Genomic DNA, 56,465 nt, shown 5'->3' with positions numbered 1-56,465 from the left:
ACCGTTCGGAGTTGACCGAGAGGTAATCCGCAAACGTTTCCAGGCAATGGATGCCAAGCCCCGGAACATGACTGTTTGTCGAGAGAGGGTTATCGGATTGCTAAAGATGGACTGATGGCGGCAGGAAGGGCACGCCGCGCAGGATGCTCGCCTCTACTTCCGGCAACCTGAACGTGAGACTACCCAACCTAGATTAGGTAATAGGAATATATTATTGATCAACGCTTAAATGTATTTTTACAAAGGCTTATTCTTGTTTTTTGCCAAGTCTTAATTACTAATTTAACAATTGTTTGCGATGAAGGTTGACCAATCACCTGTATCGCAAGGCTTCGTGATGTTCGATTTTTTCGGCGCAAACTCTAATCAAATCCTTTCGGCCTTAGACCTGTCCTTCGCGATCATCGAGTTCGATACCGAAGGACGCATATTGCGAGCCAATACAAACTTCTGCGATCTGATGGGATATAGCGAGCAGGAGATTATCGGTCAGCACCACCGGATTTTTGTCGACGGAGATTACGCTGCAACGCCTGAATACAAAGCCTTCTGGAGCAAGCTTCAGGGCGGCACGTTCGAGTGCAGCGAATTCAAGCGCATTGCGAAAAACGGCCAGGAAATCTGGATCCGCGGCAATTACAATCCGGTGAAGAATGGCAGCGGCAAGGTCTTGAAGATCATCAAGTTTGCCAACGACATCAGCGAAACAAAGATGAATGGGCTCGACAGCGCAGCCAAACTTTCAGCCGTTTCCCGCGCGCAGGCAACCATCGAATTCACGCCCCAGGGTGAAATCCTTACCGCCAACGACAACTTCCTGTCGGCGCTCGGATATTCCTTGAACGAGATCGTGGGTAAGCATCACCGGATCTTTATGGACCCGACCGAAGCGGCATCCCCGCAATACACGCAGTTGTGGGAGCGCCTTCGCGGCGGCGAATATGTTGCCGACGAGTTCCGCCGCATCAGCAAGGACGGCCGTAGCGTTTACATCCAGGCTTCCTACAACCCTGTTTTCGATCCCAGTGGCAAGGTCATCAAGGTCGCCAAGTTTGCCACCGATGTTACCGGCCGGGTCGAGAACGTCGAGCGCCTCGCGGAAGGTCTGACGCGTTTCGCCGATGGTGACCTTTCGCAGCAAATTGCAAAGCCGTTTATTCCATCACTGGAGCGCCTGCGGACCGACTTCAATGCCGCGTCGCAGAAGCTGAAGCAGGCCATGGTGATGGTTGCCGAAAACGCGAAGGCAATTTCGGCCGGTTCGAATGAGGTTCGCACATCGGCGGACGATCTGGCGAAGCGGACCGAACAGCAAGCCGCATCGGTCGAGCAGACCGCAGCTGCTCTGGAAGAGATCACCACGACCGTGAAGGATTCCAGCCGACGCGCAGAGGAAGCCGGCCAACTGGTTGCTCGCACGAAGGAGCATGCCAACCATTCCGGTGACGTGGTGCGTGAAGCGATTGGTGCCATGGACCAGATCGAAGCGTCGTCGAAGGCAATCTCGAACATCATCGGTGTGATCGACGAAATCGCCTTCCAGACAAACCTATTGGCGCTGAACGCCGGTGTTGAAGCGGCGCGCGCAGGGGAGGCCGGAAAAGGCTTTGCCGTCGTTGCTCAGGAAGTGCGTGAACTCGCGCAGCGCTCTGCGACAGCGGCCAAGGAAATCAAGACACTCATCACGGCCTCCAGCACGCATGTCGGAAACGGCGTCTCGCTGGTCACGAAGGCAGGCGCCGCCCTGCGCGAGATCGCGACCCATGTCGAAGGTATCAACGGCGACATCACCGCGATCGTCGAAACCTCACGCGAACAGTCCACCGCGCTGACCGAAATCAACCGTGCGATCAACACGGTCGATCAGGGCACACAGCAAAACGCCGCGATGGTCGAGCAGCAGACAGCTGCGAGCCATGAAATGGCAAGGGAAGCGGCCGCGCTGTTCCAGTTGCTCGAACAGTTCAATTTCGACAACGATCGGGCCCCGGCCCAGACATTGCAGAAGCACAATCCGATCGCCCATCGCCCCGTCGCTTCAAGACCGGTCGCACAGCCCATTTCCGATCGCCCTGCAGCCGTCGCAATGCCGCGCAAGATTGCTAACGCCTCGTCTTCCGCTGCCCTGGCGGTTGCGGACTGGGAAGAATTCTGAGTTAACAATAGGCTCCAAGCCGTTGAAAATAAGCTGTTACCGCCGCGAGCCCGGATCACGCTCGCGGCGGTTTCGCCATCTCGTTTTGGTTTTCTAGACGTTGCGCTAATGTAGCAAAGCTCATCGCGTCAGATGCTTCAGTGTTGAAGCTTGATCGCGCGCTTACTGTATCTCGTTGACGTAGCGGTGGTCCGCAGTCGTCGCCCGGTGCGCAGAGATGAGCACTGGCACGGCCATCTGGTCGTAGGCCACTTCGTCGATCGTCATGACTGCGGCTGGAAGCGTCAGGTTCAGCCAGCGTGCATCATCCTCCGATGCCAGGTCCGCGCCGATCTGTTCACGGATCGCCGAAATCCGGATCCCGTAGTTTTCGAGGAGATGCAGATAAAAGAGCGGCGGGATGTCCTCCTGCTTCTGCGGAAAGCCGGGGACGCGCTCGCGCGGCAGCGTCAATGTTTCGTGCATGATTGGCCGGTCGTCGATATAGCGGACGCGGTGGAAATGCACGATCGGCCGGCCCGTTTCAATCTGCAGCTTCGCCGCTGTTTCGTCCGAAGCCTCGCCGAATTCCAGCGACGTGACCTTGGTAACGGATTTGCTCAGCGAGCCGTCCAGCCCGTGAAGACGAAAATACTGGAAGAACAGGCGCAATCCGTGCTGCGGTTTGCGTCCGGTCACGACGGTCCCGGTCTTGCGGCGTCGGCTCAAAAGTCCGTCGTTGGTGAGATCCATCAGCGCGCGTCGAATCGTTCCGACAGCAACGCCATAGGTTTGCGCCAGGGCGATCTCGCTCGGCAGCACGGAGCCGGGCTCCAGGGCGCCGATCATGATCGCCTCAGTGATCTGTCGTTTCACGACCTCATAGAGAGGCAGAGACAGGTCGCTCAGTCGGGCGGCATTTGCTGAATTATCAGGCAATGAATTGCCTCTTCTTTGGAGTTGACACGTGATGCCGATCTAGCTGTATTACTATATAGTTTATATTAATGAGCCGAGTTGTGAAGGCTGCCGGAATGCGGAGGACGACCGAGATGAGCCTAAAGCAACCAGGCACCACTTCTGAGCCCCTGACGTCTGCCATGGCAGCGATTGACCGCGATGTCGAGATGGCCGTGCAGGATCTTGCACGGATGGTTGCGGTCGACACCACCTTTCCACCGGGCGAAGGCTATGGCGCGTTTGCCGATCTGATGACCGAGTTGCTGATGCCGCTTGGCTTCGAATTCGAGCGCGTGACGGTGCCTCACGACCTCTGGCATGTCGAGGGCGGACCGGCTTCCGGCGAACGCATCAATCTCGTTGCAAGGCGCGAAACGGACAGGCCTGTCTGCGGTCTCTACTATCATGTCGATACGGTTCCGGTTGCTCCGGGCTGGAGCCGCGATCCGCTGAAGCTGACGGTCGAAGGCGATGACCTTTTCGGGCTTGGTGCTGCCGACATGAAGGGCACAATCGCTGCGACGCTTCTGGCGCTTCGGGCGGCACGCGAATGCGGCGTTTCTCTCGCTTACGATCCGATGCTGCTCCTGTGCACGGATGAAGAAGGCGGTCTGTATCCCGGCATTCGCTATCTCGCGGAACAGGGCATGCTCAAGGGGCATATCCTCAATTTCAACGGAACGGCCGCGCCACGCATCTGGGCGGGCTGCTTCGGGATCTTCAACCTGCAGGTCACGATTACGGGCCATGCGGTCCATGCCGGCGAGGGCAATCGCACCGGCGCGGGTGTGAATGCCATCGAGGGCGCCCTGCCAGTTCTGAATGCGCTCGCAGCGCTAAAGCCTGACGTGGCCAAACGCGCATCCAAGCTCGCGCCGCCGCCGCATGCAACCGGGCCGCTGCGGCCACAGCTGACCATATCCGCCGTCAACGGCGGCACAGCGGGCGGGCAGGTTCCGGCCGAGGTGAAGATCCTCGTCAGCCGTCGATATGCCCCGGAGGAAAGCTATGAGGACGCACGCGCCGAGATCGAAGCGACGATCCGAAATTGCATCGAAGGGACAGAGCTCGGGCTCAAAGTCGATCTTGTCGGCCATCTGATCCCGACCGACGATCCCGACGGCCCGCACTGGCCGCGCTGGCAACAGGCGCTATCGCTCGGCTTCGGATACAAGCCGGAAGACTTCCGCAAATGGGGCGCCGCCAGCTGTTCGGATTTCGGCTATGTCCAGAAGGCCGGCTTTGGCCCTGAAGTATTGCTCGGTGGCCTCGGCCGCCCGGAAAGCTGCATCCACAGCCCGGAAGAGCACACGACCCGACAGGACATCATCGCACTCGCAAAAAGCATTCTCGCCTATCTCGCGGCGGATTTCGCTGCCGAGGCCATGCCTGAAAGTCGCATATAGCCATACCAAGCAGCATCGAAGCATAAAGGGAACGATAAACATGCTGGAAATGAAACGCCGCTTCTTCCTGGCCGGCACCGCCGCCATTCTCGCAACGCCATCGCTGGGCTCTGCCCAGGCCGCAGCACCGGCCAAGGGCGGTACGCTGAAAATCTCCGTCGACCAGGCCGTCAGCGTCATCCACCCGCTTCTGACCCGCGTCAACCCGGAATACCTGGTGACCGAGCTGCTCTACAGCAACCTCACCCGTCTCAAGGTCGACATGTCGGTCGAGCCGGATCTGGCCGAAAGCTGGACACCGAACGAGGCGCTGACCGAATGGACGTTCAAGCTGCGCACCGGCGTTACCTTCCATGATGGCTCGCCGTTCACGGCCAAGGACGTCGTCGCAACCTTCAAGGCAATCCTTGATCCAGCGACAGCATCCCCCGGCCGCAACAATGTTGGCCCGATCGCCGATATCGTCGCCGTCGACGACGCAACCGTCATGTTCAAGCTGACCGGCGCCTATGCCGACCTTCCCGTTTCCATGGCCTATACGAGCGCCCGTATCATTCCAGCATCGATCGCCACCGGCGACCTCAAGAGCCTGTCTACCAAGGCCGTCGGCACGGGCCCGTTCAAGCTGGTCTCCTATGAGCCCGATCGCCTGATCGTCGTCGAGCGCAACGAGAAATATTACGACCCGGCTCGTCCCTATCTCGACCGCGTCGAAGTGCAGGTCTTCCCGGACATTTCCGCTGAAGGTTCCGCGATGATCTCTGGCGATATCGACATCGTCTCGACCATCCAGCCGACCGAATATCTGCGCCTCGACGGCAGCGATGGCGTCGATGTGCTGCGCACGCCGTCCGGCCAGTTCTGCAACATCAATTTCGGTTGCGATACGGCGCCGTTCAATGATCCTCGCGTTCGCCGCGCCATCGCACTGACTGTCGACCGGGAAGCAATGGTCGGTTTCGTCACCGAAGGTTTCGGAACGCAGGGTAACGACACGCCGCTCAACGGCTCCTACCAGTTCTTCAAGGGCGTGAAGCAGCGCGAGCAGAACATCGAGGAAGCCAAGAAGCTGCTTGCAGAAGCCGGGTTCCCGAACGGTTTTGAAGCCACCCTTGTCGCCTCCGACCGCCCCGCGGTCCGCACTCAGCTTGCCGTCGCGCTGAAGGAAATGGCGAAGGAAGTCGGCATCACCATCAACGTGCAGACGATGCCGCATGCGACATACCTCGAGCAGGTGTGGAAGAAGGGCTCGTTCTACGTCGGTTTCTACAACATGCAGCCCACCCCTGACGGCATCTTCAAGCTGCTCTACACGTCGGATGCCTCCTGGAACGAGACGCGCTGGAACAACAAGGCGTTCGACGCGCTGGTCAACGAAGCTCGTGGGACGATTGATACCGAAAAGCGGACCGAGCTCTATACTAAGGCGCAGGAGATCATGAACGAGGAGGTTCCCTCGATCATTCCGTCCTTCTTCGACGTGCTGTCGGCCAAGCGCAGCTGGGTTTCCGGATACGAGGCGCATCCGCGCGCATCCGTGTTCCGTCTCGACTATGTCTCGCTGACATCTGACGCACCGAAGCGCGGCTGATCTCGAAACCTGCCGGACGCCATCGGGCGTTCGGCTCTCTTGTCAGAGGAACACGACCCTGTCCCCGAATTACATAGCCAAGCGGCTGGTGATGATCGTCTACACGCTGTTCGTCGTGTCGCTGATCGTCTTTGCCATAACCCAGGTCCTGCCGGCCGATGCGGCCGTCATGATGTTGGGCGAAAACGCGACCCAGGAAGCGCTCGACGCGCTGCGGGCAACCATGGGCCTGAACGCGCCGATCTGGCAGCAGTATCTGACCTGGCTGTGGCATGTAGTTCAGGGTGATCTCGGAACTTCGCTGCGCACCGGCCAGCCGGTCGGCCCGGTCATGTTCGAAGCGCTCGGTCGCTCGCTGCTTCTGGCTTTCCTGTCGATCGGCCTGATGCTGGTTCTCGCCATTCCACTGGGCATCATCGCCGCCATCCGCCGCGGCAAGGTCGCCGACATGGTGGTGAGCCTGATCTCCTATGCGGGCGTCGCACTTCCCGAATTCGTGACGGCGACCATCGCCGTGCTGTTCTTCGCCGACTGGCTGAAGTGGCTGCCGCCGACCGGTTACGTGCCGCTGACCGAGGACTTTTCCCGCGGGATCGCCCATCTCGTCCTGCCCGTCTGCGTGATCTCGATCATCCTGATTGCCCATGTCTCGCGCATGGTGCGATCCGAACTGGTGGACGTGCTGCATACCGATTACATCCGCGCGGCGCGGCTGAAGGGCATTTCCCGTGGACAGGTTCTGCGCCGCCATGCGCTGCGCAACGCGCTTCTTCCAACGATCACCATCGTCGCGCTCGATGTCGGTTATCTGCTGGGCGGCGTCATCGTCGTGGAAGAGATCTTCGCCATTCCCGGCATCGGACGCCAGCTGATCGTCGCCATCCAGGCCCGCGACCTGCCGGCGATCCAGGCCGGCGTGCTGATCATGGCCGCCACCTATTCGATCGTCAATTTCATCGCCGACATCCTCTATGCCTGGCTCGACAAGAGGATCCAGTATGATTGATTTCACGAAACGTCTGTTGAAGACGCCGCAGGGCGCGATCGGAATTTTCCTCGTCGTGTTCGTGCTGCTAGTCGTCGTCTTCGGTCCCTTGGTTGCGCCGCACGATCCGGAAAAGCTGTCGCCTCTTGCCCGCTATAAAGGCCCGAGCCTCACCTACTGGCTTGGTACCGACCAGTATGGTCGCGACATTTTCAGCAGGCTCCTGATCGGAGCGCGGGCAACCGTCGTCATGGCCGTTCTGGCCACCATCGTCGGTACCCTGATCGGGGCGCTGATCGGAACCGCATCCGCTTTTCTCGGCGGTCGTGCGGACGAACTGATCATGCGCACCATCGATGCCGTCATGTCGATACCAAGCCTGCTGTTTGCCCTTCTGGTGGTCAACCTTCTCGGCTCCAGCACCGTCAATGCGCTGGTCGCCGTCGCCATCGCATTTGCGCCGGGCATGGCCCGCATCACCCGCAGCGTTGCGCTGTCGGTGCGCAAGCAGGACTATGTCAACGCCGCCGTCGCACGGGGCGAAAGTGCCGGCTACATCATCCGCCGCGAAATGCTGCCGAACGTGATTGCGCCGATCATCGTCGAGATGACCATTCGCGTGTCCTTCGCGGTGATGCTGTTTGCGACCTTGAGCTTTCTTGGTCTCGGCGCCCAGCCACCGGCTGCCGAATGGGGACTGATGGTATCGGAAGCGCGCCGCTACATGCATCTTTCCGCCGGCATCCTGATCTGGCCGAGCGTGGCGATCGCCATCGTCGCCGTCGGTTTCAACCTCCTGGGCGACGGTCTCCGCGATGCCCTCAATCCGCGGGCCTGAGGTGAAAATCATGACCAATACCGAACACACTTCGGCCGCTACCTCAGTTCTCACAATCGAGAACTATTCGCTCGATTACGAAACTACCAACGGCCCGTTTCACGCGCTGAAGAATATCGATCTCGCCATCAGCCGTGGCGAAATCCTTGGCCTCGTAGGAGAATCCGGGTCCGGCAAGACGTCGCTCGCATGGTCGATCATGCGCTACCTTCCGAAGAACGCCCGCGAGCCCGGCGGACGTATCCAGCTGGGCTCCGACAATCTGCTGGAAAAGGCGGAGCGCGAAATGGAAACGTTTCGCGGACGCCGTATCAGCATGGTGTTCCAGGATCCGAGCACGTCGCTCAACCCGACCCTCTCGCTCGGCAAGCAGCTGGCCGAAGTTCTCGTTCGCCACCGCGGCCTGTCCTGGCAGCAGGCGTGGACGGAAGGAGAGGCGCGGCTTGCCCATGTCGGGCTGAAGACGCCGGCGCAGATGATGCACCGCATGCCGCATGAGGCATCCGGCGGCGAAAAGCAGCGTGTCGTGATCGCGTCGGCCTTCGCCTGCAATCCCGAATGCATCATTTTTGACGAGCCCACCACGGCCCTCGACGTGATCACCTCCCGCCAGATCCTCGACCTCTTTGTCGAGCTGCAGGCCGAAACAGGTGTCGCCTCGCTTTACATCTCTCACGACCTTGCGCTGGTCGCCCGCACCGCCGGCCGCGTCGCGGTCATCAAGCGCGGCGAGATCGTCGAGCAGGGAACGGTGCGCGACATCTTCACCAATCCGCAACAGGACTATACCCGCGAGCTCATCAACGCGGTTCCCGATCCCGCCCGCCGGCTGGTGAACGATGATGTTGCCCCAACGGAAACGCCGCTGGTTGAGGTCGAGAATGTCAGCGTCCATTTCGGTCGCAAGCCGTTTCTCTCGGCACTGACCGGCCGGAAGACCGAGCGCGTGACCGGCAACAATGCGATCAGCCTCAGCATCAGTCCGGGAGAAATTCTCGGCATTGTCGGCGAATCCGGCTCGGGCAAATCGACGCTCGCCAAGGCCATGACCGGTCTCAACCGGTTCGAGGGCAAGATCCGCTTCGAAGGACGCGAGATCCGCAATCTCGGCGATATGGACAATGCCTATCGCAAGGACGTACAGATTATCTTTCAGCACCCGGATGCCTCGCTCAATCCGCGCCAAAAGATTTTCGAGATCGTCTCGCGGCCGCTGAAACTGTTCGGCGATGCCAGCGATCTTGAGCGACAGGTCGGTGACATGCTGGAACAGGTGCGCTTGCCGCGCACCCACGCAAGCCGCTATCCGCATCAGCTCTCGGGCGGCGAGAAGCAGCGCGTGGCGATTGCCCGTGCCTTCGCCTCCAAACCGAAGCTGGTCATCTGCGACGAGATCACCTCTGCGCTCGACGTCTCGGTGCAGGCGTCGGTCGTGGAGCTTCTGCTGGAACTGCAAAAGGCCAGCGGTACCGCATACCTGTTCATCACTCACGATCTCAACCTGATCCGCCAGATCGCCCACCGGATTGCCGTAATGTATCGCGGCGATCTGATCGAGGTGGTGAAGGCGTCCGAGATCGATAGTCCCGACCGGGCGGAATACACCCGCCGCCTGATCGAGGCGGTGCCGCGCGCCGCCGCTCAATACCAGTAATACCGCATCAAGGAGCATGACAATGGACCCGAAGTCCCTCGTGGATCGGATCGACGAAAAGGCCTGCCTCGATTTTCTGTCGAAGATGGTCCAGCACAAGAGCCATTCGGAAACCGAGGGCGAGAAGGTTCTGGCGCGCTGGATGGCGGCTGAGCTTGCAAAGATCGGCGTCGAAGCCGAGCTGCAGCCCTTCGACGATGGCCGGCGGTTCAACACGATCGGTCGTCTGAAAGGCCAAGGCGGCGGCAAGAGCCTGCTGTTCAACGGCCATCTCGATACCAACCCAGTCACCGAAGGCTGGACCGTCGACCCCTATGCGGGTCTTGTCGACGACAAGTTCATCTACGGTATCGGCGTTTCCAACATGAAGGCCGGCGATGCCGCCTATTTCTGCGCGGTGAAGACGCTGCTCGAGGCGGGCGTCAAACTGAAGGGCGACGTGATCCTGACCTTCGTCGTCGGCGAATTGCAGGGCGGCGTCGGCACACTTGCTGCCATCAAAAGCGGCGTGAAGGCCGACTATTTCATCAACAGCGAACCGAGCGACCTCGTTGCCGTCACCATGCATGCGGCAGCACTGAGCTATGTCATCGAGCTGACCGGCGACACCCGCCACCTGTCGAAGCGCGAGGAATCCGTCGACGCGATTGCCGCCGCCTGCGATATCATCCCGCGCATCAATGCGATGACCTTCAGCGGTGCCAGAAGCGATGTCCACCGCTCGATCAACCGCGGCCATGTGGGCGTCGTCCACGGCGCGCTCGGTCGCGACCTCGAGGAATGGCGTCCGCCGCAAGTGGCCGACTTCGTTCGCCTCAAAGGGTCGTGCCGTTATGCACCGGGCCAGACGCAGGAAGGCGTTCTCGCCGATCTGGCCGATGAGTTGCGGGCACTCGAAGGCCGTTTCCCGGGCCTGAAGGCGAAGCTCGTCCCCGAGATGATCGAAGGCCGCCCTCTGATGCCGCCCTTCGAGGTTTCGCCGGATAGCCGCATCGTCAAATCGATCAATGCGGCCTATGAGGCTGTCCGAGGGGAGAAGCAGCCGACCGGCGCGATCACGCCGACGCGTTTCTACGGCACAGATGCCGGCCATCTCTACCACGAGCTTGGCATGGAAGGCATCGTCTGCGGCCCGGGTGGTCGCTACAACACCATGCCGGACGAGCGCGTCGACATCGTCGATTTCCTCGACATGATCCGCGTCTACATGCTGACCATCCTCGATATTTGCGAAGTGGCCTGAGAACCGGTCTCCCGGGTGAAACGATCGCAATATCGCTCTCGCCCGGGAGGCCATCTTCCCATCTGACACGGACTTTCGATGCATGGCTGCATCGCGCACGGGGCAGTAACGATTTTGCCGGCAATCGACCCCGAGCGACGCAGGGGCCGGGCGAGCCCGTCGAGACTTACTTTAGCTCAACGACGCCGTCAGCGATATCGGGCACCGCCGGAATGATACCGCTTGTTACGTACCACTCAGCCACGGCATTGATCTGCTTCACGTCCGTTTCGGAAACGCCGGTCGTCGGCACCGCGTTGTTCTCGCCGATCTTTGCCCCGAGATCGGCGGGTACGTTCATTTCCTTCGCCCAGATCGCCCCGGCCTCCGGCTTGTTGGCGACTGCCCAGGCGTTTTCCGCTTTGATGACATCGAAGACGAGCTGCAGCTGATCGGCCTTGTCCATGGCGAATTCGCGGCTCGCGACAAGAACGACAGCGTTGTCGGACCTGATGGCGGCGCCATCGGCGATGACCGTGCCGTCATAGGCCTTTTCCGCGATGGTCAGGAACGGATCCCAGGTCGCCCAGGCGTCGACATGGCCCTGGCTGAAGCTTGGGCCACTGTCGCTGGGGCTGAGATAGACGCGTTCCACGCTTGCAGGATCGATGCCGTTCGTCTCCAGTCCGCGCATCAGCAGATATTCCCCTGTGCCCCCGCGGTTGACCGCCACCTTCTTGCCCGCCAGGTCCCTGATGGTGGCGATGCCGGAACCCTTCGTCGCCACGATACCCTCAGAGCCTGACGCCATCTTCTGATAGGCAAAGATCACCAGCGGGATCCTGGCCGAGAGGGCTGCGATCGCCGAGGTCGAGCTTCCGGCCGTGATATCGATGCTGCCGGCGTTGAGCGCCTCGAAAGCAGGCGCTGCCGCCGGGAAGGGACCGGCCCACTCGACCTTGATGCCTTTTTCGGACAGCGCCTTTTCCAGCGTGCCGCGCGACTTGGCGAGCGTGATGTCGTTGGGTCCCCGCAACCAGCCGATCCGCACCACCTGATCGGCTGCCTGGACAGGAGGGGCAAACACGGCGGCGGCACTGAAGAGGGTGACGGCGGCAAGGAATGTACGCTTGGAAATCATAGCTCAGTCCAATCTGCGGTTTTCACATGGAAGTCAGTCTTGCGTGGGGAGGACGCCGAGCTCTTCCAGCAGCGCCGCTTCGATGCGGCCCGTTCTGGGGTCGTCGCGGCGACGGGGGCGGTCGATATCGACATTGATTTCGCGGATGAAATGTCCCTGATCGAGCACCAGGATTCGGTCTGCAAGCGCCACGGCCTCCCAGACATCATGGGTGACGAGTAGCACCGCCGGGCTATGTTTGCGCCACAGCGCGAGGACGAGCTCATGCATCCGCAACCGCGTCAGCGCGTCGAGCGAGGCAAAGGGTTCGTCCAGCAGCAGCAATTCGGGTTCACGCACGAGAGCCCGCGCAAGCGCCGATCGCTGCGCCTCGCCGCCCGAGAGCGTCAGTGGCCAGGCGTCGATCCTGTGCGACAGGCCGACTTCCTCCAGTGCATGTGTGGCGAGCGTCCGGGCATCCGGGTGTCGCAGACCGAGCGCGACGTTGTCGATGACGCTTTTCCATGGAAGCAGGCGCGGTTCCTGGAAAACCACCGAACGCCGGGTGGTCAGCTGCAGCCTTTCGGCCGCGGCGGTATCGAGACCGGCGAGAATGCGCAACAGCGTGGTTTTTCCGGAACCACTGCGGCCGAGCAGGGCGACGAATTCGCCGGGCGCCATGGCGAGGTCGATGCCGTCGAGAACGGCCGCGCCGCCAAACGAGCGGGTGAGTTGCCTGATGTCGACGAGGGGAATCAACCGAACACCTCCGGACGCCAGCGCAGCGCATAAGCCTCGATCATGCGTACGAGACCATCGGTCAGCAGGCCTAAGATGGCGTAGACTAGAAGGCAGACGACGATGACATCTGTCTGCATAAAGTCGCGGGCATAGGAAATGGTGTATCCGATGCCGCTTGCGGCATTGATCTGTTCGCCGACGACGAGGCTGAGCCAGGCGACGCTGAGGCCGTATCGGACGCCCACGAGCAGCGAGGGCAGGGCGCCAGGAATGACGATATGGCAAATGATGCTTGTCGTGCCGAGGTCCATCGTCTGCCCCGCCTCGATCAGCTTCCTGTCAATGCCGCGAATGCCGCCGTAAAGGGTGAGATAGATCGGAAAGATGGCGCCGAAGGCGACGAGCCCGATCTTCGGTATCTCGCCGATCCCGAACCAGAGGATGAACAGTGGCAGAAGACCCAGGAACGGCATAGCCTTCAGCATCTGGATCGGCGGGTCTATCACCGCTTCTCCGAACCGAGACAGGCCGGAGATCAGAGCCAGAACAATCCCGGCGACGAGCGCGATCGAAAAGCCTGCAAGCACCCGCAGGAACGATACGATCAGCCCGTTGATCAGTTCACCGGCCGCGATGAGGCGGCTGGCTGTCGCGACGATGTCGCCCGGTCCGGCCAGAATGCGCGGCGACAGCAGTCCCGTCATGCTGGCGATCTGCCAAATGACAAGGAGGGCAATCGGCGAGGCGAGCCGCGACGCGAATTGCGCCAGGCGGCCGGGCCTCACCGGACCCGCCATAGCTCGGTTCATGCCGGCCACCATTTGTAGAAGTGGTGGACCGGGCCATGCCCGCCGCCGATAGAAAGAGCTTTTCCGGCAATCAAAGTGTCCTGAAGATATGTTTTTGCAGCGCCAACGGACTCATGCAACGACAGGTCGCGGGCGAGGCCGGCGGTGATCGCCGCCGCAAGCGTGCAGCCTGTGCCATGGTCGTTTTTCGTATCGACACGGGCTGCCGAGAACTCCGTGACGCCTGACGTATCGAACAAGAGATCGATGCTGTCGCGGCCGCCTCCATGCCCGCCCTTAATCAGCACGGCACGGGCCCCGGCGTTGAGAATCACCTCCGCCTGACGGGTGATATCGGATCGGGTTTCGGCGACCGGCATGCCGGTGAGCAGTGCAGCTTCAGGCAGGTTCGGCGTCACAATCGTCGCTTTCGGCACGAGGCTGGCGATGAGGGCGGAGATCGCATCTTCGCGCAGCAGCCGATCGCCCGAGGTCGCGACCATGACCGGATCGAGGACGACGGGACCGCTATAGTGTGTCAGCCCCCCGGCAACCGCGTGGATTGTTTCGCAGCGGGACACCATGCCGATCTTGATCGCATGGACCGTGATATCGGCGAGCACTGCGCGCATCTGCTCCCCGATCATTGTCGACGAAATGTCTTCGACGGCGCTCACGCCCCGCGTGTTCTGGGCGGTCACGGCGGTGATGACGCTGGTGGCGAAGACGTTGAGGGCGGAAAAGGTCTTGATATCGGCCTGAATGCCGGCGCCGCCACCGCTGTCGGAACCAGCGATCGTCATGGCAACGGATGTCATCGCTTCACCTCGCTCAGAGCATCATCCACCCGGCGCCGAAAACTGCGGCAGGCGTCTGCACGATCCGGTGCGCGGAAGATTGCCGAAATGACCGCGACACCATCGGCCCCCGCGTCGATGACGCTCCGCACCTGCTCGAGCCCGATGCCCGCGATGGCGCCGACCGGGAGGGTCGGATCCAGTTGTCGCAACCGTTCGCGCAGATCCCGCAAGCCTTCGAGGCCAACCGGTGGATCGGGGTTCTGTTTCGACAGGGTCTCGAACACCCCGCCGATACAGGCATAGCTGGCCTGAGCTCGTCCGGCGCGTTCCGCATCGGCACGTGTCTTGACGGTGAGGCCGATGATGGTGTCGGGGCCGAGCAGCCGGCGTGCGGTCCCGGCATCCATGTCGTCAGCACCCAGATGCACGCCGTCGGCGCCTGAAGCAAGCGCCACATCGACACGGTCGTTGATCACAAGCGGCACGCCGGTGCCATCAAGGGCGGCCTTGATGCTTTTGGCCATGGCGATCATCTGCCGGGTGGAGCCGGTCTTGTCGCGGTACTGGATCAGCGTCGCGCCGTTTCTCGCGGCCTTTGCTGCAAGATCCGCAAGGTCGCCGACATCGGTGAGACCAGCATCGACGATCGGGTTCAGTCGGTAATCAAATCTCATGGTCGATCCTTCCGTGCAGGCTGAGTTCATCGGGCGTCAGCGCTGACAGTGCATCCAGGAAGGCAACGGCGAAACTGCCGGGACCGCGCGCGTGCTCGGCGGCCTGTTCCGCGGCGACGCCGGTCGCCGCCAGCGCTGCTGCGGCCGCTGCCATAGCATCCGGTTCCACGGCCAGAAACGCGGCGATGACGCCGCCCGATAGGCAACCGGTCCCGGTGACATCCGCCATCCATCGGTGGCCGTTACGAACAGTGCCGGTTCGCGCGCCATCCGTCAGGCGATCGTGAGCGCCGGTCTCGATTTTCAGTGTTTCGCCAATGTCTCCGAACAGCGCCATCTCCGCGCTGTTGCCACGCAGTACTGTTGGGCGGCGGGCGATCAATGTCTTTGCAAACTCCAGCCGCACGGGGGAATAGTCGCTATGAACGGGATCGAGGACCCAGGGTTTTCCATGATCGTTTGCGACCTCGACAGCCAGTTCGATCACCTTGCGACGGTCAGCATCCAGCGTGCCGAGATTGACGACGAGGACATCAGCCTTGGAGACGAAACCGACGATTTCGTCCGGGGAGGAGGTCATCGAGGGGATGGCGCCGATTGCAGTGATGCCGTCAGCAACGAATTTCTGCACCACGGTGTTCATCAGGCAATGGACGCGCGGGCGCCGGGCCCTCACACGTGCCAGGAGATCGCCGGCCTGTTGCGGCGTCGGGGAATTGTTCATTGTCATCACCGGATTTCGATCGCCACGTCATCGACCGGCGGGGCGTGCGGAATAAGGCCGCTCGCGGCCATGAACTCACCGAAGCGCTGGTAGCGACCCCGATCCAGCGCTGCAGGCCGTTTGGCGAAACGCGGCAGCGTGTCGGTGAACGCCTGACGATTGAGCGGGTCGTCGAGGTTGGGATAGGCCTTGATGAACAGTTTCCAGGCATCATCGGGGTGATTGGTCAGGAAAATTGCAGCCTTCTCGACGGCTTCGAGAAAGCGGGGCAGGCGAGGATCTGTCGCCAGCCCGTCGCGTGTGACGAAGATCAGCTCGTCGTAAACGGGGACGCCGTGTTCTTCCGGAAAGAATGAACGGCCCTCGTGCCCTTCGATCCGCATCTGCGTCAGTTCGAAGTTTCTGAAGCCGCCAAGCGTGGCATCGACCTTGCCGCCGATCAGCGACGGCGAGAGGGCGAAATTGACGTTGATCAGTTCGACCTCGGTAAGCCCAATGCCTTCGCCCTCGAGCATGCGCTTCAGCATCGCGTCTTCGAAACCCGTGACGGAAAAGCCGACCTTCTTGCCGCGCAGGTCCTTGAGGCTCTTGATCGGGCCATCGGCGAGAACCGTCACCGTATTCAAGGGCGTTTCGACGAGGGTACCGATTCGCTTGAGCGGCAGGCCGGCTGCACGATCGAGATACAGGTTCGGTTGGTAGTGGATGCCGATATCGGCCTGGCCGGCGGCAACGAGGCGAGGCACCGTCGACGGGTCGGCGGGAGGCACCAGCTCGACATCGAGGCCGGCGGCTTTGAAATAGCCGTTTTCGGCGGCAATCACGAGCGGCGCATGGTCCGGGTTCACAAACCATTCAAGCATGACGGTGAGCTTTTCTGCGGCATGCGTTGCGGATGCATTCATGCTGGCGGATATGGCAATGGCAAAGGCCAGAAGCATGCGTTTCATGGGTGGTCGTCTCTCCTCACGATGATAACTGTGTCTGTGGTTCGGTCTCGGTCGCCCAATGGGGGTGTCCCTTTACGAGACGGTCGAAACCCAGGCGCAGCGCGACGCTGGTCAGGGCCAGGATGGTCATGGCTGCGAAAACGGTGTCGGTCTGCATGCGGGCGTTCGCCTGAACCATGACGAAGCCGAGCCCGGCTGAAGCCCCGACCCATTCGCCGATCACGGCACCCAGGGGCGCGAGCGGCACGGCGACGCGCAGACCGGACACGAGCGCCGGCAGCGCAAGCGGTGTTCTGAGCCTCACAAGGATCTGCCAGGGCGTCGCTCTTGTCAGCGCGGCGGCTTCCAGAATCGCTGGTTCCGTCCGCCTCAGGCCATCTGCGAAGGCGGAGGCGACCGGGAAGAAGATGACGAGCGTCGTCATCATCACTTTCGACGCCATGCCGAAACCGAGCCAGAGCACCAGGATGGGTGCCAGCACGAAGACCGGAAAGGTCTGCAGGATAAGGATGATCGGCCAGGCAAGCCTGCCGGCCCGCGGGAATGCCACAACGAGAAACGCAACCGCCGCACCGAAAATGCTGCCTGCGATGAGACCTGCAAGGATTTCGCTCAGGGTGACGAGCGTGTGGTGGGCGAGGAAGCCGCTCTGACCCACCAATGCCTGCACCACCGCGAGTGGTGACGGCAGAAGATAGCGCGGCGGTGAAAAAACCTGAACGGCAAGCTGCCAGCTTACCAGTAGCAGAAAAAGCCCGAGGGCTGCGAACCGGGACTGCATGTCAGCGACGCGGGTTCAAACCGTCGAACCGCATTCGTCCTATTCGGGGATTTCTCGAGAGCGTAAGCATGGCTGATCTCCTGACCTTGACATCATGGAGATCCAGGCGAGCGGAGAATAAGAAAGAGGTGCGGTATTGCGCCGTTTCCGTTCCTACGCCGGTATGACCCGGATCAGGTTCAAGGGTCCGGCTCACCGCCATCTCAGCACCGTTCGATGCTCCCCTCGGAATGACGCCAAGGTTGGACAAAGAAACGGCCTTTGTCAATCGCTTGCGATCGCTGTCCGGCAGAGCCTGCGCGGCGAGCTGACAAAAATTTTATTCTATGTCATCCGCCTCAAGGAAACCCGGGGCCCGTCCGCTGGTTATGTCTTCGCAACTTAGGAGGAGCAACCATGACCGATAGAGAACAGGAACAGCGCGAACGGGCCTACAGACTGTGGGAGGAAGAAGGCCGTCCTGAAGGGTCCCATGACGATCACTGGAAGCGTTCCGAGCATCCAGCCGACATGTCGGATCAGGAAAGCGACGATGTGACCAAGGTCAACCAGCAGGCTGATGCCGCGTTTGGTGGAGAGAACGATGCAGCGGCCGACGATGCCGCCACAATCCGGCCTCCGTCGTCAGTCGCGCCGGACTGACGACGACCAGCGGCAGTCTGGATAGGTATCAGACCTGCCCTGCACGAAAGGGCTTGGCACAACACCTCGAAATATCGGCTGCCGATAGTTCGGCCGTCGACACACTTCAGCCGTCGCGAACACCGTTCGTCCGGTCCACTTTATGCGTCGTCGGGGGATCGAGAACCTGACCGAAACACACGACGGCCACCCGTTTTCCGGTGGCTTTCGCCAGATACATATAGTCGTCAGCGCGTTTGACATAAGTTTGCGGCGTGTCTTCGGCCTTTAGGAACGTAACGCCGACCGCGGCACCCGTGAATGTCACCTGGCCATCGATGGGGATCGGCTTGAACACCCTTTCCATCGTTTCCTGAATATGGGTCTGCATATCGCCCGCAAACTTGCGATCCATGTCGAGAAGAATAGCAAACTCGTCTCCTCCGACCCTGGCGATGAAATCCGTCGCTCGGAAACTTTCGCGAAGTCTCGCCGAGATCGTTCGCAAGACTTCGTCGCCTGCGGAATGCCCCAGACTGTCGTTGACGATCTTGAAGCCGTTGAGATCGATGTAGGCGATGGCGAGCTTTCTATCATTGAGCAGGTTGCGGGCAACCTCTCCGGCAACAACCTCATCAAAACAGGCTCGGTTTGGGAGTCCTGACAGGGCATCGGTCTGCGCGGAGGTTTTCAGAGCGCTTTCGATAGCGCGCTGCTGCCTGACGCGGGCAGACACATCGACAATGACCTCCACATCGAATGAAACGCCATCTACGATCGTGCGTTGCGCAGAAATCAGGGTTGGGATGATCGTACCATCCGAATGAGCAATCTCAACATCTTCGAGCTCGTAGGCGCCGTCCTCGCGCAACAGCCGGTGCCGTCTGTCGCGGGCGGGATTGTCGATCGCGGCACCCTCGGAAATCAGCTTCTTTCCGTTGATCTCGTCCCATTTCAGGCCGGTGAGCTTCAGATAGGCATCGTTGACTTTGACGTAGCTCGAGGTTTTCGTGTCGCTCGTCGTGATGGCCATGGCAATGGGCGCGGACTCAAACATCCTCATCAGCATCGAGATCAAGTGTTGCGTCGGCAGGACATCAGCTTGGTCCGGATCATGCCAGACATGAGGAGCCTTCACGGATACTTTCCCGTCCAGCGGGACCTCCGTGGGCACGATCTCGGTGATGGTGCCGTACCATTTCACGATCTTGCCGGTCGCATCGCGATGAGGCTTTGCTCGACTGACCATCCATCGCCAGCTGTCGTCGTGCAGACGCATGCGAAACCTGGTTTCAAAGGGGTCGCCGGATGGCAGCCATCCAAGCCATTCCCGTCGAACCCGCAAACTGTCGTCCGGATGCATCCGACCGTACCAGTCCGCGATCCGGTCACGCATCCTGGACATCGTCGGGTCTGGCGTTGGCCCCATGAAATTGACAATGCCTTCGGCATCGCTCGACCAGGGAATGTTGGGGCTGAGTTCGATCGACCATCGTGCGTGGTCTTCCGTCTCGGTCAGCGCCTTTTCCATCGACTTGTGACCGGTAACATCGATCGCCGTGACCGAAATGCCGATCGGCTCGCCGGCGTCGTCATCGACCCGCTGGTTCACCACGAGGAGAATGTTCTCACTTCCGGGCGGACGATATTCGTCCACAATCAAAGGCTCGCCCGCAAGGACTCGCTGAAGATCTTTGGTGACCCGGCGCGCCTCTCGTGCCGGCATGAAACTGTGAACGGTGAGCCCGATCATCTGCTCGGGCGTTAATCCCAGCATTGCAGCGAACCGATTGTTTACACTGACATGGCGCAAGTCTGAATCGAGAAAGCAGAGACCGACCGGTGCCGCCTCATAGAGCGTTTCCAGTTGATGGACCCGCTGGAACAGCGAGCCGGTTCCGCGGCGTTCCGTGAGTGGCTTCTGCTTGCTGACAGCGAGATGCCGTTCTGTCGCATCGCCGTCGACAGGTCTGCCAAACAGCCACCCCTGTCCAACGTCGCAACCAAGACGCTTCAGCATTTCTGCCTGTTCTTCGGTTTCAACGCCTTCGGCAACAACCGTCATGCCAAGGCTTTGCCCCAGCCCAATGACCGAGGCGACGATTTTCCGGCTGCCGCTGTCATGCTGCATGGAGCGCACGAAGCTTGTGTCGATCTTCAGTTTGTCGAAGGGGAACGCGTGAAGCCGCGTCAGGCTGGCAAAGCCGGTCCCGAAGTCGTCGAGGGAGATGCCCATGCCGGCAGACTTGAGCGATGCTATGTTTTCCCTGACGACTGTATCGTCATCGAGCAGTGCGCTTTCCGTCATTTCGATATGGATCCGGTTCATCGGAAACCCGGTGTCCGAGATTATCGAAGCCAGAAAGTGGAAGAGGTCTGGGTCCTGAAACTGCGTCGGCGACAGGTTGATCGCGAGGACAAAGTCTCCCCTCCAGCTTGCAGCTTTGCGACAGGCATCCTGGACGATCTTTTGCGTCAAAGCGCCGATCAGATTGCTGGTTTCTGCGAACGGAATGAAATCTGAAGGTGCGATGGCACCTGCTTCGGACTCGGTCCAACGCGCAAGAACCTCAAAGCCGATGATCGCACCGTTCTGCAGATCGACAAGCGGCTGAAATGCCGGCCAGATCGCATCGGTTGAGAGGGCTTCGGAAAGTCGTCGCTTCGACAAGATGCTGTCCTTGGCGGACGCGGGTCCTTTCGTCAAAACCTGCTGTGCAGATTTACGATTTGCCGGACCGATATGTCGACCAGAGATCATGGTACTTTCCACACTTGCGGAAAAGCAATGTCAGAGACCGCTTAAGAATAGATTAGCATGGCTTAATTTAAGAAATGATCCGTATCTGTCGGCATCTACATTGGTTCATGGCCGCCATGAGCTATGACCCCGCTCGTGAGACTACAGGAGCGCGCTGCGGATCTTGCTGATGGCGACGTCGGGATCCGAGCCATAGGGAATGAGCCCCTTCAACCGACCATCCGCACCGATCAGGAACAGGTCCATCGTGTGGCTCATGGAATAGCCGCCACTCTTGTTCGGCTTCTTTTCCGCAAATGCGCGCCATCCGGCGACCACCCGCCGGATTTCTTCAGGCGTTCCGGTCACCCCCGTGATCCGGTCGGAAAACGCGGTGACATAGCCGTTCATAATGTCAGGAGTGTCCCGTTCCGGATCGACCGTGAACAGGTAGCTTTTGATCGGCAGGCCATCTTCACCCAGTTCCTTGAGGTATCCAGCAACTTCATAAAGCGTCGTCGGGCAGGCTTCCGGGCAATGCGTGTAGCCGAAATAGACCAGTGACGGGTTGCCCTTGAAGATCGACTGATCGACCGCTTCTCCCCGATCGTTGATCAGAGAAAACGCGGTATTGAATGTGGTGTTTCTTGGCTCATCCTTGAACGTGAAGAAGAGGATTCCGACGAGGACAGTGATGAAGATTGCCGAGATTGTCGTTGCAACCAGCATGAACGGGTTCTTCGTCATCAGTCGTGACCTCCGTGTGCGGCATGAGGCTTCTGCGCGCCGGCAAACGGTCCGACGGCAAACTCGACCTCGATCGGCCCGGCCTTTTCGAAGATCAGCGTGACCGCCAGCGTCTCGCCCTCCTTGAAAGGTCTAGAGACATTCGTGAACATGAGATGATAGCCACCGGGTTCCAGCTTGACGGTAGACTTGGCCGGCACGGGGATGCCAATGTCCAGTTCCCGCATTTCCATCACGGCGCCGGTCATCTTCATCTCGTGGATCTGGACTTCTTCGGCACGATCCGACTTTGCTCCGACAAGCCGATCGGCCGCGCCGGCGTTGTTGATCGTCAGGTAGCCCCCTCCGACCTTTGCTACCGGCAGCATGGCGCGGGAATATGCGGATTCGATCGTGATATCGCCGGCCCCGTGGGCATGCATGTGCTGGGAAGAGGCGGTGCCGGGCAGCATCAATGCCACGGCCGCTACAAGAAATTTCGCTCGGATTGTCGACATGGGTATTCGCCTTTGACGTAGCAGAATCGGTTTTGCTTATTCCGTCAGCTACGAAGAGGGGGCCCTCTGGCCGAGGTGCCGGTCAGCAGGACGAACCGAGAAAGGCTTTCGTTGGATTGCCAATGCGCGTGCACGATCTCGCGCAGGATCGGCGCACCCAACGTATCTGTCGGCAGTGGCAGTATTGATGCCGTCACATGCCGGCAGCCGTCGCAGGAGATCTTGCTTTCACCTTTATGGTGATGCGTTTTCCCGGCTTCCGAGGGAAGGCAAAGATCAGGCAGACTTCCGTCCGGGAGGATGTAGGACGCAATCGCGATGGTCTCGATCGAGCGCGCATTGGCGGTCGGATTGGAATTGGCAAATCCAAGCAGCAGAAACGCAAGGCTGCAGAGAATGCGCAACCCTACCTGTCTAATCTGCCCAAAACGCCGGATCATCTCGCCTATCAGCTCATCATGCAGCCCAAGGTCATAATGAGTTACGGCAACCCATGCAATGCGTTGCAACCACGAGGACATTGTGACGCAGATGAGCCGCGCGGGCACACGACCCGCCCGATCACGTGCAGCGCTGAATTGGCGTCAGAGGCTCACGCCGCTTTCCCGGTCGAAGACGTAGACGAGGTTTTTGTCGATGCCGGCGCGAAACTGCGTTCCGTGTCGCACGGGATGGTCTCCATCGACAATGGCGGTCATCTGCTGGCCAGCGAATTCAAACAGCACATGCGTCTGCGCGCCCGTCGGTTCGACAAGCAGCGTTTCGCCGCCAATGTTGTCGCCGCCGGCCGTCAGGTGTTCGGGGCGGAGCCCGAGCTTGACGCTCTGGCCGCGACGGACCTTGCGTAGCGGTGAAATGTCGATTGCGGATCCTTCCGCCAGACGAACGACCGGTCTGTCGTTTTCGCCGTCGATCGTGCCGTCGAGCAGGTTCATCGCGGGAGAGCCGATGAAGCCTGCGACGAAGAGGTTGGCAGGTGTCCGGTAGAGCTCCATCGGCGTGCCGACCTGCTCGATGCGGCCGGCATTGAGAACGACGATCCGGTCGGCAAGGGTCATCGCTTCGATCTGGTCATGCGTCACATAGATGGACGTCGTCCCGACCTTCTGGTGCAGCGCCTTGATCTCGGTGCGCATCTGCACGCGCAGTTTGGCGTCGAGATTGGACAAGGGTTCGTCGAACAGAAAGACTGCCGGATCGCGCACAATTGCCCGTCCCATCGCGACGCGCTGCCGTTGCCCGCCGGAAAGCTGGCTGGGCTTGCGGTCCAGAAGATCTTCGAGCGCCAGCATGCGGGCTGCTTCTCCGACGCGGGTGGCGATGTCAGGCTTGGTGACACCGGCAAGCTTGAGGTTGAAGCCCATGTTCTCGCCGACCGTCATGTGCGGGTAGAGTGCGTAGGACTGGAACACCATGGCAATGTTGCGTTCCCGCGGCGTCATGGCATTGACCACCGTGCCGCCGATCGTGACTTCGCCGTCGCTGATGTCTTCAAGCCCCGCGATCATGCGCAGCAGCGTCGACTTTCCGCAGCCCGACGGCCCAACCAGGGCGATGAATTCGCCGTCATCGACCGACAGCGAGATATCGTGGACCACCTGGAGCGCGCCGTAGCTCTTGCGAACGTTTGTAAGGCCAACCGATGCCATGATGCTAATCCTTCAATTCAAGACTTTACGGCGCCGGCGGTGAGGCCTGCGATGATGTGTTTCTGGGCCAGGAAGAAGACGATGATCGTCGGCAGGATGGTGAGCGTGATAAAGGCAAGCACCAGTTGCCAGTCGGTGCCGAACTCGCCGCGATAGACCATGATGCCGAGAGGCCACGGATATTTGCTTTCGGTGTTCAGCATGATCAGCGGCAGGATGTAGCTGTTCCAGCTGCTGACGAAGGTGACGATGCCCACGGTTGCCACGATCGGCCGCGATAGCGGCAACGATATGTACCAGAAGAAGCGGATATAGCCGCAGCCATCGACAAACGCCGCCTGAAACAGCTCTTCCGGCAGATTGCGGAAATAGTTGCGGAACAGAAGGATGCTCATGCCGAGCCCGAATGCGACCTGCGGCAGGATCACGCCCCAATAGGAGTCGAGCAGGCCAAGATCGCGAATGCGGATGAACAACGGGAGAATTGCCGTTGCTGCCGGAAACATCAGCCCGATCAGAAAGTAGTTCAGCAGCTGGTTTGAGCCGAAGAAACGGATATGCGCAAAACAGAAAGCCGCCATCGACGAGACGACGAGTGTCAGGAACACGGTAACGCAGGCGATGATCAGCGAGTTCATCATCTGGCGCCAGTAGCGCTCTCCAAACAGGATATCGACATAGTTGGACCAGACCCATTCGCTGGGCAGTCCGAACGGATTGAGCCGCAGGTCGCCGAGCGTCTTGAAGCCGCCCAATGCAGTGGTCACAAGCGGGACGAGCACGATGGCAGCGACCAGCGACAGCGAAACATAGACATAGAGGCGCGTTGCTGTGGACACGCGGACTGTGGACGATGTGTCAGTCATTGCGCATGAATATCCTTTTGTAACCGAAGGCGATCGTTACACAAATGACGAACAGGACGACGCCGACGGCGCTCCCCAATCCGACCTGCATGCGCGTGACGCCGTAGGTGTAGAGAAAGGTGACCATGGTCTGCGTCGAGTTCGACGGACCGCCGCCGGTCAGCGGCATGATCAGGTCGAACAGCTGCAGCGATCCGATGATGGCAAAGAAGACGGAGAGACGCACGGTCGACCCGAGCAAGGGCAGGGTGACGTAGCGGAATTTCTGCCAGCCAGTGGCACCGTCGATTTCGGCCGCTTCCATGACGCTCTTGTCGATCGACTGGAGGCCGGCGATGAACAGCATCATGTGAAAGCCGAAATATTTCCAGATGACGACCGCCAGCACCGCGTAGATCGCAAGATCCCTGTCGGCCAGAACATAGGGTGTCGCGACGCCGAGAAAGCCGGCGATTGCGGCGAACAATCCATAGTCGCCGTCATAGACGAAGCGCCAGATGAGGCCGGCGGCCACATCGGCTAGAACATAAGGTAGAAAGAAGATCAGCCGGAATGCGACGACGCCCCTGATTTTCTTGCCGAGCATCACAGCGAGCCAGATTGCCAGCGGCACCTGCAGCAGCAGGGACACGACGATGATCAGGCCATTGTTGATCAAAGCCGTCGAAAAGGCGGCGTTGTTGAACAGCACCTCGAAATTGCGAACGCCCACAAATTCGGTCGGCGTGCCGTAGCCGTTCCAGCGATAGAAACTGTACCACGCGGCTTCGCCCATGGGCAGGATCACAAAGAGCGTGAACAGAAGCAGGGCAGGCGGCAGGAAGATGATCAGCGCCGGCAATCGGCCACGCGCGGTCGGGCTTTTGTAGCGGACCTTTTCCGGCACACCCATGACGGAGGCGCCGCTGATCTTCGCGGTCATGTTGTTCATCCGGTCTATCCTTGTCGCACCAATTCAGAAGTGCCGTTGCCGGTGACGGCGCTGCCGCCACCGGCTTGTCGGCTTACTCCAGTTCGGTCGCGTCCTGGATTGCCTGCGCTCCCTCTTCGGCGGTCATCTGCCCGGCGAGAATTTCGACCGAGACATCATTGACGACGCGGCCAACCGATGGACCGAGATCCTGGTCGAAGAAGTTCTGGTGCCAGGTGGATGCGGCGAGCTGGTCGGCAGATTCCCGCATCAGCGGGTTCTTCAAGCCTTCCTCGGCATCGACAGCCGCAGGAATGATCATCCCTTCGGAGGCCATCTGCCGCTCCATCTCCTGACTGGTCAGGAAGCGGAGGAAATCGACAGCCGCCGGCGAAGCGTTCTTGCTGACGCCCCAGCCGTTGAGCCCGCCCAGCGTATCGGTGGCTTTGCCGGCGCCGCCTTCGACAATCGGGAACCCGAAGCGGCCGATGTTGTCGGCAGCAAGCCCCTTGCCGTCGCCGGCATTCTTGCGCTGGTTTGGCTCGGTATTTTCAAAGCCGAGAAGCATTGCAGCCCGTCCATCGCCGAACGCACCGAGCGTCTGCGGCCAGTTGGCGCCGAGATAGCCATTCTGGAAAGGCTGAAGCTTCCCGAGCTCTGCCAGTTGCTCGCCGGCCTTGATCACCGCAGGGTGCATGAAGCCTTCGCCTTCCTTATTCTTGGCGGCTTCGAACACCGCTTCGCCGCCATTGCGCATGACGAGGAAGCTCCAGTAGAAATGCAGCGGCCACTTATCGCCACCGCCACCTGCGATCGGTGCAATGCCGGCACCTTTCAACGTCTTGACCGCTCCCAGGAAATCGTCCCAGGTCTTGATGTCTTCGGCCTTGACGCCTGCCTTGGCGAACAACTCCTTGTTGTAGAAGAAGCTGACGGTCCCCATGCGGTAAGGGACGGCATAGATCTTGTCATCGAATGTCAGGCCGGCGACGGCGGCTGGCTTGTAGGTCTTGGCCCATTCGCCGCCGTTTGCGTTCATGGCCTCTGTCAGGTTCATCAGGGCGCCCGTCTGGGACTGCTGACGAAGAACGCCGCCACCCCAGCTGTAGAAGAAGTCAGGCGCCGCGTCGGACTGCAGAAGCGTCGGCAACTTGGCCTTGAACGCTTCGTTTTCGAGAAACTGCAGCTGGATATCGACATCCGGATGCTGCGTTTCATATTTCTTGGCGATGTCTTCCCACGTCTTGATATAGGCGGGTACGGTTTCGACGTGCATCCACTTCACGACCGTCTGTGCAGCAGTTGCCGTATGGGTCCCGAACAGCGTCGAAAGTGCAGTGGCTGCGGCGAGCGCAGTGATCCGAACGCCCGTATAGGACGTTGCCTTGTGGTGATAGGTCATTCTTCCTCCTCCAAAGGGAAACAACCATCCTCAATTTTTCCCTTATGCGGATTAATTCAAACGACATTTGCATCATTGTCAACCACACTCGCTGAAGTTTTGCTCACATTGGCTTGACAAGAGGCAGTTCGTCGACGCTATTTAATTCGCGATCCGACATAAATATCGGAATCAAACGTCATAGCGATACGGGCATCCGGCTTTCCATGAAGACTGCAGATCCAGAATTGATGCGGGCGATCAATCGTTTCACGGTGCTGGACAAGATCCGCAGGCGCGGCCCGATTTCCCGGGTCGAGATCAGCGAACGTTCGCAGCTGTCGACCACGACCGTCTCGGCTATCACCGCATCGCTGCTCGATGACGGGCTGATCCTGACAAGGCACGAGGGCGATATCCGCAATACGGCGGCACGTGGCAGGCCGCGTGTGATGCTGGAGCTGAACCCGGATGCGGCACGCGTCGTCGGCGCAAAGATCGCCACCAACCGCCTCGTCTTTGCTCTCACGAATTTCTGCGGCGAGGTTCTGTCGCAGCTCACCATTCCGGTCCGCGTTGACAGGTTGCCGATCGCCGTCATCAGCGATCTGGTCGAAGACGGCGTGCGCCGGTGCATCGTCGATGCCGGGATTTCGCTGAGCGACATCGACACAGTGTGCCTGGGCCTGCCGGGTGTTGTCGAACATCGCACCGGAAAGGTGCGCTCCAGCCCGATCTTTCGCGAGACGGATATCAATTTTGCCGAGGAGATGACGAGCCGGCTTGGCCTTCCGACCATCGTCGAAAGCGATGCGCACGCGATCGCCTTGTCGCATCACTGGTTCGGTCAGGCCCGGGATCTCGACGATTTCGTCATCGTCTCGCTGGAGCAGACATTAGGCCTTGCCCTTCTTCACAACGGCCAGGTTTTCCGTGGCGCTGGCGGTCTCAGTCATAACCTCGGCGATCTGGTGCTTGGGGCGACATGCGAGGAGACTCTGCGGCTTTCAGCGGTCGCGGGCGAGACAGCCATTTTCGGCGAGCAGCAAATGGTCGGTCACTTTGCCGAAGCCGTGCGGCTTGGGCGCGGCATGGCGCATGCGCAGGCGCTGATCGCCTCCGAGAACAATCCCTTGTCGGGCGCCGCCGTAAGGGCCGGCGAAGCGGTCGGCTTGGCGATTGCCAACATCGTCACACTGTTCGGTCCGCCCCGCGTCATCATCGTCGGCTCGACGCTGGGGCTCGGCGCCGTGTTTACCGACAGCCTGCAGCAATCCTATTCCCGCGCGATCCCGAGCTCGATCAGCGAAGTCGCCGAACTGGTTTTCGACCAGTCGACCGACGAGGCGTGGGCGCAGGGCGCGGCGGTCGTCGCGTTGCGCGAGCTTTACGAGTCGCCCTGGGGAACGACAGGTCCCGCTTCGAGCCTCTAGCGCAGGCGAACCACATATTTGCAACTTTGGGAGGAGACTATGCAAAAACTCGGCATCGGCATCATCGGATGCGGCAACATATCGTCAGCCTATCTGAAAGCGATGGCATCTTTCCCGGTCCTCGACATCCGCGGCATCGCCGACCTCAATCACGGTCTGGCCGAGCAGCGAGCCGGCGAGTTCAACCTTGCGGCCAAGAGCATCGATGAGTTGCTCGGCGATCCGGAGATCCAGCTGATCGTCAACCTCACCGTGCCAAAGGCGCATGTGGAGGTCGGTCTTCGCGCCCTTGCGCATGGCAAGCATACCTACTCCGAAAAGCCTCTCGGCATTACCTTTGCAGAAGGCAAGAAGCTCGCGGAGACCGCGAAGTCGACTGGTCTCCGGATCGGCGCAGCGCCGGATACCTTTCTTGGCGGTTCGCACCAGACAGCCCGGTCGATCATCGATACGGGCGTGCTGGGAACGCCGGTTGGCGGAACCGCCACCTTCATGTGCCCCGGGCACGAACGCTGGCATCCAAACCCTGACTTCTACTATGAAGCCGGCGGCGGGCCGATGCTCGATATGGGACCTTACTACATCACCGACCTCGTCAACCTTCTGGGTCCGGTTGCCAAAGTTGCAGGCTTTGCGGTCACTCCGCGCAACGAGCGCACGATCACCAGCGAACCGCGCAACGGGCAGAAGATCCCAGTGCATATTCCCACGCATGTTTCGAGCGTCATGGCCTTCGAAAACGGCGCCGTGGTGCAGATCAGCATGAGCTTCGATGTCGCGGGCCACAAGCATGTGCCGCTCGAAGTCTATGGCACCGAGGGAACGCTGATCGTCCCCGATCCGAACCATTTTGGCGGCGACATTCAGCTGCTGAAGAAAGGCGCTAGCTTCGAGCTGCATCCGACGACGGAACCCTATGCGGATGGCAATTACCGGTCGCTCGGCGTTGCCGACATGGCGCATGCCATCCTGTCCGACCGCCCTCATCGGGCAAGCGGCGACCTGGCTCTGCATGTCCTTGAGGTCATGGAAGCCTTCGGCACCGCGGCGGACAAGGGGCAGACCGTTGACATCACCACCAAGCCCGAGCGGCCGGCGCCGCTTTCGCAATCCTTGATAGACGGGCAGATCGCCCGCTGACACCACACTGGAGGAGACTGATATGCGCGAAGCTTTGATCGTATGGGGTGGCTGGAGCGGGCATGAACCGCAGGAATGCGCTCATGTCATAAGGGACATTCTTCAGGAGGATGGTTTCAAGGTCTATCTCGAAAACACGACGGAAGCGTTTGCCGATCCCTCCATTCACGACCTGTCCCTGATCGTCCCGATCATGACCATGTCGAAGATCGAGAAGGAGGAGGCAAAGAACCTCGCGTCCGCCGTGGAAAACGGTGTCGGCATCGCCGGCTACCATGGCGGCGCCGGTGACGCGTTTCGCGAATGCGTGGAATACCAGTTCATCATCGGCGGCCAGTGGGTGGCCCATCCCGGCAACATCATCGACTACACCGTCAATGTGACCCGCCCGGACGACGAGTTGATGCAGGGCATCAGTGATTTCCCATACACGTCCGAGCAATATTACATGCACGTGGATCCCTCGAACGAGGTTCTGGCAACGACCACGTTCAATGGCGATCACGCCTACTGGATCGACGGCGTTGTCATGCCTGTCGTCTGGAAGCGCAAATACGGCAAAGGGCGCGTCTTCTATTCGTCGCTTGGCCATGTGGCGAAGGAATTCGACGTGCCGCAGATGAAGACGATCTTCAGACGTGGTGCAAACTGGGCGGCGCGCTGATGGTTGCCTGACGCTCAGTCCACCCGATCTCCGACAAGCATGGCTCGGCTCTCATGAAAATCTCGGCGATAAAGCCCTATGTCACCAAACTCGGTGTTCGCAACCAACTGCTTCTCAAGGTGGAAACGGAGGAGGGGATTTATGGTTGGGGCGAGTCGGGCCTGTCATATCGAGAGAAGGCGGTTCTCGGGGCGATCGATCACTACAGCCGGTTTCTGATCGGTCGGGATCCGATGCAGTGCGGCGCCCTGTGGCAGGAGATGTATCGAAGCCAGTATTTCGAGGGCGGACGGGTGTTGACGGCCGCGATCTCTGCCCTCGACATCGCCTTTCACGATATCAAGGGTAAGGCTCTCGGAGTGCCCGTGTACCAATTGCTCGGAGGCCGGCAGCGCGAGCGGGTGCCGGCCTTCGCAACGACCTCTGCCGAACCGGGACCTGAGATGGTGGAGCAGGCGCTGCTCCTGAAGGACCAGGGCTGGCGGTGCATCCGGATGATCGCCACCGGCCAGGAAAACAGCGATCGTTTCGAACCACGCGAGTCGATCGCGACGACAGCCGAATGGGTCACCCGCGTGCGCGAGGCCGTGGGCAATGAGATTACGCTCGGCGTCGAGTACCATCATCGCCTCAGCGTCGCCGAGGCCGCCTCGTTTTGTCAAAAGCTGCCGCGGGGCACTCTGGATTTCATCGAGGAACCGATCCGCGACGAGACGCCCGGTGCCTACGAAGCACTGCGCAGAATGACGGAGATACCGTTTGCCATCGGCGAGGAGTTTTCGTCGAAATGGCAATTCCTTCCCTATGTCGAACGTGACCTCCTGCAGTTCTGCCGTATCGACATCTGCAATGTCGGCGGTTTCACCGAAGCGATGAAGATTGCCGGTTGGTGCGAGGCGCATTACGTCGACCTCATGCCGCATGCGCCGCTTGGCGCCGTATGCACGGCTGCATCCGTGCACCTCGCCGCAGCGGTCGCCAACTTCGCCTGGCTCGAGTGCCGCAACTCACCGACCGAGCAGCTGGGCTTCGGTGACCCTGCAACCTACCCGAAGCAGATCGGGACGGACGGTGCCTTCTACCGCGTGCCGGACGAGCCAGGTCTCGGTGTCGAGGTCAATGAATCCCTGCTGCAGGCGTCGAGCTTCGAATACACCGAACCGCCGCACCTGCGCCGCGATGACGGCTCTTTCACCAACTGGTGAGATCGGGGACCAACCGTGTTCGTATCGTGGGTGAACGTTGATGCGCGTCCTTGCTTGATCCGCCGTGCCTAATCTCGACGGAACAAAATCCGGCTCCACGGGTTGTCCTCCGCGCATTCGAAAGTGAATGCAGAACTTGGAGGAACACCATGAAAAAACTTAGCTTTGGCCTCGCTGCAGTCCTTCTTTCGGCATCCGCCGTTCTGGCTCAGACAGAGCCTAAGACGACCGAGACGACACCAGCGGTGAGCACCTCCGGCGAAACAAATCCGGCCGCACCGGTTGCTGGCAAGAACAGCTTCACAGAGGCGCAGGCAAAATCGAGAATCGAAGAAGCCGGTTACGCGGAAGTCTCCGGTCTCAAGCTGGACGACCAGGGCATCTGGCGCGCCATGGGTACCAAGGACGGCAAGCACGGCAACGTGGCGCTGGACTTCCAGGGCAATGTGGTGATGGCGAAGTAAGCCTGATCGTCCCAACAACAATAACGAATACGAAGAGGAAATTCCCATGCGTACCATTACTGGACTTTACGACAGCTACGATGACGCCCGCGCCGCGGTGAAGGCTCTCGAAGATGCTGGCGTGTCATCCGACGACATCAGCATCGTGTCGCACAAGAACGGCAAAGAAGATATCGAAGGCCAGGGCAGCAACGCTGCTGAAGGCGCGGGCACAGGCGCTGGCATCGGTGCCGTCGCTGGTGGCGCCGGTGGTCTTCTGGCCGGTCTCGGAATGCTCGCAATCCCAGGCGTTGGCCCGGTTGTAGCAGCTGGTTGGCTTGCAGCAACGGCAGCCGGTGCTGTCGCTGGCGCAGTGGCCGGTGGCGCAGCAGGCGGCATCGTCGGTGCAATGATCGAATCCGGTGTGTCGGAGAAGGACGCCCACCTTTATGCCGAAGGCGTACGCCGCGGCGGTTCGCTGGTCGTCGCCAAGGTCGATGACGACAAGGCAGTGGCTTCGGAAGCGATCCTGACCCGTTCGCGTTCTGTCGATCTCAACGAGCGTCGTACAGCCTACACCAATGATGGCTGGTCGCAGTTCGACGACAACGCTGATCCTTACACACAGGACCAGATCGATGCCGAGCGCGGTCGCTACCGCACCAACACTCCGATCTGATCCATATTCTGAAAGGGCGGTCTTCATGGCCGCCCTTTCTCTATGCCGGGCAACTGCCGGCGACTCCGCAAGGCGGCATCGATCTGTCAACTTGTGCTTTGTCAAAACCAACACGCAGCACCGCAAATTTTGGCTGGGCCGCGAACTCGATAGTAGCACTCGGGTACAATTCGCGTGAAAATAGCCAGCTACAACGTCAACGGCATCAACGGGCGAATCGATATCCTCCTCCAGTGGCTGGAGGAATCGCAGCCTGATGTCGTGTGTCTGCAGGAGCTCAAAGCGCCTGATCAAAAGTTTCCCATCAAAGCCATTGAAGCAGCCGGTTACGGCGCCGTGTGGCACGGGCAGAAATCCTGGAATGGCGTGGCGATTCTAGCGCGCGGCGAAGAGCCGCTGCTGACTCGAAAGGGCCTCCCTGGCGATCCTGACGATGTCCAAAGCCGATATATCGAAGCCCTTGTGAACGGTATCCTCGTCGGCAACGTCTATCTTCCGAATGGTAATCCTTCACCCGGCCCGAAATTCGATTACAAGCTCGCGTGGCTTTCGCGACTGCAGGACTATGCCGCCGAGCTGATAGAATTAGACGTTCCGGTCGTCATCGCGGGTGATTACAACATCATACCGACCGAACTCGACGTCTATAAGCCTGAGCGATGGACAGATGATGCGTTGTTCCGGGCCGAAGTTCGCGATGAATTCAGGGAGCTTCTCGCGCAGGGCTGGACGGATGCCATTCGCAGGTTACATGCCGACGAGCGCATCTACACCTTCTGGGACTACATCCGGAATGCGTATGGGCGAAACGCAGGACTTCGCCTCGACCATTTCCTGTTGAGCCCAGGTCTCGCAGACGACCTCTCGCGAGCCGAGGTCGACACGCATGTTCGGGGCTGGGCCCACACGAGCGACCATGCACCTGTATGGATAGAGTTGTTAGACGATCTTAAAAAAGGAGCTGAGTGATGGAAGGCCATTGGACAAACGAACTTCGCCAGAAGGTTGAGGCACTCGTCGACGAATACGTTGCAGCTGGAGCATCCCAGAGCGATGTGCTCGATGTCATAGCAAAGACAGGGGTCGATCTGCGGCTTCCGAAAACCGATGAGCCTGATCGCGCCAGCGACAAGGGTGTTGTCGAGGAACCCGCCAACGATTGGCCGGCTGCGACGTAAGGCTGCGCGGAGGGGCGTGACGATCACGTTGCCACGGACTACCATGACCGCCCGGCATGGCGGTTATGGCTCACATATGGGAAGGGAACAGAAACATGACAAAGCGGATCGTTTTCACTGGCGGCACCGGAAAAGCCGGCAAGCATGCGGTATCGTATCTTCTGGCGAAGGGATACTCGGTCCTGAATGTCGATCTGAAACCGCTCGATATGCCCGGCGTGAATACGCTGATCACGGATATCACCGACAGCGGCAAGGTCTTCAATGCGTTGACGACGCATTTCGGATTCTCCGGCTTCGAAGACGGCGCACCACCATCGGCACCCGATGCGGTCGTCCATTTCGCAGCCGTTCCACGCGTGCTGATCGAGCCTGATAACAAAACATTCGAAGCCAATGTCATGGGCACCTATAACGTGCTGGAAGCCGCCATGAAGCTCGGCGTACGCAAAGTCGTGATTGCTTCAAGCGAGACGACCTACGGCGTCTGCTTTGCCGAAGGTGACAAGAATTTCCACGCGTTTCCGCTGGAAGAAGATTACGACAGCGATCCGATGGACAGCTACGGATTGTCGAAAGTCGTCAACGAAAAAACCGCTCGCGCCTTTGCCATGCGCTACGGAGCCGACGTCTATGCTCTGCGCATCGGAAACGTGATCGAGCCTGACGAATACGACAATTTCGCAGATTTCCTTGAACAGCCTATGTCGCGAAAACGCAATGCGTGGAGCTACATCGACGCGCGCGACCTTGGTCAGATCGTCCATCTCTGCCTGGAGAAAGACGGGCTTGGCTATCAGGTCTTCAACGCAGTCAACGACACGATCACCGCCGAGCTGCCAACCGCCGAATTCCTCGCAAAATATTGTCCGGATACGCCGGTCTGGCGCGAGATGGGTCGGGATGAAGCGCCGCTCTCGAACCGCAAGGCCCGCGAAGTTTTAGGCTTCCGCGAAGAGCATCCCTGGCGGCGATATATGCTTCGCTGAGCTGCCAGATTGTCCGCTTCCGCGAGGGCGGGGGAGCTTGAAATGGATGCGGACGTCAGCCTATCGGAGGGGCTGGCGTCATCTCCGGCAAGCGGTTAGCAATAGTTCTAGACGAAGCCGCAGCTTCATCTTTGATCGCGAAGGCATAAGGCGCGCCGCTGTCGCATCAGCCTTAGCTGGGGCACGGGGACGAGGGGATGGGAGACGACAACGCATGCTGCAGATAATCGAACAGCTGGAACAACGCAGAGCTGAGGCGCGTCTCGGAGGGGGCCAAAGACGGATCGACGCCCAGCACGCGAAGGGCAAGCTGACGGCGCGCGAGCGGCTAGAGGTCCTGCTGGACGAGGGCTCCTTCGAGGAGTTCGACATGTATGTCACCCATCGCTGCACGGATTTCGGCATGGAGACCCAGAAGGTGGCGGGCGACGGTGTCGTGACCGGCTGGGGCACCATCAACGGGCGCCAGGTCTATGTCTTCAGCCAGGATTTCACAGTGCTCGGCGGGTCTCTGTCCGAAACCCATGCCCAGAAGATCTGCAAGATCATGGATATGGCGGTAAAGGTCGGAGCTCCGGTCATAGGCCTCAACGATTCCGGCGGCGCTCGTATTCAGGAAGGCGTCGCATCTCTGGGCGGCTATGCGGAAGTGTTTCGCCGCAATGCCGAAGTCTCCGGCGTCATCCCGCAGATATCGGTGATCATGGGACCGTGCGCCGGCGGCGCCGTCTATTCGCCCGCGATGACCGACTTTATCTTCATGGTGCGCGACACGTCCTATATGTTCGTGACGGGCCCGGACGTGGTGAAGACCGTGACGAACGAGATCGTCACCGCCGAAGAACTGGGGGGCGCCACGACCCATACCCAGAAATCCTCGGTCGCGGATGCTGCATTCGAAAACGACGTGGAAGCGCTTGAAGCGGTCAGACAGCTATTCGACTTTCTGCCTCTCAACAATCGCCAGAAGCCCCCGGTTCGCCCTGTCCATGACGACCCGTCGCGGTTGGAGATGCGGCTCGATACGCTGATCCCAGATAGCGCGGCCAAGCCCTATGACATGAAGGAACTGATCACGGCACTTGCCGATGAAGGCGACTTCTTCGAGATCCAGGAAGCATTTGCGAAAAACATCATCACCGGTTTCATTCGCATGGAAGGACAGACGATCGGCGTCGTTGCCAACCAGCCGATGGTGCTGGCCGGCTGCCTCGATATCGACTCGTCGCGCAAGGCGGCGCGGTTTGTGCGGTTCTGCGATGCGTTTTCCATTCCGCTGCTGACGCTGGTCGATGTGCCGGGCTTCCTTCCGGGCACGGCGCAGGAATATGGCGGCGTCATCAAGCACGGCGCAAAGCTGCTGTTTGCCTATTCGCAGGCCACCGTGCCGATGGTGACGCTGATAACCCGCAAGGCATATGGGGGCGCGTATGACGTGATGGCGTCCAAACATATCGGCGCCGATATCAACTATGCCTGGCCGACGGCTGAAATCGCCGTTATGGGCGCTAAAGGTGCGACCGAGATCCTGTATAGGTCGGAGCTTGACGATCCGGACAAGATCGCAGCCCGCACCCGGGAATACGAGGAACGGTTCGCCAACCCGTTTATCGCGGCAGAGCGTGGCTTTATCGACGATGTGATCATGCCGCATTCGTCGCGCCGTCGTATCGCAAGGGCATTTGCCTCGTTGCGCGACAAGCAGGTGCAGACCCATTGGAAAAAGCACGACACAATCCCGCTGTGAGGCTCTAAGCATGATCAAGAAAATCCTGATCGCCAATCGCGGCGAAATTGCCTGCCGGGTCATCCGGACCGCCAAGCGGATGGGTATCGCAACCGTCGCTGTCTATTCGGACGCTGATCGTGATGCGCTGCATGTGAGGATGGCGGATGACGCGGTTCATATCGGTCCAGCGCCCTCCGACCAGTCCTATATCGTCATCGACCGTATTCTCGATGCCGTCGCGAAAACAGGCGCAGATGCCGTCCACCCTGGATACGGGTTTCTGTCGGAAAACGCCCTGTTCGCAGCAGCGCTCGAGAAAGCCGGCATCATCTTCGTCGGTCCGCCGGTCAGGGCGATCGAAGCGATGGGCGACAAGATCACGTCCAAGAAGATCGCCGCCGAAGCGGGCGTTTCGACCGTGCCGGGTCACATGGATCTCATTGCGGATGCCGATGAGGCCGTAAAGATTTCCTCCTCGATCGGCTATCCGGTCATGATCAAGGCGTCTGCCGGCGGTGGCGGCAAGGGCATGCGGATCGCCTGGAACGATGCCGAAGCCCGGGAAGGTTTCCAGTCATCCAAAAACGAGGCGAAGTCTTCCTTTGGCGACGATCGCATCTTCATCGAAAAATTCGTGACGCAACCGCGTCACATCGAGATCCAGGTACTCGGCGACCAGCACGGGACCACGCTCTATCTCGGGGAGCGCGAATGCTCGATCCAGAGGCGAAACCAGAAGGTTATCGAGGAAGCGCCGTCTCCCTTCCTCGATGAGCAGACCCGGAAAGCGATGGGCGAGCAGGCCGTCTTGCTCGCAAAGGCCGTTGGTTATTTCTCCGCAGGAACAGTCGAATTCATCGTTGACGGCAACAGGAATTTCTACTTCCTCGAAATGAACACCCGGCTGCAGGTCGAGCATCCCGTGACGGAGCTAATTACCGGCGTCGATCTCGTCGAACAGATGATCCGGATCGCGGCCGGTGAAAAGCTGGCTTTCGGACAGGATGACGTGAAGCTCGAGGGCTGGGCGATCGAAAGCCGGCTCTATGCCGAAGATCCCTATCGCAATTTCCTGCCGTCGATCGGCAGGCTCAGCCGCTATCGTCCGCCGGTCGAGGGCGTCAAGCAAGATGGCACGATCGTGCGCAACGATACCGGCGTCTTCGAGGGTGGCGAGATCTCGATGTACTACGACCCGATGGTCGCCAAGCTCTGCACCTGGGCGAAAGACAGGACGGCTGCGATCGATGCGATGGCGACAGCGCTCGACGGTTTTGAGGTCGAGGGCATCGGCCACAACCTACCCTTCCTCTCGGCGGTCATGAGCCAGGAGCGTTTTCGCTCCGGCAACTTGACGACGGCCTATATCGCCGAGGAGTTTCCCGATGGCTTTTCCGGTGTGCAACCCGATGCGGATGCGTTGCGGACGCTGGCAGTGATTGCGGCGTTTGCGCATCAGATGATCAGGCAGCGGGCGCTGCAGATCTCAGGAACGCTTGCGACCGCTGGCCGCGTGACGGCAAAGGACTGGATCGTGGCGCTGGCAGACGCTGAGGAAACGGTCACGATCGAGACCGGATCGGCAGAAAGCGCCGTCGTATTTGCAGATGGCAGTCGCTTCGCGATCTCTTCGGACTGGCTGCCCGGCAAGCGACTTGCCAGTTTTACCATCGGTGACAGAGTTGCCGAAGTGAAAATCGATCTGATCGGATCGGCCATCCGGCTACGTGGGCGCGGTATGGATGTCAGGGCGCGGGTGCGTTCACCGCGTGTTGCGCAGCTTGCACGCCTGATGCCGGTCAAGGTCCCGCCGGATATGTCGCGAATGCTGCTCTGCCCGATGCCCGGTGTCATCACCTCGGTCACGGTCGGCGTGGGCGATCAGGTCGAAGCAGGTCAGACGCTGGCGACTGTCGAGGCGATGAAGATGGAAAATGTCCTGAAGGCGGAACGTCGTGGCGTGGTGAAGCGGGTGACAGCATTGCCCGGCCAGAGCCTCGCGGTTGATGAACTGATCATGGAATTCGAGTAAGGCCCGCCGACGATTTCTCAGGAAACGGTGTCGACGCCCACACACAGGGTCAACGGTTCAGCGGTTCTTGAGAACCGTGCAGGAAACGCCGTGGGCTTTGATTTCATTGCAAAGCTTGACTGCAGCGGCCCGGCTTTCCTCACCGATGCGGGCTGCGTATCGCGGACGACGACCGAAATTTCCGCCGCGCTGGCGCACGATAAGTGCGCGTTCGGCATTAAGCGGCGAGGGCAGTTTCGCAGCCGAGGCCGCAAACAGCCGGCCGGCAACGCCAGGGTTATAATGCGCGGCGAGCTGGACACCCCAGGGCGCCCAGTCGGCTGACGCACCGAGAACCGGATCGTTGATGCGACGAGTGTCCGCCAGCGCGACGCAGGCGTCCTTAAACGGTTTTTGAGGGTCCAGATCGGGTGCGGCAACCGCCGGAGCATTGTCTCTCCAGACTTCCGCGGGATAGCCTGTAATCGCGAAGACGTAGTCCCGCGTCTCCATCGGCAGGCTTCCTGAACCAAGAAACCGCTGAAGCCTTGCCTCTCCGGCATTGTAGGCGGCTGCCGAGAGACCAAAATTGCCAAACTTGTCTTTCATTTCAGCGAGATATTTGGCCGAAGCATCGAGCGCGTCGATGACGTTGAAGCTGTTGTTCAAGCCGCGCAAACGGGCGGTATCGGGCATGAACTGCGCGATACCCTGCGCGCCCTTAGGGCTGACTGCTTCAGGCCGAAACAGGCTTTCACGCCATATCAGGCGGGCGAAAAAGGCGGGCGGGATCTTCTGTTCTGTCGCGAAATGTTCGATTGCGTGACAGAGATCGACGTTGAACGTTTCCTTGGCGATGCAGAGCGCTTCGTCGCCGTCGCGCCGCTCGTAGAGGCACTCCGTCTCTTTGGTTGGTTCCGGAGGTGCGGTCTCGGCAGCGACGGGGTCGGCAAAGGCAGCCGCGACCATCAAAGCGCCAGCGCCTAGAAGTTGGAATTCCCTTTTCAACAAAAACCGCTCTCTTCTATCCGTTTGCATGTCCGCCGCCCTGCGTCACGACAGAGGCGATCTTTGGCGCTGCCTTCTTCTTGACGACGTCCTCCAGCGTTACCGGCCGAAGCCCCTGCGCATCGACGCCAACATCAAACTGCCGTGGCAGCGGTTTGAGCCGGCCATGCGAGTGGCCGTGGAGGTTGATCGATTTCTTGCCCATCTTGTTCCAGGTGCGAAACGCGTAGTGGCAGAGGATCAGATGGACATCGTCGATATGAAGCTCATGATAGTGCTGCACGGACGTCCAGCCACTGGCCGACGTCGTGGTCTCCGGGTCGTTATTGCCGATGATCAGGTGTTTGCGGCCGTTGAGCTTCGCCAGTAGCCCATCGCAATCGCCACCGCTTACCGGCATGAAATCGCCGAGATGCCAGACATCGTCGTCAGCGCCGACTATATCATTCCAGTATTGAATGAGTGCCTCGTCGTGCGCGACCATGTCCGGGAACGGTCGCCGGTCGATGCGCAACACGCGGGGATCGCCAAAATGAGTGTCGCTGGTGAAGTAGATCATGAGGTTTTAACCGGACCGCGCGAAAAAAACAGCAACATCTATAACGGACATGCTGGTGCTATGCGGTCTCTGTCTTGGCCTCCAGATTTTCTGCCTTAGCTTTGCGACTGCTGAAGATGCGCCGTACGAGCACGAAAAACAGCGGGACGTAAAGCGTTGCAAGGATCGTCGCCGTGATCATGCCGCCGATGACCGCCGTACCGATCGCGATGCGGCTCTGTGCACCCGCGCCGGACGAAATTGCAAGCGGCAAAACGCCGAAGATGAAGGCAAGACTGGTCATCAGGATCGGTCTTAGCCGCAGGCGGGCGGCTTCCATGGCCGAATCGTAAGCGCTCTTGCCGGCCCGTTCCGCCTGTTCCGCGAACTCGACGATCAGGATCGCATTCTTTGCGGAAAGGCCCATCGTGGTCAGAAGGCCGATCTGGAAGTAAACGTCGTTCTCCAGTCCGCGCAACGTGACAGCACAGACCGCTCCGATGATGCCAAGCGGGATGATGAGCATGACCGAGAACGGGATCGACCAGCTTTCGTAAAGTGCTGCAAGACATAAGAAGATGACGAGAAGCGACAGCCCGTAGAGGATGGGCGCTTGTCCGGCGGACAGTCTTTCCTGGTACGAGAGACTGCTCCAGGCCACCGACGTCCCCGGCAGGTCCGCGGCCAGTTCCGTCATACGGTCCATTGCCTGACCGGAGCTTAGGCCCGGTCCCGCTTGTCCCTGGATTTCATAGGACTGCAACCCGTTGAACCGCGTCAGCGTTGTCGGCGCCTGGGACCAGCTCGTCTTGGCAAACGAAGAGAAAGGTGCCATTTCGCCGCTTGCCGTGCGCACATACCAGCCATCGAGATCCTCGACAGCGCCGCGGTGGGCGGCGTCACCCTGGACGTAGACCCGCTTCACGCGCCCACGGTCCACAAAATCGTTGACATAGACGCCACCCCAGGCTGCGCTCAGGGTTGCATCCACATCGGACTGCTGGATCCCGAGTGCGCCGACCTTTTCGTCGTCTATGTCGATCTGTACCGTCGGGACGTCTTCAAGTCCGCTCGGACGTACGCGCGCAAGTGTCGGATCCGCCGTCGCCGCAGCGAGAAGCTGGTCGCGCCGCTGCTTGAACTCCGTCAGGCTGAGATCGCCATTGTTCAAAAGTTGCATGGTGAAGCCGTTGGACTGACCCAGTCCCTGCACCGATGGCGGTGTCAGCGCAAAGAACTGGGCGTCGCGCAAGGAGCGCCCGAGCGCGGCTGTGGCACGCGCCACAATCGAGGCGGCCGCGTTCTCTTCGCCCACTCGTTCGTCCCATGGCTTGAACTGCACAAAACCCTGACCGACGTTCTGGCCGGAACCGCTGAAACGGAAACCCGAAATCGTAAACAGGCCAGCAATATTCGCCTGCTCCGGTCCGAGGAAGTGGTCTTCGATCGCGGCTGCCGTCTCGACCGTGCGAACGCGTGTTGCGCCGGGCGGAAGCGTGTACTGAACCACGCCGTAACCCTGATCCTCAACCGGAAGAAAGCCGCCGGGAAGTTGGAGGAAGAGAAACACGACGGCGCCGACCAGCGCACAAAAGGCGATGATCGAAAGCCAGATCCTGCGGATGGCGATATTGACGGCCGCGAGATATGTCTTTTGAACCCAGCCGTAACCACGGTCGAACATCGTCCCAAATCGCCGGATCAGACCACCAGTGCGCTTCGGCGCATTCTCTTTGACGCGTGGTTTCATGAGGGTTGCGGTCAGGGCCGGCGTCAGCACCAGCGCCACCACGACCGACAGAACCATTGCGGAGATAACAGTGACCGAGAACTGCCGGTAAATGACACCGGTTGAGCCGCCGAAGAATGCCATCGGAACAAACACCGCCGACAGGACCAGCGCGATCGCAATCAACGCCGTCTGGATTTCACCCATCGAGCGAAGCGTCGCGTCTCGGGGGCTTAAGTCCGGCTCCTCCTCCATGACTCGTTCGACATTCTCGACGACGACGATCGCGTCATCGACCAGAAGACCGATCGAAAGGACCAGTCCGAATAGGGTGAGCGTGTTGATCGAATATCCGAACAGTGCAAGCACGCCGAACGTGCCGAGCACGACGACCGGGACGGCAAGTGCTGGAATCAGCGTCGCACGCCAGCTGCGCAGGAAGACGAACATGACGATGACGACGAGAACGATCGCCTCGATCAGTGTCTTCACCACTTCCTCGATCGAAAGCCGGATAAACTCGGTGGAGTCACGAGGATAGGTGACGCGGTAGCCATCCGGCATGTTTGCCGCTTCGCCATCGATAGCCGCTTTCACCAGCTCGGCCGTTTCAAGCGCGTCCGCGCCGGGGGCAAGCTGAACGGCAATGCCGGATGCCGGATGACGGTTGAAACGGGTGAAGCGCGTATAGCTTTCCTGTCCGAGTTCGACGCGGGCGACATCCGCCAAGGTGACACGTGCGCCACTTTCGTCCGTGCGGATGACGATCCGCTGGAACTCCTCCGGTGTCGTCAGGCGCGAACGGGCGGTCACGATCGCATTCAGCATCTGCGTGTCGGGGGAGGGTTGGGCGCCGATCTGGCCGGCCGCAACCTGCGTATTCTGCGCCTCGATCGCGGTGATGACGTCCGACGGCATCATCCCGTATGAAAACAAGCGACCTGGGTCGAGCCAGACCCGCATCGCGTATTGCGAGCCGAAAAGGTTGGTATCGCCGACGCCGGGAAGGCGACCGATCCGCTCCTGGAGATTGGCGGCAATGTAGTCCGAAATGTCGGAATCCTTCGCCTTACCGGTTTCATCGTAAACAGCGGCGACAAGCAAAAAGTCACTGTTGGACTTTGTAACGGTGAGACCTTGCTGCTGCACCTGCTGGGGCAGGCGAGAGAGAGCCTGCTGCACTCTGTTTTGAACCTGAACCTGTGCGATATCGGGATCGGTGCCCTTGTCGAATGTTACCGCGATCGTGACCTGGCCTTCGGCGCTGGAGGTCGACGTGAAGTAGATGAGGCCGTCGATGCCGGTAAGCTGCTGCTCGATCACCTGTGTCACGCTGGTTTCAAGCGTTGCAGCTGAAGCCCCAGTGTAATTGGCGCGGATGTTCACCTGCGGCGGCGCGATATCCGGATACTGCTCGACCGGAAGCGTCAGGATGGAGCCGATACCACCCAACATGATCACGATCGCGATCACCCAGGCAAAGATTGGACGATCGACAAAGATACGGCTGATCATAGCGCGGGGACCGCCTTGTGCTCTGTTGCTTCTGCGGTCTGCTTCTTACCCAAGTCGACAATCTTGACCTTGTCGTCGGGTTTGACCTTGGACACGCCTTCAACGATGACCCGGTCTCCAGGAGCAAGGCCTTCGGTTACGAGCCAGCGATTGCCGACAGCCTGAGCGACCTGGAGCGCTCGCCGCTGGACGGTATCTCCGTCGCCGACCACGAGCGCGCTTGCCTCTCCCGTAGGGCTCCTCGTCACGCTCTGCTGCGGCACGAGGATCGCATCCTTCGCCTGAGTCTGTGAGAGAACTGCGCGGACATACATGCCTGGCAGCAGGATGGCGTCGGGGTTCGGAAACTCGGCGCGAAGTGTGACAGACCCGGTCGACGGATTGACGGTGACATCGGTAAACTGGAGTTTGCCCGGAAGCGGATATTCCTGCCCGTCTTCCAGTTTCAAACGCACCTCGGCCGTGTCCTTGGACAATTCGCTCGAGGCCATCGCATCTCGCAGCTTCAGTAGCGCGGTCGAGGATTGCTGAATATCGACGAAGATCGGGTCGAGGCGCTGGATGGTCGCCAAGGCTTGCGTCTGCTGTGCCGACACGAGCGCACCTGTCGTTACCAGCGAACGGCCGATCCTGCCGCTGATCGGCGCGGTCACCTTGCTGTAGCGCAGGTTGATCTCCGCGGTCTGAAGCTTCGCATTGTTCTGCGCGACGGCCGCAGTGGCAGACCGGAGCGCTGCAGTGGCATCCGTAAACGCCTGCTCGCTAACCGCTCCCTTTTGCGCCAGGGGCTTTAAACGTTCGAATTCGATCCGCGCGTTGTCTTCGCCGGCCCTTGCACTTTCGAGATTGGCGCGTGCCTCCGCAACCGAGGCTTCGAACAGGCTTGCATCGATCTGGTAGAGCGTGTCGCCCTTCTTGACGAAAGCACCCTCGGTAAACGAGCGAGCCTCGATGATCCCTGACACCTGGGGCCTGACCTCAGAAGTCTCGAACGGGGATGTGCGACCTGCAAGCTCGTTCACGAGCGGCACGTCTTCTGTTATCGCCGTCACAATCCCAACTTCCGTTGGCTGGCGCGGTGGCTTTGCTTCCTCCTCGGCCTGCAGATTGCAGCCGGCAAGTGCAACGGCACAGCCGATGGCTGCAAGCCGCGGCAGCAACCCCTTCTTCGGGTAGGAGAACTGTGTGGGGATCATCGTAATTTGGCCTGTTTCGTCGCTGCCGAGATGAGTTGCTCGGCAGGTAACGCGGAAGGCGGCAAATCGTACGGTGCTGTTTCATCACGATGTTGCGATGCAATCGCGAGCCGGACATTTTGCGTCCGAGAGGCCTGAGAAAGCTGGCCCATGAGAGCTGGCCTGTCCGCAGTTTCTGCAAACAGTTTCAGAGTAGCTGTATGGTGACTGCTTCGATCAGAATATGATAGATATTCTCTATGACCGTCTGGGAATCCGTTTTGAACGGTGCCGGCAGGTTTTTAGAATGTTCCTAAAGTGTTCAAATTATCGGTATCTAATATTATCGTTTGCTAATTTTGCAACGCGGTCGCGATCCCGCTGCCCACTTAAATCTAGGGGTATGTCGATTGATATTTTCTATCAGGTCATTTGTTTCGTGCCTCAATGTCATTCGGGCACGAACCGCTTGATGGATAGTGGCGATATCTGCGGCGGCGGGCTTTGCAAAGGTCGTGCCTTGTGAGATGGCTCGCGAGCAAGGATGGAGGCGGAACGAGCTCATGCAAGCGAAATCAACCAGCCAAGATGGTGAACGCAAAAGCGGTATGCAGGCGGATCCGGTCGGGGTTTTGCAGAAGGTTTACGGCTACCCTTCCTTTCGCGGCGACCAGGAGGCTGTCGTTCGCCATGTTGTTTCGGGCGGAGACGCGGTTGTGCTGTTTCCGACGGGCGCAGGAAAATCCCTGTGCTTTCAGATCCCGGCTCTCTGCCGCGACGGCGTCGGCATCGTTGTTTCGCCGCTGATTGCGCTGATGCGCGATCAGGTCGAGGCGTTGAAGCAGATCGGAGTCCGTGCCGCCTCGATCAATTCCTCCATGCCGCGGGAAACGTTCGGCGAGGTCAAACGCGCGCTGGCGGCTGGCAGGCTCGACATGCTGTACGTGACCCCCGAGAGGATCGTGACGTCAGGGTTTCGTGAGTTGATCGGAGACGCCAAGGTCGCGCTGTTTGCAATCGATGAAGCCCATTGCGTCTCGCAATGGGGGCATGATTTTCGCCCGGAGTATCGGCAGCTCGGTGAACTCGCCGACCTTTACCCGGGCGTGCCGCGTATGGCGCTGACCGCGACCGCCGACCCGCATACGCGGGAAGATCTTATCGACAGGCTCACCCTGCGCAATGCCCGGGTCTTCACCGCATCGTTCGATCGCCCGAACATTGCCTACGAGATCGTTGAACGGGATCAACCGCGCCAGCAGTTGCTGCGCTTCCTGGAGAATCACAAGGGATCGAGCGGTATCGTCTACTGCCTGTCGCGCGCGAAGGTCGAGGAGACCGCGGAGTGGCTGAGTGCGCAAGGCATCCGCGCGTTGCCCTACCATGCGGGTATGGACCGGGAGGTTCGCGATGCCAATCAGGACGCCTTCTTGAAAGAGGAAGACCTCTGCCTTGTCGTGACCGTCGCGTTCGGGATGGGCATCGACAAACCCGATGTACGCTACGTCGCGCACCTGGATTTGCCGAGCTCAGTCGAAGCCTATTATCAGGAGACGGGCCGTGCCGGTCGTGACGGTCTGCCGTCCGAAGTTTGGATGGCCTACGGGATGGCCGACGTCATTCAGCGCGGCAGGATGATCGACAACGGCACGTCCGGCGACGACGTCAAGCGGGTCGAGCGCGCCAAGCTCAATGCGTTGCTTGCGATCTGCGAGACAGCCGGCTGCCGACGACAGGCGATACTCGCACATTTTGGAGAAGAGCATGCGGGGCATTGCGGAAACTGCGATACCTGCATCAAGCCCGTGGACACCTGGGACGGAACCGAGGCCGCCATCAAGGCGCTCGCTGCCGTGTATCGAACAGAGGAACGGTTCGGTACCGGCCATTTGATCGATGTCCTGCTCGGCAATGACAACGAAAAGACACGTCGCTTTGGCCATGTGGACATGCCGGTCTTCGGTGCGGGAAAGGATCTGGCACAAAAGACGTGGCAGTCTGTCTATCGCCAACTTCTTGCCGCAGGCCTGGTGCGCGTCGATCACCAGGCTTTCGGAGCTTTGAAACTGGAGCCTTCGGCACGCGATGTCTTCCGCCACGAGCGGACCGTCCGTTTCCGCAAGGACCCGGTGACCGGCCGCAAGACGCCACGAGGGCAGACGGCAGGCTCGAAAAACCCAAGGTCGCAGTTGGGAGAAACCGACGCGGTCTTGTTTGAGGCATTGCGCAAGATGAGAATGACGATTGCGAAGGATCTGGCGATCCCTCCCTACGTCGTATTCGCCGATGCGACGCTGATCGCGTTTGCAACGCAGCGGCCGACAACCCACGACGCGCTCCTCGGTGTATCCGGCGTCGGGCAAGCGAAACTTGAGCGCTATGGCGACGCGTTCCTCGATATTATTCGGGCACACGACGGATAATCGATAGACGACTGTTCGATTGAAAGGTGGAAGGGCGCTGCGAGCGGCTAATGGTCGCCCCGACACTATATCGGGACGACGCCGGTCCTTACTGCTTTGTGACGGGAAACGTTCTGAGGCGGTCCGGCGGGCACGTGCCCTCGATCCCGGCGCGTCTGTCCGCTACGTACTGGATTGCTTTCACGACCTCGAGATCGAGGATCGGCTTCTCCATCACGCCAAGCGTTCCCTTCACGCCCGCCCCCAGTGCGCCCGGATCGCTCGTCATGAACAAGACGGTGATGTCGGCGATTGCGAGGTCGCGCCCGATGCCCGGCCCGGTTGGACCGTCATCGAGGTTGACATCGACCAATGCCATATCCGCCGTGGCAGCAAGCAACGTGGCTTCCGCTCTGTTTCTCGCCACGCCAATCGAATGGTGCCCCAACGCTTCGACAGCGTCTTCCAGACCCATTGCAATAATTGGCTGATCTTCGACAATCAGAACATTGAAAGCCATTTCCATTCTCCGTTCATGAACACTTTTGCGTAATCTCTTAGTGAACGAACGGGCGGAAATGCAGGGTGTTCCAGTTTTCGTCACAAATACTTATGGTTGAACGTGGCTATCGCGTGATGCCCCACAGAAATCCGATAGCCGCCGCAAGCCCAACGGCTCCGATTGGAGATCTTTGGATACCGCGCTTGATGTCGTCCACAATAAGGCGGGGTTCGTTCGCGTACTCGCGGTAGGTTGCCGGCTCTACGGCTCTGTCCTTCAAACTTTCGAGCTCGGCGCGCAGGGCTGTCAGCGTATCTCGTGCTTTGGCAGTTGCCGAGTTGTCGCGGTCGTGGACCGATGCCAGCGCTTCATCGACAAGCGGTTCGTCTGAACTCGTGCTCGGGCCGCCAAAGCCTGTGGCAGTGGACGAAGATGAAACAGGATCGGAACCCGGGAAGGTCTCCTCGAGGCCCTGTTGCAGGACTTCGTCTGGAGTGCGGGCGCGTTGTGCTGCCTGTTCGCGAAGAAGAGAAGCGGCAGCAGGCGACTGGGAATGATCGGCCATTGGGTTTTCCTTGCTTGTTTGTTTGGGGATCGAGACATCCTCTGATCCGGCTCGTGTTTCTTTGGGTACCGAAACTCGCTCTTCGAGAGCGGTTTCGGGAGAGGAGCGAGCCTTCCCGAAACCGAACGACAATGAACGGATCAGATCATGATCTCGCCGCCGGTCACCGGAATGACGGCGCCAGTCATGTAGCTGCCAAGGTCGGACGCCAAGAGAACATAGGCACCTGCCAATTCGGCTGGCTGGCCCGCACGACCGAGCAGGGTCTGCTCGCCGAACTTCGCCGCCTTTTCAGCCGGCATGGTCGAGGGAATGAGAGGCGTCCAGATCGGGCCCGGCGCGACGGCATTCACCCGGATCCCATGTTCTGCCAACATTTCGGCAAGACCAGCCGTGAAGTTGGAGATGGCACCCTTGGTCGAGGCGTAGGCGAGAAGCTGTGGCGAAGGTTGACGCGACTGGATCGACGTCGTATTGATGATCGAGCTACCCGGCTTCATCAGAGGGACAGCCGCCTTCGATAGGAAGAATGGTGCGTAGATGTTGGTCCGGAACGTCTCGTCCCACTCTTCCGCAGTGATATCGGTAATGGTGGCATAGGTGCGCTGGAAGGCGGCATTGTTGACGAGGATGTCAATTTTTCCGAGCTCATCGGCCGTGCGCTTCACGAGCGCGTTGCAATGCTCTTCCGACTTGATGTCTCCGGGAACGACCACTGCCTTGCGGCCTGCTTCGCGCACCCACTTCGCCGTGTCTTCAGCGTCTTCGTGTTCGCTGAGGTACGAAATCAGGATATCCGCGCCTTCGCGGGCGAATGCGATCGCCACAGCTTTGCCGATGCCTGAATCGGCACCGGTGATCAGCGCGACCTTGCCCTCAAGACGACCATTGCCCTTGTAGGAGTGTTCGCCATGATCCGGCGCCGGATCCATCAATGCGGTCTGGCCTGGCGGATCCTGATGCTGGGCGGGATGGGGAGGTGTCGGGCGACGTGTTTCTTGCATGGTTTGATCTCCAGTCTAGCGTTCTGAGCAGAAACAAGCTGATCCACAATCGGTTCCGTTGTCGCTCACTCAGCCTCTTCGAAAGCGCTCCAGTCGGGCCGGGGAAACTAAAAGTTGACTTTCGGGAGCGTAGCCGCTATTTGTGGTTTATCGATATTTTGCTTGCTGATCTTTGGTTATTGCGCTTCGAACGAAGCGCCTGAGCGAACTTCCTCTTCAAAACAAATCGCTATCACCTTCTGCAAGATCTCGTTTTGCAGATTTCTTCTCTATGCTTTGAAAGGGTTCACTATGACCACTGGCACAGTAAAATGGTTTAATTCCACTAAGGGCTTCGGCTTCATTCAGCCTGACGATGGCGGCGCTGATGCGTTCGTTCACATCTCCGCAGTCGAGCGCGCCGGAATGCGCGAAATCGTTGAAGGCCAGAAGCTGGGCTACGAACTTGAGCGCGACGCAAAGTCGGGCAAGATGTCGGCCTGCAACCTTCAGGCTGCTTAATTCGATTTTTGCTTCGCTTTGACCACGGATGTACTGGCACTGTCGAAGTAGCAGTTGGTGAGGGCCGAGCATACGTGCTCGGCCTTCTTATTTGGCGTCTACCGCCAGGATTGGATAAGAAATGACGGAAACAATGTCGAAGTCGCGCGAGCGTGCGGAAGCCGCATTTGCTCAGACCCAGACCCAGTTTTTCTCCCGCGTCGAAGCGGTCGCAGAATTAAACGCACACGTCGCCGAACGTGACTCAAAGACGGCTCGGCTCAAGGCTGCGCGCCTTGCAAAAGAAATTGAAGACCGCGCCTCTGCGACCGCTGCACTGATTGCAAAGCGCGCCAAGAAGGCCTGACACCAATCCGACTTGGAATGAACTCGGCCCGCAGCCTGCGCGGCCGATCTTGTTTCATGCCCGTGGCTCCGACTACCGCTACAGTCGACCAGAGATCACGGACCTCCGATCGTGGGCAGATACGTCTCGACTTCACGCCTTCCCCCGGTGTCGAGCACAGCGATATTCTCGTTCCAGAAATCTTCAGCTTCTTTGGTATCGGTTCCCCATGCACGCGTAGCGCTGCGACGGCCACCGAGACGCAGATACTGATGGGCCAGCATCGACAGGCCGGACGCAGTCCCAGTCTCAATCGTGGAGTTTCTAACGGGAAGTGCAGATAGCATCCGCTCAAGCGCGTCGTGCTCGGGGCCACGTGGGTGTTGACTTAAGAACACGTCCACTGGAATCCGCGTTTCGTGGCCACCGGACGGCAAGTTGCCACGGTGCGTGACGGTTGCGCGATGGTTCTCGGGATCAGGTTCGATAAACCACCGATCTCCATTGGTGCTGTGCGCAAACTCCTGCGGTTCGTTCATGCTGCCGATCCTTACGAGTTTTCGAGGGGGAGACGCTATCCGGCTTGTGTTCTTGCCGTGCGCCTCGCTTATCAACAGTCACCGCCGCCAATGGTTGCCGGAGGCGTCGAATTGTCTTCGAGCTCCGGCTGCAATCCCCCTAAACTCGTTCCAAAGCCAGAGCTATCCCCTGGCCAACGCCGATGCACATCGTGGCAAGCGCGTATCGCGTACTCCCCAGCGATAGCTCCAGTGCCGCGGTTCCGGCAATGCGTGCTCCGGACATGCCGAGCGGGTGACCCAGCGCGATGGCACCGCCATTCGCGTTGACATGCTCTGCATCATCGGGGATTCCGAGCTCGCGCAAAACGGCGATGCCCTGAGAGGCGAAGGCTTCGTTCAGCTCGACAATCCCGAAATCCTGCGGCGACAGGCCGAGGCGTGCGCAGAGTTTCTGCGTCGCTGGCGCAGGCCCGATGCCCATCACCCGTGGCGGAACGCCAGCCGCAGCGCCGCCGATGATGCGTGCAATCGGCGTCAGGCCATATTTCCGGGCCGCCTCCTGCGAGGCGATGATGAGTGCCGCTGCCCCGTCATTGACGCCGGATGCGTTGCCGGCCGTGACCGTGCCGCCTTCGATCTTGTTCACCGGCCTGAGCTTGGCCAATGCCTCCAGGCTGGTCGCACGGGGATGCTCGTCCTTGTCGACAATGATGCTGTCGCCCTTGCGTTGCGGGACGCTGACAGCGGTGATTTCGCGCGCTAGACGGCCGTTCTGCTGAGCTGCCGAGGCTTTCTCCTGGCTGCGCAATGCAAAAGCGTCCTGATCCTCGCGAGAGACGTGATAATCGATCGCGACGTTGTCGCCGGTTTCCGGCATGGAATCGACGCCATACTGCTTTTTCATCAGCGGATTGACGAAACGCCACCCAATGGTGGTGTCATAGATCTCGGCGTTGCGCGAAAACGCAGTCTCGGCCTTCGGCATCACAAATGGCGCACGGCTCATGCTTTCGACGCCACCGGCAATCATAATGTCGGCTTCGCCGGCCTTGATGGCGCGGGCAGCGGTGATCACGGCATCCATGCCCGATCCGCAGAGACGGTTGATCGTCGTGCCGGATACGGAAACAGGCAGGCCGGCGAGGAGCAGCGACATGCGCGCGACATTCCGGTTATCTTCGCCCGCCTGGTTGGCGCAGCCAAAGACCACGTCGCCGACCGCTTCCCAGTCGACGGCAGCGTTTCGCTCCATCAGTGCCCTAAGAGGTACAGCGCCCAGATCGTCCGCACGGACCGATGACAGCGCGCCGCCGAAACGACCGATCGGGGTACGGATATAGTCGCAGATAAATGCTTCGGTCATCGATCTCTCCTCAAAGCGCCGGTACGACAAGATCGGCAACAGCGCCGTCCACATGGAGCTGCGCGCCGGTCATCGCCTGCAATTCCTCGATGGTCATTGCGGCGAGCTTTTCACGCAGGACAAAACGGCCGTCAGCGATATCGATCACCGCATGGCTCGTATAGACCCTCGTGATGCAGCCGACGCCCGTGAGGGGAAATGTGCATTTGGAGACAAGTTTCGGCTTGCCGTCCTTCGTCACATGCTCGGTGATGACGAAAACCTGCTTGGCACCATGCACCAGATCCATCGCGCCGCCGACCGCCGGCACGCCTTTGGAGCCGACGCGCCAGTTGGCGAGGTCGCCATTTTCCGCCACCTGATAGGCGCCGAGGATTGCAACGTCGAGATGGCCGCCCCGCACCATGGCGAAGCTGTCCGCATGATGAAAGAAAGCCGCGCCAGGCTTGACCGTCACGGCCTTTTTGCCCGCGTTGATCAGATCCCAGTCTTCCTCACCGGCTGCCGGAGGCTCGCCGAAATCGAGGATGCCGTTTTCCGTATGGAAGATCGCCTGTCTGCCGGGCGGCTGATAGCGGGCGACCATTTCCGGAAAACCGATCCCGAGATTGATATAGGCGCCATCTTCGATATCCTGCGCGGCACGCCAGGCGATCTGCGTGTTCGACAGTTTGATGTCTTCGCGGGTGTCCAGTGTCTGAGTTTCGCCGCTCATGCGCTCATTCCTCCGGCATAGGCCACTCCGGCCCGGATGAGTTCTTCTTCTTGCTGAGGGTTTGAAACCTCGACCACCGCATCGACAAAGATGCCGGGCGTGATCACGTGTTCGGGGTCGATGTCGCCGGGTTCAACGATCTGCGAGACCTGGGCGATGGTGGTGGTCGCCGCCATGCACATCAGAGGATTGAAGTTCCGGCCGGCCTTGCGATAGGTGAGGTTGCCATGGGTGTCGCCGAGATGCGCCTTGACGACGGCAAAGTCGGCCTTGAGCCAGCGCTCCTGCACATAATGTCGTCCATCGAACTCGGCGACCGGCTTGCCCTCGGCCAGTTCCGTTCCATAACCCGTCGGAGTGTAGAAGGCCGGTATGCCGGCGCCACCTGCGCGGATCCGCTCGGCAAGCGTGCCCTGGGGGACGAGTTCCAACTCGATCTTTCCGGCCAGATAGGTATCGGTGAAGGCGCGCGGATCGGACGAGCGAGGGAAGGAGCAGATCATCTTCGCGATCATGCCAGCATCGATCATCGCCGCAATACCGATGCGTCCGTTCCCGGCGTTGTTATTGATCACGGTCAGGTTTTTAGGACCATTGTCGATCAGCGCGTGGATGAGTTCGATCGGCGCACCGGAGCCTCCGAAACCACCGATCATCACCGTGGCACCGTCGGTGATCTTGGACACGGCATCAGCCAAAGTCCGAATTGTTTTATCCATCAGTATCCTCCGCAAACCGCTCCCGCTGCAGAAACAACTAAATCCCATAAGGATGGACGGCAAACCATTTGTGCGATATCGTCTCTTTGTACGATTATCGCACAAAATGAGGCTCTGGTGGACGTCAAGACGAGAGACATGATGGGCGGGCTGGCAAAGGGCCTCAAGGTCATAGAAGCCTTCTCTGCCGAGCGACCGCGTCTCAGCATCGCCGAAGCCTCACAGCTCACCGGTTATGATCGCGCGACGGTGAGGCGATGCCTCCTGACGCTCTCCGAACTCGGTTATTGTGCCTATGACGGAAAATTCTTCACCGTCACGCCCCGCGTCTTGCGACTGGGGACGGGATGCCTGGCAGCGATGCCATTGCCGAAGATCGTGCAGCCTTGGCTCGATGACCTGTCCGAACAGACAGGCCAAAGCACATCCGTTTCCATTCTTGATGAGAGTGACATCGTTTACGTCGCGCGGGCCGCGCAGCGCAGGGTCATGTCGATTTCGCTGATGCCGGGCTCACGCCTTCCAGCCTACTGCACCTCCATGGGGCGGGTGATGCTGTCAGCACTTCCTGTCGAGCAGGCAGAAGATCTTCTTTCATTAAAGCCGCTCGTGGCGAGGACGGCAAAGACCGTGACCGACATCGAAACGCTCAAGGGCGAACTGCTCCGCATCCGTGATCGCGGCTATGCCTGCATCGATCAGGAGGTCGAAATCGGCCTTCGCTCTCTGGCCGTCCCGCTATTCGGCCCCCGCGGCCAAGTCGTCGCCGCGCTGAACATCGGGCTAGCCGCGTCAGAGGAGCCGATGCAGGCTGTCGCTGACCGTTACATTCCGTCACTGCTTAAAGTTCAGAAGGAGCTGACCGGCATATCCGGTTGAATTTGCGGCATATGCCGGCGTTCCAACTCCGAAACCATCTTATTCCCGGGGTATCTCCTGCAGCATCCGGATGATGGCGGAAAAGTCCTCGCCGCCGTGTCCGGCTGCCTCGAACTGGGCGTAGAGGTCGGCCGCGTGGGCTCCGAGCGGTGTCGCGGCGCCGGATTGTTGTGCTGCCTCTTGTGACAGCAGCAAGTCCTTCAGCATCAACGCCGTGGCAAAGCCGGGGCGGTAGTCGTTGTTGGCAGGCGATGTCGGCACGGGACCGGGCACGGGGCAATAGGTCGTCAGCGACCAGCACTGGCCCGATGAGGTCGAGGCGACATCGAACAGCGCCTGATGCGAGAGGCCGAGCTTTTCAGCCAGGCCGAACGCTTCGCAGACGCCGATCATCGAGATGCCGAGGATCATGTTGTTGCAGATCTTTGCAGCCTGACCCGCACCATCGCCGCCGCAGTGGACAATCTTGCGGCCCATGGCTTCGAGGATAGCCTTACCCGACGCAAACGCACTCTCCGAGCCGCCCACCATGAATGTCAGCGTGCCCGCTTCCGCGCCGGTCGTTCCCCCGGACACCGGAGCATCGAGAGAGAGGCAACCCATCGCGCTGCCCAGAGCATGCGCCTTGCGGGCGCTCTCCACGTCCACGGTCGAACAATCGATGAGCAGCGTTCCCTCGGGGATCACGGATGCCAGATCCGACCAGACGGCGAGGACATGCTGGCCCTTGGGCAGCATGGTGATAATGCAGTCTGCATTCAGCACAGCCTGGGGGAGGGTGCTTGCCGCGTTGACGCCATGCGCGCTTGCGGCATTCCTGCTCGCCTCCGAAAGATCGAAGCCCCAGACGTCATGTCCCGCCTTGACGAGATTGGCCGCCATCGGCCCGCCCATGTTCCCAAGTCCAACGAATGCAACCTTGCTCATAGTCCCCCCTTACCGATTGTCCGCCAAGATCATCGCCGCCGCCTTTTCGGCAATCATGATCGTCGGAGAATTCGTGTTGCCCGATGTGATGGCGGGCATGATTGATGCGTCGGCAATTCTCAGCCGGCCGAGTGCTCTCATTTTCAGTCGCGGATCGACGACGCTATCGGGATCCGACCCCATCCGGGCCGTGCCCACGGGATGGAAAATCGTCGTTCCTATTTCGCCGGCAGCGCGCTCCAGATCTGCATCCGTGTCGTACGCCGGTCCCGGCTTGTATTCTTCCGGCTGGTAGCGGGCGAAAGCAGGCTGCGCGACGATGTTGCGGGTCAGCCGGATCGAACTTGCCGCGACACTGCGGTCGGCAGCTGTCGAAAGATAGTTCGGCCGGATCGCCGGCGCTGCTGCAAAATCCGGGCCTTTCAGATGCACGGAACCGCGGCTTTCGGGGCGAAGATTGCATACGCTTGCGGTGATTGCCGGAAAAGCATGAACCGGATCCCCGAAGCGGTCCAGCGAGACCGGTTGGACATGGTATTCGAGATCAGCCGTTTCCTTGTCCGGACCCGACCGGGTAAAAATCCCGAGCTGGCTTGGAGCCATGGACATAGGTCCTGAGCGTTTCAGCGCATATTCCAGCCCGATCGCAGCCTTGCCGAGCCAGCGAGAGGCTTTCTCGTTCAGCGTCGGCACGCCGGTGACCTTGTAGACCAGCCGTAGCTGCAGGTGATCCTGCAGGTTTTCGCCGACCTGTCGCACCTCCTTGACCATCTCGACCCCGGCGTCCGCCAGAACCTCGCCGCGTCCGACGCCTGAGAGTTCGAGCACATGCGGCGTCCCGATCGCGCCCGCCGAAAGCACCGTCTCGCGACGGGCATGAGCCACCTGCGACACGCCATTCTGCTGAAACTCGACGCCTTTCACCTCACCGGTTTCGATGATCAGGCGGCGGACATGCGCCTTGGTGAGGACGCGTAGGTTCGGCCGCTTCATCGCGGGCCGCAGAAAGGCCTTGGAGGTGTTCCAGCGAATGCCCGAACGCTGGTTGACGTCGAAATAGCTCGAGCCTTCGTTGTCGCCGCGGTTGAAATCCTCGATCATCGGGATGCCCGCCTGTTCCGCCGCCTTGCGGAAACTGTCGAGCACCGCCCAGTGCAGACGCTGCTTTTCGACCCGCCATTCGCCGCCTTCGCCATGCAGATCGTCGCCGCCCTTGTAGAAGTCCTGGCTCTTGCGAAACAGCGGCAGCACGTCGTCCCAGCCCCAGCCGGCACATCCCATCTGCCGCCATAGGTCGTAATCGCGCGCCTGGCCGCGCATATAGATCATGCCGTTGATCGAGGAGCAGCCACCGAGCAGCTTTCCGCGCGGATAAAACAGGGAGCGGCCGTTGAGGCCTTTTTCCTTTTCGGTGGCAAAACACCAGTCGGTGCGCGGGTTGTTGATGCAATAGAGATAGCCGACCGGGATATGCACCCAGTGATAGTTGTCGGTCCCGCCGGCTTCCAGCAGCAGCACGCTGTTGCGGCTATCGGCCGAAAGGCGGTTCGCAAGAACGCAGCCGGCGCTTCCGGCACCGATGATGATGTAGTCGTAGGTTTCCATGATCTTCAGCCAATCAGCGGCGATGCTCGAAGCCCAGTTTTCGGCCAAGCCGCGAGGCGTAGAATTCCCCGATCAGGCCGCGCCGGAAGAGGAGGACGCAGACCATGAAGACCACGCCGGTGATGATCGTGACGGGAAATTCCGAGGTCGCGAGGTAGTTCTGCAACGCCACGACAAGCCCGGCGCCAAAGATCGGTCCGATCAGCGTGCCGATGCCCCCAA

General features: G+C 60.0%; 54 protein-coding genes and 1 riboswitch (1 of these 55 only partly in view). Of the genes, 23 read left to right on the top strand and 31 right to left on the bottom strand.

The window, feature by feature from the left end:
- Positions 1–337: 337 nt before the first annotated feature.
- Positions 338–2,155, top strand: coding sequence for a methyl-accepting chemotaxis protein (locus tag AC0JZ8_RS22070; RefSeq protein ID WP_471893567.1), 1,818 nt, complete (start codon positions 338–340; stop codon positions 2,153–2,155).
- Between the two features lie 162 nt (positions 2,156–2,317).
- Here the strand turns inward: AC0JZ8_RS22070 and AC0JZ8_RS22065 are convergent, their stop codons facing one another.
- Positions 2,318–3,073 carry a GntR family transcriptional regulator gene (locus AC0JZ8_RS22065; protein ID WP_062459564.1) on the bottom strand — a complete coding sequence of 252 codons (756 nt, stop codon included), beginning with the start codon at positions 3,071–3,073 and terminating at the stop codon, positions 2,318–2,320.
- A gap of 161 nt (positions 3,074–3,234) precedes the next feature.
- Here AC0JZ8_RS22065 and AC0JZ8_RS22060 point away from each other — a divergent pair, with 161 nt between their 5' ends.
- Genes AC0JZ8_RS22060 through AC0JZ8_RS22035 form a run of 6 tightly spaced genes read left to right on the top strand, consistent with a single transcriptional unit; the run spans position 3,235 to position 10,811 of the window.
- On the top strand, positions 3,235–4,500 hold the full coding sequence (locus tag AC0JZ8_RS22060; RefSeq protein WP_471893566.1) for a M20 family metallopeptidase: 1,266 nt from the start codon (positions 3,235–3,237) through the stop codon (positions 4,498–4,500).
- Positions 4,501–4,540: 40 nt separating this feature from the next.
- On the top strand, positions 4,541–6,091 hold the full coding sequence (locus tag AC0JZ8_RS22055) for an ABC transporter substrate-binding protein (protein ID WP_471893565.1): 1,551 nt from the start codon (positions 4,541–4,543) through the stop codon (positions 6,089–6,091).
- Positions 6,092–6,149: 58 nt separating this feature from the next.
- Complete coding sequence (locus AC0JZ8_RS22050) at positions 6,150–7,097, top strand: ABC transporter permease (RefSeq protein WP_062459574.1); 948 nt, start codon at positions 6,150–6,152, stop codon at positions 7,095–7,097.
- Positions 7,090–7,914 (top strand): ABC transporter permease, encoded by an 825-nt coding sequence (locus AC0JZ8_RS22045; protein ID WP_062459577.1) that lies wholly within the window; start codon positions 7,090–7,092, stop codon positions 7,912–7,914. The genes AC0JZ8_RS22050 and AC0JZ8_RS22045 overlap by 8 nt, the downstream gene beginning before the upstream one ends.
- A gap of 10 nt (positions 7,915–7,924) precedes the next feature.
- Entirely contained in the window at positions 7,925–9,568 is a 1,644-nt protein-coding gene (nikE, locus tag AC0JZ8_RS22040) for a nickel ABC transporter ATP-binding protein NikE (RefSeq protein WP_471893564.1), read from the top strand.
- Between the two features lie 22 nt (positions 9,569–9,590).
- Positions 9,591–10,811: a M20 family metallopeptidase gene (locus tag AC0JZ8_RS22035; RefSeq protein ID WP_430245598.1), complete on the top strand. Its 1,221-nt coding sequence runs from the start codon at positions 9,591–9,593 to the stop codon at positions 10,809–10,811.
- A 166-nt stretch (positions 10,812–10,977) separates the two neighbouring features.
- Here AC0JZ8_RS22035 and AC0JZ8_RS22030 read toward each other — a convergent pair whose 3' ends face one another.
- The 8 genes from AC0JZ8_RS22030 to AC0JZ8_RS21995 are packed head-to-tail and all read right to left on the bottom strand — an operon-like array spanning position 10,978 to position 17,368.
- Entirely contained in the window at positions 10,978–11,931 is a 954-nt protein-coding gene (locus tag AC0JZ8_RS22030) for an aliphatic sulfonate ABC transporter substrate-binding protein (RefSeq protein WP_471893563.1), read from the bottom strand.
- Positions 11,932–11,964: 33 nt separating this feature from the next.
- On the bottom strand, positions 11,965–12,669 hold the full coding sequence (locus AC0JZ8_RS22025; RefSeq protein ID WP_471893562.1) for an ABC transporter ATP-binding protein: 705 nt from the start codon (positions 12,667–12,669) through the stop codon (positions 11,965–11,967).
- A complete protein-coding gene (locus AC0JZ8_RS22020; protein WP_471893561.1) occupies positions 12,666–13,460 on the bottom strand; it encodes an ABC transporter permease subunit in 795 nt (264 codons plus the stop codon). Before AC0JZ8_RS22020 ends, AC0JZ8_RS22025 begins: the two co-directional genes overlap by 4 nt.
- Complete coding sequence (gene thiD, locus AC0JZ8_RS22015; RefSeq protein WP_471893560.1) at positions 13,457–14,257, bottom strand: bifunctional hydroxymethylpyrimidine kinase/phosphomethylpyrimidine kinase; 801 nt, start codon at positions 14,255–14,257, stop codon at positions 13,457–13,459. The genes AC0JZ8_RS22020 and thiD overlap by 4 nt, the downstream gene beginning before the upstream one ends.
- A complete protein-coding gene (gene thiE, locus AC0JZ8_RS22010) occupies positions 14,254–14,913 on the bottom strand; it encodes a thiamine phosphate synthase (RefSeq protein ID WP_471893559.1) in 660 nt (219 codons plus the stop codon). The genes thiD and thiE overlap by 4 nt, the downstream gene beginning before the upstream one ends.
- Complete coding sequence (locus tag AC0JZ8_RS22005) at positions 14,903–15,643, bottom strand: hydroxyethylthiazole kinase (RefSeq protein WP_471893558.1); 741 nt, start codon at positions 15,641–15,643, stop codon at positions 14,903–14,905. Before AC0JZ8_RS22005 ends, thiE begins: the two co-directional genes overlap by 11 nt.
- Complete coding sequence (locus AC0JZ8_RS22000; RefSeq protein WP_471893557.1) at positions 15,643–16,587, bottom strand: ABC transporter substrate-binding protein; 945 nt, start codon at positions 16,585–16,587, stop codon at positions 15,643–15,645. Before AC0JZ8_RS22000 ends, AC0JZ8_RS22005 begins: the two co-directional genes overlap by 1 nt.
- Before the next feature lie 16 nt (positions 16,588–16,603).
- Positions 16,604–17,368 (bottom strand): ABC transporter permease, encoded by a 765-nt coding sequence (locus tag AC0JZ8_RS21995; RefSeq protein WP_471893556.1) that lies wholly within the window; start codon positions 17,366–17,368, stop codon positions 16,604–16,606.
- Between the two features lie 133 nt (positions 17,369–17,501).
- Positions 17,502–17,604, bottom strand: a riboswitch (TPP riboswitch).
- Positions 17,605–17,764: 160 nt separating this feature from the next.
- On the opposite strand from AC0JZ8_RS21995, the gene AC0JZ8_RS21990 reads away from it, so the two are divergent.
- Positions 17,765–18,010 (top strand): DUF2934 domain-containing protein, encoded by a 246-nt coding sequence (locus tag AC0JZ8_RS21990; protein WP_062459613.1) that lies wholly within the window; start codon positions 17,765–17,767, stop codon positions 18,008–18,010.
- Between the two features lie 106 nt (positions 18,011–18,116).
- Here AC0JZ8_RS21990 and AC0JZ8_RS21985 read toward each other — a convergent pair whose 3' ends face one another.
- The 8 genes from AC0JZ8_RS21985 to AC0JZ8_RS21950 all read right to left on the bottom strand — a co-directional run bounded on the left by AC0JZ8_RS21985 (position 18,117) and on the right by AC0JZ8_RS21950 (position 26,800).
- Complete coding sequence (locus tag AC0JZ8_RS21985; protein WP_471893555.1) at positions 18,117–20,660, bottom strand: EAL domain-containing protein; 2,544 nt, start codon at positions 20,658–20,660, stop codon at positions 18,117–18,119.
- A gap of 231 nt (positions 20,661–20,891) precedes the next feature.
- Positions 20,892–21,476 (bottom strand): SCO family protein, encoded by a 585-nt coding sequence (locus AC0JZ8_RS21980; protein WP_244508843.1) that lies wholly within the window; start codon positions 21,474–21,476, stop codon positions 20,892–20,894.
- The gene (locus AC0JZ8_RS21975) at positions 21,476–21,973 is read right to left on the bottom strand and encodes a copper chaperone PCu(A)C (RefSeq protein ID WP_471893554.1); all 498 of its coding nucleotides are present in this window, start codon (positions 21,971–21,973) and stop codon (positions 21,476–21,478) included. The genes AC0JZ8_RS21980 and AC0JZ8_RS21975 overlap by 1 nt, the downstream gene beginning before the upstream one ends.
- 44 nt (positions 21,974–22,017) lie before the next feature.
- A complete protein-coding gene (locus AC0JZ8_RS21970; protein ID WP_471893553.1) occupies positions 22,018–22,482 on the bottom strand; it encodes a hypothetical protein in 465 nt (154 codons plus the stop codon).
- A gap of 75 nt (positions 22,483–22,557) precedes the next feature.
- Positions 22,558–23,622: an ABC transporter ATP-binding protein gene (locus tag AC0JZ8_RS21965; protein WP_062459626.1), complete on the bottom strand. Its 1,065-nt coding sequence runs from the start codon at positions 23,620–23,622 to the stop codon at positions 22,558–22,560.
- Positions 23,623–23,639: 17 nt separating this feature from the next.
- Positions 23,640–24,488: a carbohydrate ABC transporter permease gene (locus AC0JZ8_RS21960; RefSeq protein WP_062459629.1), complete on the bottom strand. Its 849-nt coding sequence runs from the start codon at positions 24,486–24,488 to the stop codon at positions 23,640–23,642.
- On the bottom strand, positions 24,481–25,380 hold the full coding sequence (locus AC0JZ8_RS21955; protein WP_092663466.1) for a carbohydrate ABC transporter permease: 900 nt from the start codon (positions 25,378–25,380) through the stop codon (positions 24,481–24,483). The genes AC0JZ8_RS21960 and AC0JZ8_RS21955 overlap by 8 nt, the downstream gene beginning before the upstream one ends.
- Before the next feature lie 112 nt (positions 25,381–25,492).
- Positions 25,493–26,800: an ABC transporter substrate-binding protein gene (locus tag AC0JZ8_RS21950; RefSeq protein ID WP_192078459.1), complete on the bottom strand. Its 1,308-nt coding sequence runs from the start codon at positions 26,798–26,800 to the stop codon at positions 25,493–25,495.
- Between the two features lie 206 nt (positions 26,801–27,006).
- Between AC0JZ8_RS21950 and AC0JZ8_RS21945 the strand changes: the two genes are divergently transcribed.
- The 11 genes from AC0JZ8_RS21945 (at position 27,007) to AC0JZ8_RS21895 (ending at position 38,271) form a co-directional block, all read left to right on the top strand.
- On the top strand, positions 27,007–28,212 hold the full coding sequence (locus AC0JZ8_RS21945; RefSeq protein ID WP_092663085.1) for an ROK family transcriptional regulator: 1,206 nt from the start codon (positions 27,007–27,009) through the stop codon (positions 28,210–28,212).
- Between the two features lie 39 nt (positions 28,213–28,251).
- Positions 28,252–29,352, top strand: coding sequence for a Gfo/Idh/MocA family protein (locus tag AC0JZ8_RS21940; protein ID WP_471893552.1), 1,101 nt, complete (start codon positions 28,252–28,254; stop codon positions 29,350–29,352).
- Positions 29,353–29,374: 22 nt separating this feature from the next.
- Positions 29,375–30,016, top strand: a complete 642-nt coding sequence (locus tag AC0JZ8_RS21935; protein WP_062459644.1) for a ThuA domain-containing protein — start codon at positions 29,375–29,377, stop codon at positions 30,014–30,016.
- 53 nt (positions 30,017–30,069) lie between these two features.
- Entirely contained in the window at positions 30,070–31,221 is a 1,152-nt protein-coding gene (locus AC0JZ8_RS21930; RefSeq protein ID WP_471893551.1) for a mandelate racemase/muconate lactonizing enzyme family protein, read from the top strand.
- Between the two features lie 149 nt (positions 31,222–31,370).
- Entirely contained in the window at positions 31,371–31,685 is a 315-nt protein-coding gene (locus tag AC0JZ8_RS21925) for a hypothetical protein (protein WP_062459650.1), read from the top strand.
- 46 nt (positions 31,686–31,731) lie between these two features.
- A complete protein-coding gene (locus AC0JZ8_RS21920; RefSeq protein ID WP_092663077.1) occupies positions 31,732–32,343 on the top strand; it encodes a general stress protein in 612 nt (203 codons plus the stop codon).
- A 174-nt stretch (positions 32,344–32,517) separates the two neighbouring features.
- Positions 32,518–33,312 carry an exodeoxyribonuclease III gene (gene xth / locus AC0JZ8_RS21915; RefSeq protein ID WP_062578035.1) on the top strand — a complete coding sequence of 265 codons (795 nt, stop codon included), beginning with the start codon at positions 32,518–32,520 and terminating at the stop codon, positions 33,310–33,312.
- Positions 33,312–33,521, top strand: coding sequence for a hypothetical protein (locus AC0JZ8_RS21910; protein ID WP_325264891.1), 210 nt, complete (start codon positions 33,312–33,314; stop codon positions 33,519–33,521). The genes xth and AC0JZ8_RS21910 overlap by 1 nt, the downstream gene beginning before the upstream one ends.
- 95 nt (positions 33,522–33,616) lie before the next feature.
- Positions 33,617–34,510 carry an NAD-dependent epimerase/dehydratase family protein gene (locus AC0JZ8_RS21905; RefSeq protein ID WP_471893550.1) on the top strand — a complete coding sequence of 298 codons (894 nt, stop codon included), beginning with the start codon at positions 33,617–33,619 and terminating at the stop codon, positions 34,508–34,510.
- Between the two features lie 214 nt (positions 34,511–34,724).
- Positions 34,725–36,257 (top strand): acyl-CoA carboxylase subunit beta, encoded by a 1,533-nt coding sequence (locus AC0JZ8_RS21900; protein WP_471893549.1) that lies wholly within the window; start codon positions 34,725–34,727, stop codon positions 36,255–36,257.
- A 10-nt stretch (positions 36,258–36,267) separates the two neighbouring features.
- Positions 36,268–38,271 carry an acetyl-CoA carboxylase biotin carboxylase subunit gene (locus AC0JZ8_RS21895; protein ID WP_471893548.1) on the top strand — a complete coding sequence of 668 codons (2,004 nt, stop codon included), beginning with the start codon at positions 36,268–36,270 and terminating at the stop codon, positions 38,269–38,271.
- A gap of 57 nt (positions 38,272–38,328) precedes the next feature.
- Here AC0JZ8_RS21895 and AC0JZ8_RS21890 read toward each other — a convergent pair whose 3' ends face one another.
- Genes AC0JZ8_RS21890 through AC0JZ8_RS21875 form a run of 4 tightly spaced genes read right to left on the bottom strand, consistent with a single transcriptional unit; the run spans position 38,329 to position 44,236 of the window.
- A complete protein-coding gene (locus AC0JZ8_RS21890; protein WP_209899937.1) occupies positions 38,329–39,219 on the bottom strand; it encodes a lytic transglycosylase domain-containing protein in 891 nt (296 codons plus the stop codon).
- A gap of 55 nt (positions 39,220–39,274) precedes the next feature.
- On the bottom strand, positions 39,275–39,817 hold the full coding sequence (locus AC0JZ8_RS21885) for a hydrolase (protein ID WP_471893547.1): 543 nt from the start codon (positions 39,815–39,817) through the stop codon (positions 39,275–39,277).
- A 58-nt stretch (positions 39,818–39,875) separates the two neighbouring features.
- A complete protein-coding gene (locus tag AC0JZ8_RS21880; RefSeq protein ID WP_471893546.1) occupies positions 39,876–43,040 on the bottom strand; it encodes an efflux RND transporter permease subunit in 3,165 nt (1,054 codons plus the stop codon).
- Entirely contained in the window at positions 43,037–44,236 is a 1,200-nt protein-coding gene (locus AC0JZ8_RS21875; RefSeq protein ID WP_471893545.1) for an efflux RND transporter periplasmic adaptor subunit, read from the bottom strand. Before AC0JZ8_RS21875 ends, AC0JZ8_RS21880 begins: the two co-directional genes overlap by 4 nt.
- A 587-nt stretch (positions 44,237–44,823) precedes the next feature.
- Here AC0JZ8_RS21875 and recQ point away from each other — a divergent pair.
- On the top strand, positions 44,824–46,638 hold the full coding sequence (gene recQ, locus AC0JZ8_RS21870) for a DNA helicase RecQ (protein WP_471893860.1): 1,815 nt from the start codon (positions 44,824–44,826) through the stop codon (positions 46,636–46,638).
- 88 nt (positions 46,639–46,726) lie between these two features.
- Here recQ and AC0JZ8_RS21865 read toward each other — a convergent pair whose 3' ends face one another.
- The 3 genes from AC0JZ8_RS21865 to AC0JZ8_RS21855 form a co-directional block, all read right to left on the bottom strand.
- Entirely contained in the window at positions 46,727–47,137 is a 411-nt protein-coding gene (locus AC0JZ8_RS21865) for a response regulator (protein WP_082471777.1), read from the bottom strand.
- 106 nt (positions 47,138–47,243) lie between these two features.
- Entirely contained in the window at positions 47,244–47,684 is a 441-nt protein-coding gene (locus AC0JZ8_RS21860) for a hypothetical protein (RefSeq protein ID WP_062459686.1), read from the bottom strand.
- Positions 47,685–47,824: 140 nt separating this feature from the next.
- A complete protein-coding gene (locus tag AC0JZ8_RS21855) occupies positions 47,825–48,688 on the bottom strand; it encodes an SDR family oxidoreductase (protein WP_162759507.1) in 864 nt (287 codons plus the stop codon).
- 291 nt (positions 48,689–48,979) lie between these two features.
- Between AC0JZ8_RS21855 and AC0JZ8_RS21850 the strand changes: the two genes are divergently transcribed.
- Together AC0JZ8_RS21850 and AC0JZ8_RS21845 are read left to right on the top strand one after the other, a co-directional pair.
- A complete protein-coding gene (locus tag AC0JZ8_RS21850) occupies positions 48,980–49,189 on the top strand; it encodes a cold-shock protein (protein ID WP_062459695.1) in 210 nt (69 codons plus the stop codon).
- A gap of 121 nt (positions 49,190–49,310) precedes the next feature.
- Positions 49,311–49,535 (top strand): hypothetical protein, encoded by a 225-nt coding sequence (locus tag AC0JZ8_RS21845; RefSeq protein WP_062459699.1) that lies wholly within the window; start codon positions 49,311–49,313, stop codon positions 49,533–49,535.
- Between the two features lie 95 nt (positions 49,536–49,630).
- Here the strand turns inward: AC0JZ8_RS21845 and AC0JZ8_RS21840 are convergent, their stop codons facing one another.
- The 4 genes from AC0JZ8_RS21840 to AC0JZ8_RS21825 all read right to left on the bottom strand — a co-directional run bounded on the left by AC0JZ8_RS21840 (position 49,631) and on the right by AC0JZ8_RS21825 (position 52,832).
- Positions 49,631–50,053 (bottom strand): hypothetical protein, encoded by a 423-nt coding sequence (locus tag AC0JZ8_RS21840; protein WP_471893544.1) that lies wholly within the window; start codon positions 50,051–50,053, stop codon positions 49,631–49,633.
- A 139-nt stretch (positions 50,054–50,192) separates the two neighbouring features.
- A complete protein-coding gene (gene pcaF, locus AC0JZ8_RS21835) occupies positions 50,193–51,398 on the bottom strand; it encodes a 3-oxoadipyl-CoA thiolase (RefSeq protein ID WP_471893543.1) in 1,206 nt (401 codons plus the stop codon).
- Positions 51,399–51,408: 10 nt separating this feature from the next.
- Positions 51,409–52,113, bottom strand: coding sequence for a CoA transferase subunit B (locus AC0JZ8_RS21830; RefSeq protein ID WP_062578016.1), 705 nt, complete (start codon positions 52,111–52,113; stop codon positions 51,409–51,411).
- Complete coding sequence (locus AC0JZ8_RS21825) at positions 52,110–52,832, bottom strand: 3-oxoacid CoA-transferase subunit A (protein ID WP_430245645.1); 723 nt, start codon at positions 52,830–52,832, stop codon at positions 52,110–52,112. Before AC0JZ8_RS21825 ends, AC0JZ8_RS21830 begins: the two co-directional genes overlap by 4 nt.
- Before the next feature lie 117 nt (positions 52,833–52,949).
- On the opposite strand from AC0JZ8_RS21825, the gene AC0JZ8_RS21820 reads away from it, so the two are divergent.
- A complete protein-coding gene (locus AC0JZ8_RS21820; RefSeq protein ID WP_062459715.1) occupies positions 52,950–53,711 on the top strand; it encodes an IclR family transcriptional regulator in 762 nt (253 codons plus the stop codon).
- A gap of 39 nt (positions 53,712–53,750) precedes the next feature.
- Here AC0JZ8_RS21820 and mmsB read toward each other — a convergent pair whose 3' ends face one another.
- The 3 genes in view from mmsB to AC0JZ8_RS21805 are tightly spaced (at most 13 nt apart) and all read right to left on the bottom strand, a layout consistent with a single transcriptional unit that may run on beyond the window.
- Positions 53,751–54,638, bottom strand: a complete 888-nt coding sequence (gene mmsB / locus AC0JZ8_RS21815; protein WP_062459718.1) for a 3-hydroxyisobutyrate dehydrogenase — start codon at positions 54,636–54,638, stop codon at positions 53,751–53,753.
- Positions 54,639–54,647: 9 nt separating this feature from the next.
- On the bottom strand, positions 54,648–56,243 hold the full coding sequence (locus AC0JZ8_RS21810) for a GMC family oxidoreductase (RefSeq protein WP_174197911.1): 1,596 nt from the start codon (positions 56,241–56,243) through the stop codon (positions 54,648–54,650).
- Positions 56,244–56,256: 13 nt separating this feature from the next.
- A protein-coding gene (locus AC0JZ8_RS21805; protein ID WP_062459725.1) for a branched-chain amino acid ABC transporter permease crosses the window boundary here: on the bottom strand, positions 56,257–56,465 show its 3' end. The gene runs 790 nt beyond the window's last position; only the last 209 of its 999 coding nucleotides appear in the window; its start codon lies off the right edge, out of view; it ends in the stop codon at positions 56,257–56,259.

The sequence above is a fragment of the Velazquezella soli genome (assembly GCF_977018685.1).
The sequence above is the reverse complement of the archived record's forward strand: the minus strand, read 5'-3'. Positions and strand labels throughout refer to the sequence as shown.

Excerpts from the sequence above, each read along its gene's own strand:
- AC0JZ8_RS22070 (WP_471893567.1), top strand. The coding sequence starts at position 338 with ATGTTCGATTTTTTCGGCGCAAACTCTAATCAAATCCTTTCGGCCTTA.
- AC0JZ8_RS22060 (WP_471893566.1), top strand. The coding sequence starts at position 3,235 with ATGGCAGCGATTGACCGCGATGTCGAGATGGCCGTGCAGGATCTTGCA.
- AC0JZ8_RS22055 (WP_471893565.1), top strand. The coding sequence starts at position 4,541 with ATGCTGGAAATGAAACGCCGCTTCTTCCTGGCCGGCACCGCCGCCATT.
- AC0JZ8_RS22045 (WP_062459577.1), top strand. The coding sequence starts at position 7,090 with ATGATTGATTTCACGAAACGTCTGTTGAAGACGCCGCAGGGCGCGATC.
- nikE (WP_471893564.1), top strand. The coding sequence starts at position 7,925 with ATGACCAATACCGAACACACTTCGGCCGCTACCTCAGTTCTCACAATC.
- AC0JZ8_RS22035 (WP_430245598.1), top strand. The coding sequence starts at position 9,591 with ATGGACCCGAAGTCCCTCGTGGATCGGATCGACGAAAAGGCCTGCCTC.
- AC0JZ8_RS22030 (WP_471893563.1), bottom strand. The coding sequence starts at position 11,931 with ATGATTTCCAAGCGTACATTCCTTGCCGCCGTCACCCTCTTCAGTGCC.
- AC0JZ8_RS22020 (WP_471893561.1), bottom strand. The coding sequence starts at position 13,460 with ATGAACCGAGCTATGGCGGGTCCGGTGAGGCCCGGCCGCCTGGCGCAA.
- thiD (WP_471893560.1), bottom strand. The coding sequence starts at position 14,257 with ATGACATCCGTTGCCATGACGATCGCTGGTTCCGACAGCGGTGGCGGC.
- thiE (WP_471893559.1), bottom strand. The coding sequence starts at position 14,913 with ATGAGATTTGATTACCGACTGAACCCGATCGTCGATGCTGGTCTCACC.
- AC0JZ8_RS22005 (WP_471893558.1), bottom strand. The coding sequence starts at position 15,643 with ATGACAATGAACAATTCCCCGACGCCGCAACAGGCCGGCGATCTCCTG.
- AC0JZ8_RS22000 (WP_471893557.1), bottom strand. The coding sequence starts at position 16,587 with ATGAAACGCATGCTTCTGGCCTTTGCCATTGCCATATCCGCCAGCATG.
- AC0JZ8_RS21995 (WP_471893556.1), bottom strand. The coding sequence starts at position 17,368 with ATGCAGTCCCGGTTCGCAGCCCTCGGGCTTTTTCTGCTACTGGTAAGC.
- AC0JZ8_RS21990 (WP_062459613.1), top strand. The coding sequence starts at position 17,765 with ATGACCGATAGAGAACAGGAACAGCGCGAACGGGCCTACAGACTGTGG.
- AC0JZ8_RS21980 (WP_244508843.1), bottom strand. The coding sequence starts at position 21,476 with ATGACGAAGAACCCGTTCATGCTGGTTGCAACGACAATCTCGGCAATC.
- AC0JZ8_RS21975 (WP_471893554.1), bottom strand. The coding sequence starts at position 21,973 with ATGTCGACAATCCGAGCGAAATTTCTTGTAGCGGCCGTGGCATTGATG.
- AC0JZ8_RS21965 (WP_062459626.1), bottom strand. The coding sequence starts at position 23,622 with ATGGCATCGGTTGGCCTTACAAACGTTCGCAAGAGCTACGGCGCGCTC.
- AC0JZ8_RS21960 (WP_062459629.1), bottom strand. The coding sequence starts at position 24,488 with ATGACTGACACATCGTCCACAGTCCGCGTGTCCACAGCAACGCGCCTC.
- AC0JZ8_RS21955 (WP_092663466.1), bottom strand. The coding sequence starts at position 25,380 with ATGGGTGTGCCGGAAAAGGTCCGCTACAAAAGCCCGACCGCGCGTGGC.
- AC0JZ8_RS21950 (WP_192078459.1), bottom strand. The coding sequence starts at position 26,800 with ATGACCTATCACCACAAGGCAACGTCCTATACGGGCGTTCGGATCACT.
- AC0JZ8_RS21945 (WP_092663085.1), top strand. The coding sequence starts at position 27,007 with ATGAAGACTGCAGATCCAGAATTGATGCGGGCGATCAATCGTTTCACG.
- AC0JZ8_RS21940 (WP_471893552.1), top strand. The coding sequence starts at position 28,252 with ATGCAAAAACTCGGCATCGGCATCATCGGATGCGGCAACATATCGTCA.
- AC0JZ8_RS21935 (WP_062459644.1), top strand. The coding sequence starts at position 29,375 with ATGCGCGAAGCTTTGATCGTATGGGGTGGCTGGAGCGGGCATGAACCG.
- AC0JZ8_RS21930 (WP_471893551.1), top strand. The coding sequence starts at position 30,070 with ATGAAAATCTCGGCGATAAAGCCCTATGTCACCAAACTCGGTGTTCGC.
- AC0JZ8_RS21925 (WP_062459650.1), top strand. The coding sequence starts at position 31,371 with ATGAAAAAACTTAGCTTTGGCCTCGCTGCAGTCCTTCTTTCGGCATCC.
- AC0JZ8_RS21920 (WP_092663077.1), top strand. The coding sequence starts at position 31,732 with ATGCGTACCATTACTGGACTTTACGACAGCTACGATGACGCCCGCGCC.
- AC0JZ8_RS21910 (WP_325264891.1), top strand. The coding sequence starts at position 33,312 with ATGGAAGGCCATTGGACAAACGAACTTCGCCAGAAGGTTGAGGCACTC.
- AC0JZ8_RS21905 (WP_471893550.1), top strand. The coding sequence starts at position 33,617 with ATGACAAAGCGGATCGTTTTCACTGGCGGCACCGGAAAAGCCGGCAAG.
- AC0JZ8_RS21900 (WP_471893549.1), top strand. The coding sequence starts at position 34,725 with ATGCTGCAGATAATCGAACAGCTGGAACAACGCAGAGCTGAGGCGCGT.
- AC0JZ8_RS21895 (WP_471893548.1), top strand. The coding sequence starts at position 36,268 with ATGATCAAGAAAATCCTGATCGCCAATCGCGGCGAAATTGCCTGCCGG.
- AC0JZ8_RS21890 (WP_209899937.1), bottom strand. The coding sequence starts at position 39,219 with ATGGTCGCGGCTGCCTTTGCCGACCCCGTCGCTGCCGAGACCGCACCT.
- AC0JZ8_RS21885 (WP_471893547.1), bottom strand. The coding sequence starts at position 39,817 with ATGATCTACTTCACCAGCGACACTCATTTTGGCGATCCCCGCGTGTTG.
- AC0JZ8_RS21880 (WP_471893546.1), bottom strand. The coding sequence starts at position 43,040 with ATGATCAGCCGTATCTTTGTCGATCGTCCAATCTTTGCCTGGGTGATC.
- AC0JZ8_RS21875 (WP_471893545.1), bottom strand. The coding sequence starts at position 44,236 with ATGATCCCCACACAGTTCTCCTACCCGAAGAAGGGGTTGCTGCCGCGG.
- recQ (WP_471893860.1), top strand. The coding sequence starts at position 44,824 with ATGCAGGCGGATCCGGTCGGGGTTTTGCAGAAGGTTTACGGCTACCCT.
- AC0JZ8_RS21865 (WP_082471777.1), bottom strand. The coding sequence starts at position 47,137 with ATGGCTTTCAATGTTCTGATTGTCGAAGATCAGCCAATTATTGCAATG.
- AC0JZ8_RS21860 (WP_062459686.1), bottom strand. The coding sequence starts at position 47,684 with ATGGCCGATCATTCCCAGTCGCCTGCTGCCGCTTCTCTTCTTCGCGAA.
- AC0JZ8_RS21855 (WP_162759507.1), bottom strand. The coding sequence starts at position 48,688 with ATGCAAGAAACACGTCGCCCGACACCTCCCCATCCCGCCCAGCATCAG.
- AC0JZ8_RS21850 (WP_062459695.1), top strand. The coding sequence starts at position 48,980 with ATGACCACTGGCACAGTAAAATGGTTTAATTCCACTAAGGGCTTCGGC.
- AC0JZ8_RS21845 (WP_062459699.1), top strand. The coding sequence starts at position 49,311 with ATGACGGAAACAATGTCGAAGTCGCGCGAGCGTGCGGAAGCCGCATTT.
- AC0JZ8_RS21840 (WP_471893544.1), bottom strand. The coding sequence starts at position 50,053 with ATGAACGAACCGCAGGAGTTTGCGCACAGCACCAATGGAGATCGGTGG.
- pcaF (WP_471893543.1), bottom strand. The coding sequence starts at position 51,398 with ATGACCGAAGCATTTATCTGCGACTATATCCGTACCCCGATCGGTCGT.
- AC0JZ8_RS21830 (WP_062578016.1), bottom strand. The coding sequence starts at position 52,113 with ATGAGCGGCGAAACTCAGACACTGGACACCCGCGAAGACATCAAACTG.
- AC0JZ8_RS21825 (WP_430245645.1), bottom strand. The coding sequence starts at position 52,832 with ATGGATAAAACAATTCGGACTTTGGCTGATGCCGTGTCCAAGATCACC.
- mmsB (WP_062459718.1), bottom strand. The coding sequence starts at position 54,638 with ATGAGCAAGGTTGCATTCGTTGGACTTGGGAACATGGGCGGGCCGATG.
- AC0JZ8_RS21810 (WP_174197911.1), bottom strand. The coding sequence starts at position 56,243 with ATGGAAACCTACGACTACATCATCATCGGTGCCGGAAGCGCCGGCTGC.